The sequence below is a fragment of the Terribacillus saccharophilus genome (assembly GCF_046592595.1).
GTDB lineage: Bacteria > Bacillota > Bacilli > Bacillales > Amphibacillaceae > Terribacillus > Terribacillus saccharophilus_C.
This window is the reverse complement of sequence record NZ_JAWVPF010000001.1, coordinates 1-57671: the sequence shown is the minus strand read 5'-3', so window position 1 is coordinate 57671 and position 57671 is coordinate 1. Positions and strand designations below refer to the sequence as shown.

The following is a 57671-nucleotide window of genomic DNA, read 5'->3' as shown; positions in this document are numbered from 1 at the left end:
TTTCAATCGTATACTCAGAAGGTACAGCGACATCATAGCTTGTTCCCCCCTGCTGTATCTTGGTCATCATTGCTTCATTCGAATCGAAGGTTTCGTAGACGACGGTAATACCTGTTTCTTTTTCGAACGCGTCAATTACTGCCGGATCGATATAATCGCCCCAGTTATAAACCGTAAGCGTATTGCCGCCAGAATAACCCTGTGAGGCATTCAATCGTGAAATTGTGAAGAGCAGAATAGCGCTCACCGCAATAATCACAACCGCTAAACGTATCAGCTGCTTCATTTGAGCACCTCCAGATCAGGCGACCTCTTGCCACGTCGGGTAATGAAATAATAAATGACGACTATCAGCATTGTTACAAGGAAAATGATTGCTGAAAGCGCGTTGATGGACAAGGAGATACCTTGTCTTGCTAGGGAGTAAATCTCGACGGACAAGGTTGTGAAACCATTCCCTGTTACAAAGAACGTTACAGCAAAGTCATCAAGGGAATAGGTAAGCGCCATGAAAAAGCCGGCGAATATTCCTGGTGTGATATAAGGAATTACAACCTTTGTGATGACTTCCCATCGTGATGCACCAAGGTCCCTTGCCGCGTCAAGCAGAGAAGGGCTCATCTCGGACAGTTTTGGTAATACCATCAAGACGACGATCGGGATACTGAAAGCAATATGCGACAGCAGCACCGAATAGAAGCCAAGCTGGATACCTGCAATTGTGAACAAAATCAGGAAGGACGCACCGATGATGACATCCGGGCTGACAATCAAGATATTGTTCAATGACAGCAGCGCATTTTTTGTTCTGCTGGAACGTATTTTGTAAATCATCATCGCTCCAAGCACACCGATGATTGTTGAAATCAAAGCGGAGAGAAGGGCAATGACGATGGTATTCAATACGATGATCAAAAGCCGAGTATCTTGGAACAGTTCCTTGTACCAATCGAAAGTAAAGTTCTCGAAATCATACATATTGCCGCCGCTGTTGAACGAATAAAATATCAAGTAGAAGATAGGCAAATACAACAGTGCGAACATAATGATCAAAAAAATGCGTGACAGGGGAGAAATTCTCTTATCCACGTGCTCTCCTCCTTTTCGTTCCCGTTAAAAGCATGATGATGAACATGAAAATGATCAGGAAGACAGCAATGGTCGATCCCATACCCCAGTCCTGTGTAACTAGGAATTGCTGCTCTATTGCCGTACCAAGGGTAATGACTTGGCTGCCGGCGATTAGTCGTGTGAGCATGAATAGAGATAAAGCTGGGATGAACGTAATCTGACAGCCTGCCTTCACACCATCAATCGTCAATGGGAAAACAATACGTCGGAATGTCGTCCAGCTTGATGCTCCCAAATCATTTGCAGCATCTAAATAAGATGGATTCAGCTTATCCAGCGCATTGAAGATCGGCAATATCATAAATGGAATGAAGATATAGACAGAAACAAACACAAAGCTGAAATCAGTGAACAGAAGCTGCTTCGAGCCGATACCGATCGTTTCCAGGAATTTATTAGCCATACCATATGTGCCAAAAATACCTAGGAATGCATATGCTTTCAATAATAAATTGATCCAGCTTGGCACAATGATCAATAAAAGCCATAACTGCTTATGCTTTAGCTTTGTGAGCAAATAAGCTATCGGATAAGCAAAGAGCAAAGTAATCACTGTAATTAAAAATGCATACCAAAAGGAGCTTAATGTCATCTCCAGATAGATTGGCGTAAAGAAGTTCCGATAATTAGTCAGTGAGAAATTCCCATTCAAATCCTGGAAGGAATAGTACAGGACTAACAGAATCGGTGCGATGACAAAGAAAGCAATCCAGATGACATAAGGAATCGTATACAAGTTGCGTGTTATCTTATTCTCCATCTTCGTATGCCTCAAGTCGTTTGTCGAATTCTTCCTCCGTCTCATTCAGACGCATGACGTGAATGGCTTCCGGCTCAAACGCAAGTCCGATTTCCTCTCCGACAACAGCTTTCTTTGTGGAATGGACCAGCCATTCATTGCCGGCATCATCGTAGCTGGATATTTCGTAGTGAACGCCGCGGAATAACTGGGAATCCACTTTTACGCGAAGATTTCCAGCTTCTGCGCTTGTTATATGCAAATCCTCGGGACGGATGACAATTTCAACAGGTTCATTCGGCTGTAAACCTTGGTCGACACAAGCGAAACGTTTGCCGGTGAACTCTACTTCATAATCCCGAATCATCCGACCATCAACAATGTTGGATTCTCCGATAAAGTCAGCCACAAAACGGTTGATCGGCTCATCGTATATATCTGTTGGTGTGCCGCTTTGTTCAATTTTGCCATTGTTCAGGACAAATATCTCATCTGAGAGTGCCAGTGCCTCTTCCTGATCATGCGTTACAAAGATGAACGTGATACCTAGACGCTGCTGCATCTCGCGTAACTCGTATTGCATCTCTGTTCGTAATTTCAGGTCAAGCGCTGATAAAGGTTCATCCAGCAAGATTACTTCCGGTTCGTTTACAACAGCACGTGCAATTGCGACACGCTGGCGCTGCCCGCCGGACATTTCACTGATTTCCCGCTTTTCATATCCTGCCAGATTGACAAAACGCAAGGCCTCTTTCACTTTTTCATCAATCTGCTTCTGAGGCATCTTTTTAATGCGCAGGCCAAAGGCGACATTTTCATATACGTTTAGATGAGGAAAAAGAGCATAATCCTGAAATACAGTATTCACAGACCTTTTATTGGCTGGAATCTTATTTAAGGCTTTGCCATTGAATAGCATCTCTCCTGAAGTCGCTTCTGTGAACCCGGCGATCAGACGTAAAATCGTCGTTTTTCCGCACCCGGAAGGACCTAAAAGGGTATAGAATTTGCCACGCTCGATTTCAAAGCTGACATTGTCCAAAACGATGGTATCTTTATCGTACTGTTTCATTACATTGTTGAATTGAATGATCGGTTTGTTTGTCATTGTCATCTCCCTTGTTTCTTTTCCGTATTTTTGACGCTAAAAATCTTGACGTACCATTATACGACATAAGAAGGCGCATTGAATAGAATTTTTTATCATGGAACATTTTGCTGTATGATACGTATATGTAGAAAACCAGTACGTATAGAGAGGGCGAGTTTTATGTCTGCAACAAGAACCATGAAGCTGATTACAGGAATTTTGGAGGCTGTTTTGGCGATTCCTGTCCTTGGCGGTATTATCATATTATCCAATGGGTGGATGCCGCTGGTCATCATGCTTGTGCTTCATATCATCACGTTGGTGCTCGCTGTCCGTGTTCAAGGACCGCTCGCGGGAAGCATCATCGGAATTGCTGCATCTGCGCTTGGATGGATACTATTCGTTGGCTGGATGCTTCACGCAGCAGCAGCGGTCGTACTGCTGGTAGAAACTTTCTCCAGACGGCTGCAGCGCTGATATTAACAGCATACCCTAATAAAAAAGACTGCCATTCATTTAGGCAGTCTTTTTTATTAGGCAACCATGGCTCGGCAAGCATCTGCACAAGCAAAGCAAGCATCTGCGCAATCCTGGCAATGCTTGGCCTCATGCTGTCTGCAGATTTCACCGCAGGCTTGGCATACTTCCGCGCATAATGTACAAATTTGCTCAGCAAACGGACTGTTCCGCTGCATCGACTGGATTGCAAATGCACAAATGTCTGCACATTCCCGATCCATTCGGATGCAATCCGCCATCATCTTGACATCATCCTCCAGCAGGCAGGCGTCATAGCATCTATTACAAGCTTGCATGCATTCCAGACAAGCTTGGATACACTTTTCATAATCTGTATTCATCTTCGTACCTCCTTTTTTTATTTGTTAATAAGTGTTTACCCGGTCTTTTATTGTGTATAACATATGGTTGCCAGCAAACATTTTAAGTGATATTCATTCATGAAAAAACGGCAAACCAATTTTGGTTTGCCGCTTTTATTTATTAGTAAGGTAGTGGAGGAGCGCCAGGAGAAAGGAATGAAGCTCCGCGTTGATTACCCCAGATAGTACCGCCAACTTCTGGATCTACGTCAAACTCATCATCATCAAAACCAAAATCTCCATCGTCATCGAACCCAGGACCATCTGTCACAAATTGGCCAGTGATTCTTCGGCGATTTCCAGGGAGTCCTGGTCCGTACACTCTCAAATCAAATCTAGGCATTCAATTCACCACCTTTCTAAAATAAGATATGAATGCGTCGTCAAACAGACACGGCTGATGAAGGAGAAGATACGTCTAGTTTTGAGATTCAATCAGCCGGTGAAAGCAATGCCGTAAAAGCTTTCCGGACCTACGCGAATGGTACCAAGCAAGTTGGATGAAATGAACGCAGTATACGTAAGCTGTCCGTTAACAGGCGGTGAGACATTTACATCTGCTGCAACGAAGTTGAATGATTGCGGTCCAAGAATCTCAAGATCCAGGTTGGATTCTGCCGAGAAAACAACTGGATCTGAAATTTGAGTACCACGGACGACTGTAACGCTGACAGTCGTTAGGGCTGGCAGAAGAGGAAGCTGTAAAGAAATGATACCGCTCATCTGCACGCGAATCGGTGTTGTCGTTCCAGAAGTGATGAGCCCGATCTGACCGAATGCTTGCGGTGTGCCGAGCAGCACAGGAATGGAAATAGAGTTCGATGTGCTGGCATTTTGGGATGTTCTAGCATCTAGTACTGTAACCAAGTCTATGTCCTCCCTTCATAAAGAAGATACTATAATGTATGAACGTAGCTTCAATCTGTAAAGGACAGCCATCTTGGTACAAGTTCACTGTTTCTATCAGTCTGGCAAAGAAAGGGCTTTTTTATAGAGTTTTTCTGTGTTTTCCCCCATGTTGACTAATGACCATTGATTTCTTGCCCATTCCTTGGCTTGCGCTGCCAATTGCAGCCGCAGGGCAGGATCAGCCAGCAAGCGAGCGAGCTGACTAGCCAGACTGGATGAATTACCAGCTTCTGAAAGTAGTCCAGTAACACCTTCTTCAACCATTTCTGGCAGACCTCCCGCATTACTTACCACTACTGGTATACCGCTCAGCTGTGCTTCCATGACAGAATGGGGCTGGGTATCCTGCAGGCTTGGCAGGACGAAGATATCAGCTGTCTCCAGGTAGTCCTTCACATTCGCCACAGAACCTAGTAAGCGGATGTCTGATAATAGATCCGCATCCTCCATCTGGTCGGTGAAGCGCTTGATCGCTTCTTCGAAACCATCACCGAGAATCCAGCATTCCCATTCCGTGTTGATTGCTTTCAGCTGACGAAGCGCATCAATAAGGACATGCACGCCTTTTAACTGTACGAGCCGGCCGACGAATAGTATGACAGGTTTCGTTGCTGCTGGTATTCGATTAAGCTGATGCGGGCGGCTGTTGAATGCTGCAATATCCATCCCATATGGAAACTGGACAAATCGAGCTTCCGGAATCCGGTGCTGCTGGATCAGATTCTGCTTCGTAATATCTGCTTGCGTATGGATGAACTCACTAACATGACAGCCAATATGTTCGAGATGTTCATGGTATTGATATTCCAAGCTGCTGTATAGTTCTTCATCAGATTTTCCTGGATAAATTCCTTGAAGTGCCAGGAAAATTTCCTTCGTCAAATAACCATGGACACTGGTGACGAGGGGAATGTGATCTGGCTTGATCCTTTTCATAGCATTAGCGGCAATCACATCCTGTGCGTGGATGACATCATACTTGGAAACATCAAGAGAAAGAGCTGTTAACTCCAGGCTGTAGCGCAAGACCTCCGTTGTATGAATCCAGGAGCCAGCTTCGAGATTCGGAAAGGCAGCGGCAAGCTCGGATTCGATATGAGGGCGGATATCGGCAACCTGGAATGGCGCTTCCTGACCAATGATCCTGTATTCCGATAGACTTTCTGTCTGTGCAAGGACATCGACGTCATGTCCGATTCGTCTTAGTTCATTTGATAGGTTATTCACGACTGTCCAAAGGCCGCCGACATGGGGAAGCGGATAATAGGAAACGAGCAGTATTCTCATAGCAATCTGCCACCTTTACGTTGTTTTGCGGTGATTTTCCATCAGCGGGAAGAAACGGGCATCCGGAAGGGTATAACCCGCTGGAGCCCGTTTGATCAGCAAATCAAATTGTTGTTTATCCATCATGATGACTCCTTTGTATCGAACGATGCGTATTTCTCCAGGTACTCATCCAAAATTGGGCGGTAATAGTCTTCAATTGTCTTGATTTCATGCTGTATTTGAGGCTGGAATCTGGATGTTCCAGACTCTGCGTGTGAGCGGAAATGAATCAGCACTTGATCTATATAATGCATATAGAAGCCAGTAAGGAGCATGCGGAACCACATATCATAGTCATGGGTATACAAAAAGCCAGGATTGAAAAGGCCGGTCGTGTTGAAAACATCTTTTCGAGCAACGATTGTACATCCGTTAACTGGGTTTTCCGTGCGGAACGATTCATAGACTTCTTTTTCGTTATTGGCTGGAGAAAACCGTTTGCCGCACCAAGGATAAAAAACTTGATTATCTTTATCTATTAAATGGTAGTTCGCAAAACTTACTAGTGCATTGTTGGGAATCATATAGTCCATCTGTACTTGTATCTTCTCTGGCAGGAAAATATCATCGGAGCTGAGCCATGCGATATATTCCCCAGTGCTTTTTTCAATGCCTAGATTCAGGGCGGTAGCTGTACCGCCGTTTTCCTTCCGGATATACGTAATATGTTTCCTATACGGTTCAAGCTTATCGATTTCAGTTGTAGATCCATCATCAACAACAAGTACCTCAATGTTTGGATATGTTTGATCCAAGGCGCTTTGGATAGCGTGAGGGACATATTTATCATTATAAAAGGGGATGATGATCGTTACTTTAGGCAGCACGTCTGCTTCCTCCTCTAATCGTCATAAAATCACTGCTCCAGCATAAGCATGGTAAGGATGAACTTTGGGCACGCCTAATGAAGGAGGCAGGAAATGAAGGTGTTATTTGTGTTTTACGTACCGAGCGGCGGTGTCGAAACACTCAATAGACAGCGGCGGGCAGCCCTGGAGCTTGAGGGTATCTCTTCGCATTTTCTGTATTATGGAAAACGCCGGGATTTGGTGAATGATCATGGTGCGCCATTATATATTACGCATGAGGACGCGGAACTCAAGCAAATTTTTGATACAAATGAATATGACGCAGCAATCGTAACATCCGATTTCCTCAGCTTCCCGCGTTTTCGCAGACTTGGCTTCAAGGGAAAACTGATTCTGGAAGTACAAGGGTTCGGACCGAAGGAAATAGCTTATTCCCAATTGAAGATGGCTGTACCAATTGTGAATAACTATGCCAATGCTTTGCTGCACCCGATGACAGATCATATAGCAGCTATCTTCAAGGAGTTTTATCCAAATACACCGACATTTGCATTTGATAATTGCTTTGATGCAAGTGCGTTTACCTACTTACCGGGAACTGCAGCAAAGAAGCCGATCATTGCTTGGATTGGCAGAATTGAAGACAATAAGAATTGGCGTGAATTTTTGGAAATCGGTCATAAGCTGCTTACAGAACTGCGGCCGGATTTGCAGCTTTATATGTTCCATGATCCTTCTTTAGCGGAACCTAGTGAGAATATTGCTTTTGAACAAATGCTGGACAGCTTGCAGCTGAGGAGTCATGTCTCCATCCTGCCAGATGTCCCGCATCAAGATATGTCGTATTATTTTTCCTTAATTGCTGATTCCGGCGGCTTCCTATTGGCTACTTCCAAAGTCGAAGGAGCTGGATATGCTGTGCTGGAAGCAATCAGCTGCGGCTGTCCAGTCATTACGACTGATTCAGATGGTGTCAGACGAGCAGTCATTCATAATGAAACTGGCAAGTACTATCAAATCGGTGATATGGATTCCGCACTTCGGGAAGCAAAGGAAATGATGGAAAACACCGAGCTGCGTAATCGTATAAGGGAAAACGCCATCCGCCATGTAAAGGAGCGTTTCCATTATTCTGCGTACGCAGCATCATTCAAGCAGATGCTGCTTGCATTAGGTGTTCAGGACGAGAGCAAAGAGTAAAATGTCTTTTGTTCTTCAAGCATCTCGCGGAAAGATGGTACAGCATATGCTGGCGACATCCTTGTGTTCACAATTGTCCGATCCAATACAGGGCCGGCGTCCGGGGTGATCTGGACGTCGTCTTTTTCGTATACACTTTTAAACAGCAGCAGCAAATCAAGCTTGCTGATCGTATCTGACGGACATAAATGATAAAGGCCGCTCGTCTGTTGCTGGATGAAGAAATCCGTAGCTTTAGCCAGCTCAAGTGTAGTTACGCCATTCCAGAAAACACGTTCATAGCCTTTTATTTCGCCACTTTGATTCATGAACCAATGAAAGAGGCCGATACCATCGTCTTTCAATTCCGGTCCGATGATGGAAGTGCGGATGGTAAGGTGAGGAGCTGTTGTAATCTCGCCGAGCTGCTTGGATTGGGCGTACACAGAAGTTCCATCCCGGAAATCAGATTCTGTGTACAGACCTTTATCCCCGGAAAAAACACAATCTGTACTTATTTGAATCAAACGTCCTTGCTGCCGTTCCATGAAAGCGGCCAGCTGGTGAGGCAGCAAACTGTTGACGCGGAAAGCGAGCAGGGGATCCTGTTCAGCTGCTGCGTTCAATATACCAGTGCAATTAATGACAATGTCAGGGTTCTCGGAGGCTATCAGTTTTTCTAAGGCAGGTGTATCCGTGACATCAAGATAAATGCTGTTCTTATCCGTTTTGTCGCGGGATGTGAAGCGGACATCATAATCCAGCTGTCTGCGCAGGTATTCATACATCACATGTCCTGCCATGCCTTTACCGCCGAGGATAAGTATCTTTGTCATTAGATAAAACCACCTTTGGATAGCATGGTCTTGATTTCTTCCTGGGAGAGCAGATTCTGACTGGAGTTGTAGTTGGTGATTTCCACCTTCTTATAGCCTTTGTAACGTTTTTTTATCATTTCGGTTTTGATATCCGGAAGTATGACAAAGTAGCGCTCATCATAAAGAATGGCAGAATGACTTTCATTTACAGTCAAGAGCAGCTCATGAATTTTTTCACCAGGTCGAATACCTAAGATTTCGAATTCGACATCGGTGCTTCCGGAGGATTCCATCAGAACTTTTGCCAAGTCGGTGATCTTGATTGCCGGCATCTTCATAATGAATATTTCCCCGCCGACAGCTTCGGAAGTAGCTTTGAAAACGAGCTTGATAGCATCTTCTACGGTCAGGAAGAAGCGGGTCATATTAGGGTCTGTAATACCGATCTTACCTTTTTGTTTTATAGCCTTTTTGAAAACGTGTATGACACTTCCGTTGGTGCCGAGGACGTTTCCGCCGCGGATGCAGACGAATGTAGTATTGGCATGCAGCGTATTGGCATGGGTGATCAGCCGTTCTCCCATTGCTTTGGACAACCCGTAGAAATTTGCTGGATCTGAAGCTTTATCTGTGGAGATATAGATGACCTTATCCACATTATGGTGTATCGCAGCCTCGATGACGTTCTGCGTTCCGATAACATTCGTCTTTAGTGCCTCCAGTGGTTGATCTTCGCAAACCGGCACATGTTTCAGTGCAGCCAGGTGGAATACATAATCTGCTCCGTCTGTAGCCTCGATTAACGCCTCGCGATCCCGTATGTCACCTATTTTGAAGTGAAGTTTCGGATTATTATTGAATTCTTGCTTCATTGTGAATTGATGGGATTCATTACGGGAAAATATCCTTATTTCCTTGGGATCATGCAGCAGCAGCTGTTTTACCAGCTCATAGCCCCAAGAGCCCGTGCCTCCTGTAATGAAAATTGTTTTATCCTTATACAATCTCCAAACCTCCTAAAAGAATTTTAATCACTTTATCCGAGACATGAGAATCTGCATATCCTGCAGGGAATTCCCAGTCTTTTGAACTGGCAGCCATGATCATGGCGGAACGCACGATAGCTGCTGCGTCGATGCCAGATACCATATTGCTGCCGCATGCAACCGTTTCAGGACGTTCTGTGGTTTTTCGTACAGTGACAGTCGGAACACGGAAAAGGCAGCATTCTTCCTGTACCGTGCCGCTATCTGTAAGAGCCAAAAAAGCGTGTTTTTCCAAAGTGACGAAGTCGAAAAATCCGAAAGGTTCATAGAATTCAACGAGTGGACTAAGCGTCAATTCATCCGTTTTTGAAATCTTGGATTTTGTCCGTGGATGAATACTGCAAATCATTCTTTTTTGCAGATTTTCAGCTGTTTCGCTTAGACCGAGCAGAATTTCCCGCAGCCGATCTGGGTGGTCGACGTTTTCCGCCCGGTGGATAGTTGTCAGCAGATAATCCTTTTTCTCAAGCTTAAGTTCTTTCAATATCCCGCTCTTACGAATGTCAGGTTCATAATGCTGCAAGACTTCATAAATGGGATTGCCGGATACAATCACGCGTTTTGCCGGCAGACCTTCCCGCAGCAAATTTTCCCTGCTTCCAGGTGTATAGGGCAGATTGAGACTGGAGATGGCATCGATAACCCGTCGGTTTTTCTCTTCAGGCACTTCTAAGTCAAAACAGCGATTGCCGGCCTCCATATGAACCACTGGTATGTGCATCCGCTCAGCGAGCAAAGCGCTAAGCGCACTGTTTGTATCCCCGAGAACAAGTACTTTGTCGGGTTTCTCATCAAGCAGGATCGCTTCCATTTCCTTATACATAGTTGCGAGCTGCTCCCCCAGTGTCTGCTGGCTTTGTGATAGTACATAATCTGGTTTTCGGATTTGCATTTCAGCGAAGAATACATCACTCAAAGTGGAGGTGTAGTTCTGGCCTGTGTGTACGAGAATATGTCGATCTGCGAGCAAATCCAGTTTTTTGATAATGAGGGACAGTCGGATTATTTCTGGTCGTGTTCCTAAAACAGTTAAAACCTTCACAAGTAACCTCCTTTAAAACCGCCGTTATCCAAGCGTATTTTCGTTGATTAGTATATGGATGTATAGAAGGAAAAGATTGGATTGATGCACAGGTTTAACAAAAGAATGGCAAGAAGCGAGGGGACTCATATACTGGCCTGGAAGAGGTGATGAAATGGTAAACCGATATCCAGCAAGAGGAGGTACTAATTGGGGAGGATCTTTCCTGCAGCACAAAGGTCCCGCCACTGCTCATCCAGCACCGAATGTTATCGAGGAAAAGCAGCAGCCGGCTCAAGCAGCGAATGAAAAAGGGGCGGCTGCGGCAATGCCACCTAAACTGATTCCGGCCACGCCAGTTCCATTTGAACCATACAGCAAAGTATATAATTTTCCTATCACGGCCAATGAAAATGGCACGAAGACAATATGGATCAATAATCACAGGGTCACAATTCCTGATTTGAATATCTTGGCTGCTGTACCGAAAAAATAGAAGCTTCCCATCCATATGGGAAGCTTTTTTGCCAAGCACATGCTTTTCTGTGTTCCATATACTGATAGGGCTGTGTAGTGGGCGTTTGATATACAGGAGGTAAATGATGAAGATACTATTGGCTACTTATTGGTCCATTCCGCATCTAGGCGGTGTGTGGAATTATATGTCGCAATTGAAGACCCGATTAGAAGAGTTGGGTCATACCGCTGACATTCTCGGGTATGGCGGGGAGAATACCTATGTCCATCTAGTCGGTAGAGATAAAGTGATTCCCAGAGAGCGCTGGATTCCTTATGTGAGCAGTATCCTCCAGCGAAGTAAGTATCCGGAAGTGTATCAAAATAATTATATAGAATACATGGAAACGCAGCGGTACACATATGAACTTGCGGCAGCTGAATTCGGTCTGCACGATTATGACATCATTCATACCCAGGATGTTCTTTCGACAATAGCCTTGAATCAAGTCAAGCCTGAAGGGGTTCCGCTTGTCGCAACTTTACATGGACTGGTTTCACATGAGATGCGCCATATTCTGCAGAGTTCCCAAAAGTCACCTACTTCCCATCTGGCAGAGGCATATTTCGATCATATTGAGAAACTTGGGGCACAGAGTGCAAGCGTCACTATTGTTGCCAATGACTGGCTGCGCAGCATCCTGGTTGAGGAATTCGGTGTTCAAAATGAGCAATTTGAAAAGCTGCACTATGGTTTTTCTATCGGAAGATTTCTGGAGCAGCAGGCATTGCCGACAACTATGCAGGTTCCACCTGGGAAAAAGCTGATTATCTACACGGGACGCTTGATTGAGTTGAAAGGTGTAGGCTACCTTATCGATGCTCTGGCTTCATTGAAGGACCGCCAGGATTGGGCTTGCTGGATTATCGGTAAAGGAAGGGATCAGCAGCAGCTGCAGAATCGTGTGGTGAACGCAGGATTGCAAGCACATGTCAGTTTCCTTGGGAAGCGGGAAGATGTACCAAGCATATTGAAGCTTGCAGATATAGCTGTAAGCCCAAGTTTGATAGATAACCAGCCTTTGAGTGTGATTGAAGCTCAGCTTAGCGGAAAAGCGGTCATCGTCAGTGATGCTGGAGGTCTGCCGGAAATGGTAAACCACGGTGTAACCGGTTTAGTGATCCCAAAAGCTGATACTGGCGCACTGCGCAGTGCGATTCAAACACTGCTTGAGGATGAATCTTATTGCAAGGTGCTCGGGGAACATGCGAAAGAATGGGGCATGTCACATTGGTCCATGGAATCAGGTGTGGATCATCTTCTGGAAATATATAAGCGATTTGTTCCGGGCAGCTGATAGGAGGGAGACAATGAAAGCAATCGTAACAGGCGGAGCGGGCTTCATTGGAAGTCATTTAGTTCATGCTTTGCTCGAGGAGCAAGTAGAGGTTGTGGTCTTGGATGATCTTTCGGCAAACGACTCCGGCAATGAGGCGTTTCCGCAACAGGTCAAACTGTATCAGTTTGATGTGAAAAGTGCAGATGCGTATCGCGTGATAATTAAGGAACAGCCGGATATTGTCTTTCATCTTGCTGCGCAGGCTGATGTGACAAAGAGTATTCTTGCGCCGGTTTTTGATGCGGATGTGAATATTGGCGGTACGATAAATATGCTGGAAGCAAGCAGAACAGCCGGTGTAAAGAAATTCATCTTTGCCTCGACCTCGGCAGTTTATGGAGATGTAAGCAAACTGCCTATCACAGAGGATGATCCACTTAAACCGATCTCATTCTATGGGACTTCCAAATTCACGGCAGAATATTATATTCAGCTTTTCCACGACATGTATCACCTGCCTTACACCATTTTCCGCTATGGAAATGTTTACGGTCCGGGACAGAGGCCAAAAGGGGAAGGCGGGGTAGTGGCTGTTTTTACCGAGAAGCTGAAACGAAAAGAACCAATCATGATTCATGGGGATGGTTCTCAGTCCCGCGATTTTATTTTCGTCAAAGACATTGTTTCAGCGAATCTTGCAGCAATGAAAGTTGATAAAATCGGAATCTTTCATGCTAGCACTGGTACCAGTACATCCATTCTTGATTTGGCAGCATGTTTCAAACAGTTGGATGCCTCACTAGCCATAAATTTTACATCCGGGAGAGCAGGCGATATTTCTCACAGCTGTCTATGCAATAAGAAAGCGGCCGCAGGATTTGGATGGAAACCAGCTACTGAAATTTTTGAAGGTATCAAACAGACGTGGCAGCTGTCGTGATTCTCCTCGCAATGTACGTGATGCCCTGCCAATAAGAGCAAAATGCGAATATATGGTAGGAGGGGAGATTGCGAAAGGAGAATGAAGCTTGGGAAACGACCAGATAAAAGGCGGTTATGATGCAGTATTCAGTCTTGGTGATTTATGTCTGGGTGCAATTCAGCTGAAAAAGAATGGTCTTCGTCCGTTTTCCGGTCCGCTCGATTGGATGGGTACTCCCCAATTGCCTAAAGTGAAAGAGCTGTTTGAAAAGCGATTTGCCGATTTTATGCTTCGGGAGAATTTGCGCATTATCGGGAAGGCAACAGAACAAATGCTGCTTGTGTTGGACGAAAGAAATATCATCTATTCCAATCATGATTTTGATACCATGCGTAACAGTTTGATGCAATTACCTATGTATCCGCAGGTAAAAGCGAAGCTTGACCGCAGGGCTAATCGGCTTCTGGAAAAACTGCTCACAGCTCAGCGCATATTATTTGTCAGGACGAATGCATCTCTGGAAGAAACAGCGGAGCTGGAGCGTGTATTACGATCCATCATCAGCAATGACTTTCGTATTTTAGTAGTGAATCATGGTCCTGTTTCAGGAATTGTCGAAAAGCATTGGCCCATTAATAATGTTTACAGTGTAGAGCTGCCAAATGATGAGATTTGGGAAGGAAATAACGCCCAATGGGCGCAGTTGTTTCATGGTGTCTATCTTATCTGATAGGAGGAACGTATGGATAAACGGATTTTGATTACTGGAGCGAGCGGCTTTACAGGAAAGCATGCAGTTCGGCACTTCCTGGATAAAGGCCACACTGTTCATGCTGTAATCCGGCATACAAAGCTGGATATGGTCGAAGAAAACTTGCATATTCATTCTCTTGATCTAAGTGATAAAGTTGCTGTGCATGCCTTGCTGGAAAATGCGAAACCGGATTATATCCTTCATCTTGCAGGGGAAAATAGTGTTCCGGAGTCATGGGAAACACCGCTTAAGAGCTGGAAGGCCAATGTGGATTCAACACTTCATCTAGTTGAAGCTGTACGGGCCCTTGGACTTTCAGCGCGTGTGGTGATTGCTGGAAGTGTGCTCCAGGATGAACTAAGCAAGACAGCATCTCCGACTCATCCTTACAGTCTTACAAAGACCATGCAGACAACGGTCGGTCTCGCGTGGCATAATCTGTTTCAAGTTGATGTGATGATTGCCAAACCTTCCAACATTATCGGACCTGGAGTTTCGAATGGTGTTTGTACATTATTCGCAAGACAGTTAAGACAGCTGCAAGCATCCGGGAAAACAGATTTCCAGATTGGGAATGCAGCGGTGACACGGGATTTTATCGACGTCAGGGATTTGGTGGCAGCCTATGAGACACTATTCCTCAAAGGAACAGCTGGGGAAACGTATGAAATTACTTCTGGGCGCTGGGTTTCCCTAGGTGAGGTTCTGTCACTTTTCCGGCAAGTAAGCAGCTTTGACTTTACCATCCAGTCTGAAACAGAAGAAGCAATGGAAATAAAGCTGCCGATGAAGGCGGAGAAAATCAGGTCACTCAAATGGGAGCCGAACCGCTCTTTGGAAACTTCTTTGTCGGATGTATGGGAATATACAGCCCAGCAATAGAATGTTCACAGATTCTTTACATGCAATTAGCCTCGTATGAGTTGTAAGTAAGTTGTGCATGCCATATAGTGAACCCATAGGAGGTGTTTATATGGGTATTTTTGATTCCTTCAAAGAACTTATCGGCAACAAGATAAGTGACATAGCACCAGAAGAGCTTGTGAATAAAGCAGGTGAACTGCTTAACGGTGAGCAAGTAACCGAGCAAGCACAGCAAGCTGTCGACCAAGTGACAGAATCAGCAGGCGTCGATCAATTAGCAGATCAGGCTGCTGAGCTGACAGAACAAGGGACAGTATTAGGTCAGGAAGCGGTTGATCAAGGTACAGAAGCTGCACAAGGATTGACGGACCAAGCGAATGATGTCGTTGGAAATTTGACTGAGAAAGCACAAGGTTTCCTCTCGAATTTTACAGATAAACTGAAATAAAGAAAGACCCTTCTGCTTTGCGGGAGGGTCTTAGTTATTTTCCTTGGCTACTACCGCTTCCAAAGGAATATCACCGCCGAATAAATCAAGGGCACTGCCGATGGTATAGCACATGCGATCATCTGTCAGCTGACGGAAAAGGTCAATATCGTCCAGGGAACGAATTCCTCCGGCATACGTTGCTGGAATAGGCATATGGGCAGCCAAGTGGGAGACTAGCTCTTCTTGAATGCCATTCCGTTTACCCTCCACATCCACTGCATGAATAAGGAATTCATCGCAAAATCCTGCCAGCATCTCTAAATTTTGCGCATTGACCTCGAAGCTGCTTCGCTTCGTCCATCGATCCGTTGCGACGAACCATTTTTCTTCATGGTACGTACAGCTTAAATCAATGACTAGTCGTTCTTTGCCGACAGCAGCATTCATTTGACGCAGCCGATCCTTATCAAGCATGCCGTCATGGAAAATATAAGATGTGACAATTACATGGCTGGCTCCAGCATCGAGATAGTCCGCTGCATTCTCTGGGCGAATGCCTCCGCCGATTTGCAGGCCGCCTGGATAAGCTTTTAATGCTTCCAATGCAGCCTCTTCATTCCCAGGACCAAGCATGATGACATGTCCACCGGCAATTTGTTTCCCTTTGAAAAGTTCAGCATAGTAGGCAGAATCATGCGCGGATACAAAATTTTCAATAACATGATCACTTTCATCTGTAATCGATGAGCCGACAATCTGTTTTACTTTTCCATTATGTAAATCAATGCAAGGACGGAACAACAAAGGAATCCCTTCTTTCTGTCTATTACTACAAGTATAAAACAAAAAAGCCGCCCGGGGAAAGGGCAGCCTGTCAATTCACGCGCGATGTCTGGTGCGTAATGTCCAGATTTGATAGAGCATAATGAAGGACATGAAAACAGTCAGTCCAGTCAGTCCGATCCAGCCCGCCATCAAGTATGGATTTGTTGCTTGCTGGACAGCTTCACTTGTCAGGTAATCACGGAAATAGTAGCAAGTAAAAACGGCAATACTAATGAACAACAGTGCTGCAAGGATTCCCTGCAGGAGCTTGCTTCTTGTTTTCCCTGCCTCTGCTTGATACTGATTGGCCCAGCCGTCTTTTTTATCATTGGATAATTTTTCAGCCCAGACTTGTGCGAATGTCATCAGATTGACCCATAAATATAACTCCGGACTTATCAGCAGGAAGGCAAGGATAACGTCTATGGGTCGGTGCATCGGGGTTTTCAATGCAAGTATAGTGTTGAGAACCGAGGCGAGTGCAATTGGTATGACCCATACCCACGACCATAGGAATTGATCAGTTGCAATAGCAGCACCCAAGAGAAGAACGAAGAATACACGCACAAGCAAATCCATCATGGTTTTCAGCTGCGAGCGCCATAAATGGCCGGTATGCCTTGTTTTCATCATCAGATCACGATCAGTCAGCAAATTCACAGTTCCAGAGCTCCATTTCACCCGCTGATTACGGAAGGTATGGTAAGAGCGCATGGCATCAACAAAGCAGCGGGCATTCGGACTGATCAGCGTTTTCCATCCGTTCTTCTGAAGCTGCCACGTCAGCAGCATATCTTCTACATCTGTATCATTCTGCCAAGGTCCATCCAGCTTGTTGCTTTGCATTACTTCATATAAAGCCTCAGGTCGGAAAAGCGTAGCCTGGCCACCAAGTACATACGTGCTTCCGCCGCGGTATTGCAGGCTGAGAAGCCAGCTTGCCATATCCTGTTTTTGCTGATGCGTCCACCATCTTGACATAGGGCCGCCATACTCGCCGCTAGCAAGCTTTTCCTCATAATAAGGATCATCCTTGGACAGCAGGCTCTTCTTTTTAGGCATACGCATCGTGTACTTTGCCATTACACCGCCGATATTCCGGGAACTCATCAATCCATCCCATAAATGCTGCAAGGCGCGGGGTGCCAACCTGCTGTCGGCATCCATCCCGAGAATGGCCTTGACAGAGCGTTGATAGGCAATTTCAAAATCGGTCCGTTCCATTTCGTAAATATCCATATTGTCACCGTAAATAGCTTTCCAAACGGCATTAAGCGCTCCGACTTTTCTCTGTTTGTTGTTTTCTGTTACGATTATTTGTAAAGATAATCCAAGTTCTTCACCAGTTTCCTTTGCTACTTCCTCTGTTCGGTCGGTGCAATTGTCTGCTACTACAAAAACGTCAAGCTCGACCCCGCTTGGCAGGACCTGCTCTTTCAAGCCCGTCAAGCAGTCTTGAATCGATTTTTCTTCATTGTGAGCGGGAATGAACGCAACAATCCGCGGACGCATATACGTACGCTTGATGCGTGGCAATGCACGTGTTTCCATGCTGCCAGGAATAGTCATCATCTTACTTTCTTCCTCCTTTTTTATAACGAGCAGTCTTATAGGAAGTTAACACGTGTTGTCAAATGCATTTGAAAATAAAGTTGCCCCTGCTTATAACCTGGTTCATAAGTCACATGATAGCATAGCAAAACCTTGTTGGAATCATGATTCGTTAGTCAAATAAAGGGAATATTCGCATATGAAGCGTCATCTTCTGCCGAATAATGTGGAATTTATTTACAGTTCCAATTCTCTATTATAGAAGGGATTGATAGGTAAATGGACATGAATATATATGCTATTGAGCAGCACATGATAGAAAATAAACGAATGGATACACTTGTGTTCGGAATGGGATGTTTCTGGAGTCCAGAAGCAAACTTCGGTCAGCTGCCGGGTGTCCTCAAAACCAGAGTCGGCTTTGCCGGCGGAACGAAAACGAACCCGACTTATCGGCAAATGGGAGATCATACCGAAACAGTCGAAGTTACCTTCGATCCGGATGAAATTTCATTGGAACAGCTGCTGCGCAAATTTTGGAAAGATCATAATCCGAACCGGCCAGCTTATAAAGAAAGGCAGTATATCAGTCTTTTGCTATATCGGAACGCTGAACAGAAAACGATAATGGAAGCTGTAAAACAGCAGCTGGAAGGTGAACGAGAAGATCCAATTTATACAGAAATAGCTCCCCTGCATAATTTCACTGAAGCAGAACCACATCATCAGAAGTACTACTTGAAACGGTTTAAAAGGGCGACGGAGCAGTTGATGGTGAACTTTCCGGATGAAGCGTCATTCCATACCAGCACAATTACATCGCGCTTGAATGGATTTGTCCGAGAATACGGCACATTGGCATCCATCAAGGAGGAAATAGCTTACTGGGATATTTCTCAAGATGAAGCTATCGGACTTCAAAAGCTGCTGGATGAATTGAAATGGTAGACGGTGCAGCTCAATTTGAATTCGCGCGTTTCACGAATCAAGTTGATATCGAGCAAATAGGGTCAGCTTCTGCAAAGGATTTGCAGAAGCTGCTCCAGCATGCGGAGAGTGTCATGGGTAAAAGCTCCTCTGTCCATGCTCGAGTAACTGTATGTACAGATGATGAAATTTATGACACCATTCATTCCCTTTTGTCCGATTATAGCTATGATCTCTTTGCCAGGAAGTATTTGTATCGCAAACAGCTTGCCGAGGAACAGCCGCTTCCCTCTAAATATCGATGGGAAGCTATAGGAATGGGCAAAACAGATGAAAAAAGATTTCTGGAAATATGGAAGTCCAGTATGGAGCAGTCCGCAAATCGTGCTTCTACACGTTTGATAGAAAATCAGCTGAATGACGTAAAAGACCTTCTGGGAGAGAAATGGCAAGACAGCTGTCGAATCATTTATCAAGAAAAATTACCAGTTGCCATGACAATTCCTCATCTGGAGCCAGGAAGAAATGGAGAAGGCCGTATTTATTACGTCGGCATCGTGCCGGCAGCTCGCGGCAGAGGATTAGGACAAGTGGTACATGCGGCCAGTTTAATGATGCTGAAAGAAATGGGTGCCATTATATATGAAGGCAGTACCCATGCAGAAAATCTGCCGATGCAGCGCGTATTTGATAAAAATGGCTGCCAAGTTATCAGGGAAATTGCAACTTACTATAAAGGTTTATAGCACCGAAGCGTGTCCACTTTCGATATACTGATAAAGAGATACATAGCAAACGAATAATAGAGGGGGATGAAGTATGTATAAACTTGTAGCAATAGATATGGATGGAACGTTATTGAATGATCAGCATGAAGTGACAATGGAAGTGCATGAGACCCTTCAGGAAGCAAAAAAGCTCGGGGTCAAAATTGTATTGTGTACAGGCAGACCAATTCATGGCGTGTACCGTTATTTAGAAGAATTAATCCTGAATGAGGATGGAGATTTTGTCATTGCCTTCAATGGAGCGCTTGTTCAGAATGCTCATACGAATGAAGTTGTATCGCAATTATCTTTATCTTACGATGACTTCATCGACTTGCATAAGCTTAGTTTGAAACTCGGTACACCGATGCATTACTTTGACTCTAAATCCTTATATACATCGAACCGAAATATCAGCAACTATACAGTCCTGGAGTCCTTTATGACGAAAATGCCGCTGCATTATCGGGCTGTCGATGAAATTTCGCGGGATGTGCTTGTTCCAAAGGTGATGTTCATTGATGAGCCAGAGCGATTGAGCGAGACAATAGCCAATGTGCCAGATGAATGGAAGGCTCGTTTTACGATGGTACAGAGTGCGCCGTATTTTTATGAAATACTCCATCCGGAAGCCAGCAAAGGCAGCGCGGTGAAACAGCTGGCCGAGCAGCTTGGAATCAAGCGGGAAGAGGTTATGGCAATTGGTGATAATGGAAATGATTTATCCATGATTCAGTACGCCGGCTGCGGCGTCGCTATGGAAAATGCTATACAAGCCATTAAAGAAGCAGCAGATTATATCACGACCTCTAATAATGCGCATGGTGTTGCAGAAGCGATTCGGAAGAAAATTTTGCGGGCGGGACAGTCATGATCATAATTGAAAATGAATCGCTTCGTGTTGAAATTGCGGAATTAGGAGCAGAAGTGAGGAGTGTGCTTCATCATGATACGCAGCTTTCTTATATGTGGAGCGGGGATACTGCCTATTGGGGCCGTGTTTCGCCTGTTTTGTTCCCGATTGTCGGTCGATTGAAGGACGGGCAGTATACAGCGGAAGGGAAGAAGTACGAACTCTCCCAGCACGGTTTCCTGCGAGATGCTGCCTTTGAAGTAACAGACGCAAAATCCGCTTCCGCTACATTTGTAAAAGAGTCAAACGGGGAATACCAGGATGTGTATCCTTATGAATTTCGCGTGGAAATTCGCTACCGTCTGGAGGCAGATCAGCTGCATGTAGAATGGAAAGTGAACAATCTGGAAACAGAAAAACAGATGTTTTTCTCCATTGGGGCTCATCCAGCTTTTCGCGTCCCGCTTAAATCAGGTGAGAATGCTGCCGATTATAAGCTTCATTTAAAACCTGCACAGCATAAGCAAGTCACAGCGTATGAGCTGGCTGATGGATTGATTCGGGAGAAAGAACAGCCTGCTGTACTGCCGGCTATGTCGATTCAGGCAGCGCTTTTCGAAGATGATGCCCTGATTTACGATCAAATCGACGAAGTACGTCTGCAATCAAGTCAAGGAAATGGCGTGTCTGTCACACTGCCAGGCTTTCCATACGTCGGGATTTGGTCCAAGTATGATGCGACGACAGGGACGATAGCTCCATTCGTATGTATCGAGCCGTGGTTCGGAATTGCGGATACAACGGATTCAATAGGAGTGTTATCACAAAAGTCAGGAATACAGAAGCTTGCTCCAAAAGCAGAGTTCAACAGTTCTTATCATATGACTTTCTTCTAAATGGAAGACCGCTCCCTTTCAGGCAGCGGTCTTTTCCAACGAGTGAAAAAGATGTAATAACGGAAACTAGCTTATATTATTTGAAAGTAGGTTTGGCACACAGCATGAGTTTCTTTACAGCATTGTTTGTATTATTATTAGCGGTTATCCTTTCGACTGCAGTCAGTAAAATACTGCCTCTGCCGCTAGCACTGATCCAGATTATCTTAGGTTTAGCTGCATCCATACTTCCTCTTCATATATCCCTGGAATTCGAGCCGGAATTGTTCATGATCTGTGTCATTGCTCCGCTCCTATTCAGTGAGGGTCAAAAAGCGTCCCGAAAAGAGTTGTGGCAGCTTCGGACACCGATTATACTCCTTGCTTTTGGACTTGTATTCCTTACAGTAGGACTAGGAGGATTTTTGATCCATTGGCTTATTCCATCCATGCCGCTGGCGGTTGCTTTCGCGTTGGCTGCAACGATATCACCGACAGATAATGTGGCGGTAAAATCGATTACACGTGGATTGAAGCTGCCATCAAATGTAATGCCGATACTGGAAGGAGAGTCGTTGCTGAACGATGCAGCCGGTATCGTATCTTTCAAAGTGGCGCTTGCTGCTGCATTGACTGGTGTGTTTTCGTTCGGGGGAGCATCCGTGGAATTTTTGTTCGTCTCTATCGGCGGCTTGGTAATTGGGGTAGTTGCAGGGTATGTGATTGTCACGATTCGGCTGCAGCTGCTGAAGCATGGCTTTCAAGATGATTCGATGCTTATCGTTCTGCAAGTAATGACGCCCTTCTTCCTTTATGTGCTTGCCGAAGAGGTGCATGTTTCCGGAATTCTAGCCGTTGTAGCTGCCAGTATCATTCATGGCATTGAACGCGACCGCCTGCAGCAGACAACAACCAAACTGCAAATCCTTTCCAATAACACGTGGACCATTGTGGAATATGTATTGAATGGCCTTGTATTCGTACTGTTAGGATTCTTGCTGCCTGAAGTATATCAGGGAATTCAAGAAACGAACGAAATTGGTATGGTGCGTTTGTTCGGAGTGATTATCATCGTCTTTATTGCTTTGTTCCTTATCCGCTTCCTATGGGTGTATAGCTTGTATGGACCTTTTACAACACCTCCAAAAAGCCGTATGGAACGCTTTGTATCCAAGAACTATCAAAACCACATAAAGACAGGGGATACGGAAACGGAAACTGTCGGACGCGGTTACTACGCACTCATTATGGCTACAAGCGGAATTCATGGAACAATTACATTGGCAACAGCTTTGTCCATCCCGTTTTATTTAGATGATGGCTCCCTGTTCCCCATGCGAAATACGGTTTTATTCGTCGCGACAGGAGTGATACTGCTCAGTCTGATCTTTGCTTCTGTAGCTTTGCCAATCATGATTCCAAAGCCGGAAAAAAGAGATGACGGGCTGCTTTCCTTTAAAGAGGTGTATCGACTTATTTTGAAGCAGACGATTAATCAGCTCCAAGCAGATGCAGTAAGGGAAACGCAGCTGGCTGTCAACTTGGTTGTACGCGATCTGGAGGAACAGCTTGTCGACCTTGAAAAAGGGATATTGCAGGATCCGAACAAACAGACGATTGAATCCTTGATCAAAGTCGGGAGGGAAGCAGAGCAGAAACGTATCGAAGAAATGGCATCAAAAGAAGGAATTTCTGAGGATGCGTATCAGTTATACCAAGTACTTATGACACAGCCGGAGCAATACCTCGTCAATACAACATTCAGCAGATTCAAGCGAGCTTTCCAGATTGCCCGAATCCGCCGTAGGTTCCGAAAGCGCTGGAAAGAAAATTGGGAGCTGCATGCAGAACAAATACTCAGCACAACGCCAGAGGTCGGCAATGAGCTGAAAAGACTGCGGGCAGCAGGGGCACAAGCAGCTATCGATGCGATACGTGAGCAGACGACTTCTGCCAACAGACATGAAGCTTTGATTGTGACACAGTTATACAATAAAAAGCTCATCGGACGTTATCGATCCTTTGAAAGTGATGAAGCATTTCAAGAGCAGCTTCATAAGTTCCGGATGCGCGCTATCCGGATGGAGCGGGATGCCATTCATGAATATGTGCAGGAAGAACGTATATCTGTTGCTACAGCAGCTAAACTAAGAGAAGCTGTCACGTATGATGAAATGGTTGTTTTAAGTGTAGATTCTTCCCATTAATCGACAGCCTTGTCTTTCAGTAGGCAAGGCTGTACACTTGGAATAGTAGTTTGAATATTGTTAATAGAATTACTTTTAATTTAGTTCTACGTAATGTGTAATTAATATGGCATAATAGGACTCGTTGTGAAAATTATGTTTTACTTTGATGATTAACGTCGTCGCAGTTTTGGCTATATACGCGAAAGGGGAACAACATGAGTTATATTATCGGCATCATCGGTTTATTCGTGTTTCTGGGATTAGCTTGGATTGCTAGTTCGAATAAAAAAATGATAAAGATTCGCCCGATCATTATCATGATCATCCTGCAGCTTGTACTTGGGTTTATCCTATTGAATACAGAAGTAGGCAACATTTTGGTAAAAGGTATCTCTGATGGATTTAACCTGTTACTTGGCTACGCTGCTGAAGGTATTAACTTCGTCTTCGGCGGATTGGTGAATGTTGAAGAATCCACATTCTTTATGAACGTGCTGCTGCCGATCGTCTTCATTTCGGCATTGATTGGTATCCTTCAATACTGGAAGGTTCTTCCCTTCATCATTAAATATATCGGTCTTGCACTTAGCAAAGTAAATGGTCTGGGAAAACTGGAATCCTATAATGCAGTTGCATCAGCGATTCTAGGTCAGTCAGAAGTATTCATTTCATTGAAAAAACAGCTTGGCTTGCTGCCGCGTCATCGTCTGTATACGCTTTGTGCATCTGCGATGTCCACTGTTTCCATGTCTATCGTTGGATCATATATGACAATGCTGGACCCGCGTTATGTCGTTACAGCACTTGTATTGAATTTGTTCGGCGGATTCATCATTGCCTCTATCATCAATCCTTATGAGGTAGATCCCAAGGAAGATATGATTGAGGAAGAAAAAGGTGAGAAGCAATCCTTCTTCGAAATGCTCGGAGAATATATCATGGATGGTTTCAAGGTAGCTATTGTCGTTGCTGCAATGCTGATCGGTTTTGTTGCATTGATTGCCATGATCAATAGTATCTTCTCAGGGATTTTCGGCATCAGCTTCCAGGACTTGCTTGGTTATGTTTTCTCTCCATTCGCATTCCTTATGGGTGTGCCTTGGTCAGAAGCTGTTGACGCAGGAAGCATCATGGCTACGAAGATGGTATCAAATGAATTCGTAGCGATGCAGATTCTATCCGGCGGAGACTTTGTCTTGAGTGATCGCGTTATTGCCATCGTTTCTGTATTCCTTGTTTCCTTTGCGAACTTCTCCTCTATCGGTATCATTGCCGGTGCGGTGAAGGGCTTGAATGAAAAACAAGGAAATGTTGTAGCGAAATTCGGATTGAAGCTGCTTTACGGTGCTACACTTGTCAGCTTCCTATCTGCAACGATTGTTGGTCTATTAATGCCATAAATAAGAAGAACACCACATAATGTGGTGTTCTTTTTTTTGTTACTTGACGTAAATAGATATCTAAAATATACTTACTTACATAAAGTAAGTGGAGAGGAGGATATTGTATGCACTACCAAAAACCGCCGCAAACCTATATCGGACAAGTGAAATTACGCGTAGCAGATTTGGCACAGTCTGTTGCTTATTATACGAAAATAATTGGTTTGAACATTATAGAAGAAGGGCAAGGCAAGACAGCGCTAGGAACTGGAAGCAGTATCCTGCTTTACCTGGAGGAAGGTCAAAACCTTCAAAGAATGCCAGAGCGACATGCTGGTTTATATCATTTTGCCATGCTTCTTCCGACCAGAGCTGATCTTGCTGATGTAGTGAAGTTCTATGTACAGAACAGAGTGCCATTTGGGGCATCAGATCACGGAGTCAGTGAAGCGATTTATCTAAATGATCCCGATGGAAATGGTATTGAGATTTATGCGGACAAACCAGATACAGGCTGGAAATGGAATAATGGAGAAATCCAGATGACAACAGATCCGCTTGATGGCGATAGTTTATTGAAGGAAGCATCTGAGGAAGAGTGGAGTGGTCTTCCAGATGGGACTGTAATGGGGCACATCCACTTATATATGCGCAATCTAGGCGAAGCGGCTGCATTCTATAACAATATACTTGGCTTCGAGACGGTTGTTTCTGGTTATCCAGGTGCTTTGTTTGTTTCGACAGGAAGCTATCATCATCATATAGGACTTAACACTTGGCATGGTGCCAATGCACCTTCTGTTAATCCGGACGAAGCCGGCATGGAATGGTTCACCGTTGTCTTCCCGGATGAGGAGAAACTTCAGGCAGCAATTAAAAGAGCGGAGTCAGTTGGACTGCCGATTAAACAGAAATTGAATAGCTGTACACTTATAGATCCTGTAGGATCAAATGTAAAATTAGTCGTACATGGGCATTGATTCACACACAACAGCAGCTGCTGTTGTGTGTATTTTTATATCTATGCCATAATAATAGAACTGAATGATAAAAAGGAGTTTACGGATGAAACAATTAATTCAAAATCTCAAGCAATTTCTTCCTGCAGATGTACAAGTTACAGCAGAAGAAGATCTGCTGCGTCTTATGACAGCACAAGGAGAGCCATGCGGTATTGTGGATATAGATGAAAAAGGGGATCTCATTGGGTTCGACTTGCAAGTGGCACCCCAAGGTAAAGAAGGAAGCGATGCTCATGTCATTGCACAGCAGTTTGCCGCAGCATTTTATCCCGAAGCAGCAGAAGTGATTCAGGAAAACTATTCTTCACAGAGTACGGTAATCCGTCTGGCTGAAACAGATTCCATTCACCATCTGCCGATACCAAGTGCAGGGTTGACAGTTGAAGTCCATGATTCTGGCTTTGTTACGGCAGCACAGCTATATCGGAATACTTATACACTCAAGGATAGTAAGGAGCTGTTGGATGCAGCGGAGGCAAAACAAAAACTACTCGCTGAAACACCTGTTGTGATTGCTGTTGAAGATGAAAATCCAGTGTATAAGCTCTCAGATCAGGCTATTGGTGTACATGCAGACGGTACTGTATTATTCACCGAGCTCCCGCCGGTTCTCACAGATATCGAGGAAGCTGCCGAGCAACAGGATTGGGCAAGCTTAATGGGGATAACCGAGAGCTACGTAAATTATTATAACGAAGATGGAGTACAGCTTTGGGCAGAAAATACCCATGTGGAAAATCATCCTATCGATGAAATCACGGATCAGGTTGCTATCCGCAAGAATGAGGATGTACTGTTTTATTCGGGAGCTACGCCATGGCATAAAGACAAGCGATATACAGAGGAGGAGCTTAAGCGGCAAGCAGTTCGGTTTCTTTCAGCTGTAACCGAACAGCCGCTTGGAGAATGGAAGCATGCAGGAGAGCAGCTTGCCCCGGATGCTGCTATCGAGGATGAGCTTGAACCAGCATATATTTTTCTCTTTGCTTATACTAAATCAGATATTTCTGTAGTAGGAATAGAAGCCAGTATCCACGTCGGGATATATTCTGGACTTATTAGAGAGTGCATTGTTGACCGCGTACCGGACGCAGTTAAAGATACTGGTGGACACATGCTGTCTTATGAGCAAGTCAAACAGCAGCTCGGTGATTTACTGCAGCTGGAGTTGGCATGGGTTCCACTACAAGAGGAAAATCAATACGAACTTGTATATGTAAGGAAAGATAATTAAAAATAAGTGGTTAAATAGGTTTCCCGAGGCATGATAACGGTTACTTAAAAGAGGCCTGACAAAATGCAGGCTATCTTACATAAAGGGTGATCACATGTTCAGTATCGGAGAAATTATCTTTATCTTGCTTTCCTGTGCCTTTTTCATGGCATTGGTCGCAGTTGTATCCTACTATATGACGAAAGGCAATGTCAGCACGGCTGATGAATACTTCCTGGCGGGGCGTGGATTGACGGGGGTATTTATAGCAGGTTCCTTGCTGTTGACGAATTTATCAGCAGAGCAGCTGATTGGATTGAATGGACAGAGCTTCACAAATAATATGTCGGGTATGGCTTGGGAAGTAACAGCTGGTCTTGCAGCTATTATCATGGCTATCTTCCTGCTGCCGAAGTTCCTTGGAATTGGAATTTCCACGATACCGGAATTTTTGAGCAAACGTTATGATGAAACTGTCCGGCGCTTGACCGTTATTTTGTTCCTGCTTGGATACATGTGCGTTACAATTCCTTCCATGCTTTACTCCGGCGGTGTGTCCGTCCTCCAATTATTCGATTTACCGGAACTTCTCGATATTACATATACACAGGCATTGTGGATGACAGTTTGGTTCGTTGGTATCATCGGTGCAGTTTATGCGATTTTCGGCGGCTTGAGGGCTGTGGCAGTATCTGATACGTTGAATGGTATCGGTTTGGTCATCATCGGTTTCCTCGTTCCGATACTAGGCTTTATTCTGCTAGGCAACGGAAATATGGTGGACGGCATGAAGCACATCGTCCAGAATAGCCCTGAGAAGCTGAATGCGATAGGCAGCAGCACAGATAATGTTCCATTCTTCTCTATATTTACAGGTATTCTTTTTGCCAACCTTTTCTATTGGGCGTTAAACCAATATGTCATCCAGCGTGCTTTGGGTGCGAAAAACCTGGCAGAAGGACAAAAAGGTATTCTGTTTACGGGTTACTTGAAGCTCTTGGTTCCGGTCTTTATGCTGATACCTGGTATTATCGCATTTCATTTGTATGGTGACTCTGTTCAAAATGGAGACTTGAGTTATCCGACACTTGTCAGCGATGTGCTGCCAGTATGGATGCTAGGCTTTTTCCTGGCCGTATTATTTGGGGCTGTGCTGAGCAGCTTCAACTCTATCTTGAATAGTGTTGCTACTCTGCTGGTACTTGATATTTACAAGCCGGTATTCGAACCAAATGCTTCGGATGAGAAGTTGATCAAGGTAAGTAAGATCCTTGGCATTATCATTGCCCTGGTTTCCTTCTTTGTTGCACCATTTCTTATGTATGCACCGGATGGGTTGTGGAACCTGATCAGGCAGTTTACTGGATTCTTCAACATACCTATCCTAGTAATTGTATTAATGGGCATGATATTTAAACGTGTACCAGCTGCAGCGGCTAAAGTAGTAATCGTATTCCACGTTATCGCTTATTATATGATGGTATGGGGTTTCCGCCAGATATTCGACTGGGATCCTGGTATCAACTATATCCACGTGTACGGAATTTTGCTGGCGATTGAGGTTGTATTCATGCTCATCATGGCAAAAGTAAAACCATTGAAAAAGATCAAACCAGTCTTTTACGCAGAAAATGGGGAAGATCATCTTGTTCCATGGAAACACGCAATTCCTGTATCCATTACGCTGATTTTCGCTATTGTCATTTTCTATGTCATTTTCTCACCAATAGGATTAGCTTACGAGGGAGCAGCAGTTTCGAATTGGTTCTGGCCGACGATTGCTATATTGATTGCTGCAAATGTTGTTCTTTACGTCGTATCCATTAAAATATGGTATAAGAAGTATCGCAATTATGTGGAAAAGCAAATAGAAACAGCCAGTAAAGCTCGACTGAGCGGGGATTGATAAAAGCAAAAAAGCCACTCTAATGAGTGGCTTTTTCATTGCTACTGAGCACACAGCAGCAAACAAAACAGAAATATTTTGGGGGTATCCTGTTTGTAAGACATTCTAACAGAAAAACTGCAGCAATGCAAAATATTTGTTAAGTTTTCGTAAAGTGCGTGCTGTCTTGGGGATGCATTTGCCTCAAGATACTATCGATTGTATAGAGGGGGCGCTTTTTTACTTCTGCAAAAATTGTACCAATATACTCACCGATAATACCGATTGCCATGAGCTGCAGTCCTCCAAGAAGCCAGATGGAAATGATCAAGCTGGTCCATCCTGCATCGGGTTCCCCGAATATTTTCTGCATGCCAGCATAACAGGCAGCGAGCAAACTTATAAGGAACAGACAGAAGCCAACTGCTGCAATAAGGCGGATAGGAGCAACGCTGAAGGAAGTGATTCCTTCAAATGCAAAACTAAGCATCTTTTTCAGCGGGTATTTTGTTTCTCCGGCCAACCGTGGCTTTCGTTCATAAGTCACAATATCAGATCGAAAGCCGATTTGTGGGATGATACCCCTAAGGAATAGCTTGGATTCATTATAACGGCTCAACTCTGTCAAGGCCCGTTTATTCAGCAGCCGATAGTCGGCATGATTGGAAATGAGCCGTATACCGAGCATCTCCATTGTCCGATAGAAGAGCGCTGCAGTATTTCGTTTGAAGCTGGTATCAGATGTGCGGTCGTTCCGAACGCCATATACAATTTCATAGCCTTCCAGATAACGCAGCACGAATGTCCGGATGACAGAGATATCATCCTGCAAATCGGCATCCAATGAGATGACGCAATCGGAATAATCCTTTGCATGAAGCATCCCCGCAAGGAGCGCCCGCTGATGTCCTGCATTAGCAGCGAGCTTAATACCGGTGACGAATCGATTGGCCAGGTGCTCTATTTTAATCAACTGCCAAGTATGATCCTTGCTGCCATCATCCACGAACAAAATACTGCTTGCTGGTGAAATGAGCTGCTCCTGCATCAAGGCGGCTAGAGTGGATGATAGCTTGGAGCAAGTATCCGTCAAGATCTCTTCTTCGTTATAACAAGGAATCACTAAAGTAAGGACAGGCAAAGATGTAGTCAATGGATTCCCTCCTTTAAGGTTGTACCCGGTATAGGTGAACTTTCCAAGCAGAATCGGGATGAGAGAAGCTTCGTTCATAGTGCAAATCATTATCGGCTGCGTTTTCTATCAAAACGGAGGATAAGATGTAGGCTCCGCCCAGCTCTCTTAAAGCATTGGCATTTAAATTAAGATCATGAATGCTGCGGTCGGAGTTCTTCCGGAAATCATAGTGTTTCCCGAGCTCGGCCGAAAAAACATACAAGCGGCTGCCCCATTCATCGAAGTAGCGCGTCAGGTTTTTGCTTTTAGCCAGTTCTCCTGCAATGACCTCACGAAACTGATGCTTGTATGACAATGGGATTATATTATTGTATGTATCGACAGTATAGAAACCGTTATATTGGGCGATAGCAGGGTGCAAGCCGATGCTTGCTACCTTATACGTGTCTTGAGGCTTACCGATATAATCGCGGATTTCCTGGAATTGATCAACAGCATAAAAAGCCTCGACGGTTGGTGTGTGCTTATACAGACCATAAACGATTTCTTCGTTGGAAAGAGCCAATATGACAAGTTGGAGACAGAGGCAAGCATATACAAAAACTCTAATGCTGCGCTTCCCGATTTGCCAAAGCAGATAACAAGCCAAACCGAAACTAACGTAAATAACGAGTGGCCGAAGAAAATGGAAGCGCGCAAAGTTGAATGCAGAAAGCAAATCAATATGCTCTTTTGGAATTTTCCAGATCTTATTGAACCAAAGGGCATACCAAAAGGATAACAGCAGATTCAATCCCGTCAGGCTAAGATAAATATTCATTGGTCTTGTGCGACCTTGCCTAAAGAGAACCAAAATCAAAGCAATTGCCAGCACTGGCAGGATCACAAAGGTATGGAGAGTCATTACATGATTATGACCCAGTGTGAAATTCTTCCAAAACAAGCGGAGCGTCTGGGAAAAGTCCTGTCTGGAAGACACGAATTCAACACGATGCATCGTTTCGGATCCAGCAATCATCGTGTAGACAAGCCGGTAATCCGTCGCCAGGAAAACAGCAGTCATCCAGATGATACTTATCAAGAACAGCAGATTCAGCCTGCGATATCGAAGCAGATCGATGAACCATACAATTCCCATAAGGACAAGGAAGAAGAAGAATCCAAGAACGAAACTAGCGTATAACGGTAATAGGGTAATAGTAATCCAATGCTTCCAGTTCGCCTTATGGGATCTGATAGATAGGAAAGCCCAAAGTGCCAATGGGTGTCCCATGGTACTAAGCATGCCGGATGGCCAAAATGGTGTCAGGGCGAATGCAAGTGAAACAAGAGCAGCGATCCAATGTGCTTTGTTATTCCGGATAACGTGGGTGCGCAGCAGTAAATACATACCTAGAAACGCAATCAGCCGGGTAAGCAGCTGACTGATTCCATAAGCGGTCATTGTCGGAAACCATGCATGGAGCCAGACAATAAGTGTCCATTCCGTACCGAGTGCATCCCGGGGCAGACCGCCAATAATCTGAGGAATGACCGCATGGACGCCGCCAAACATCTGCCCGCTTTCAGCAAGTACTTTGTACCAAGCAAGATTGGAGTCGAGATTGTCATGTACCCGTATATGGGCATGGTCTCCCAGCAGGAATAGGGGAGAGACGAAGATAAGTATCGCTGCTACACACAGCAGGATGGCATTTCTATCTGCATAGTTCCGCAATATTCCCACATCCTCCCAAAGTAATGCTGTTAGTATGTGGCAACGGATAAATATATATACAAAAAATACCCGGAATGCTAGGCATCCGCGGGTACTTGCATAATATAAGCTGACTCGAAATCAGATTGAGGCAGGGGTTTGGAAAACAGATAACCTTGCACCTCTGTGCAGCCAAGATCGCGAAGTGCTTGCAGCTGTGCTTCCGTTTCGACTCCTTCAGCAATTGTGTGAAGCTTCAGGTTTTCAGCCAGTGACTGAATGGTTGCAACAATGGATTGATTGTATTCAATATGTTGAATGAACGTTTGATCAATTTTTAAAATATCGACCTGGAGTTTATCCAAATAGTTCAAAGAGCTATATCCAGTGCCGAAATCATCAATACTGATCTTAACACCTGTTTCACGCAATTTCTGAAGGGTGGAATTTATCTTGGTCTCATTTTGCATGACGACACGCTCTGTGATCTCCAGCTCCAGCACGCTGCCATTCAAATTGTAATGATTCAGCTGCTTCCGGAAGAAACTAGAGAAATCATCCTGCAGGAACGTAATGACAGATACGTTGATGGATATGCAAGGGATCATGCATTCATTTGTGTCTTCACGCCATTTCGATAAGCAAGCCATGACCCGTTCAATGACACTGCGTTCAATTGCGACTATCAGCCCGCTTTCCTCGGCAATTGGAATGAACAGATTTGGAGGAATGAAGCCTCGTTCGGGATGATGCCAGCGCAGCAGCACCTCAGCTCCAGTTATTGTACGTGTGAAGCTGTGAAATTTTGGCTGGAAGTACAAATCAAAAGCTTGTGTTTCGATTGCTCCCTGGAGCTCATGCTCAATTTCGAAACGGAGCACTTGTTTTTCTGCCATTTCTGGCTTGAAGACAGTATAATTATTCCCGCCGTTTTCTTTTGTCTGGTACATTGCAATATCAGCATACTTATAGAGATTATCCATGTCTTCCGCATGCTCCGGGAAGGAAGCAATACCAATGCTGGCTTGCAAAACATGCTCGTAGTCTTGTAGCCGAATTGGCTGTCGGAACTGCTCGACGATATATTGAGCGAGTCGAGTTGCAGAATCTCCGGGTACGATGAGCAGGAATTCATCTCCCCCGACCCGGTTGACCGTGCCTTTACCATCCAGAATTCTTTCCAAACGAGCTGCTGTTTCCACTAAAACCCTATCCCCAAAGGAATGTCCGAATATATCATTGATACGTTTGAATAAATCATAATCAATTAATAAGATACTGAAGGGAATACCTTTGTCGGCATATTCCTGCATCTTTTTCTGCATGAGACGGCGATTCGGCAGTTTGGTCAGGTCATCATGATAAGCAAGAAATTCAACTTGTTTGGCTGTTTCAATTGTATGCGATATATCCTTGATAACGAGAAAGTAACCGACAATATGATGCTTCACAATAGTGGGTATACCAGTCACATGAACATCTATTTGTGTGCCTGATCGGCTGACTATCTTGGTGTCCCATTGATGTGATCCGCCATTCTTGATGATATCGAGGCAATCCTGAAAGAGTTCCTTCTCAAGGAACAAGGCAATTGCATCCATTCTTTTGATCGTATCCCCATCATAACCAGTCAAATACTTGCTTTCTTTGTTAGCATGCAGAATCGAACCATCCTTCTCGACTGCCAATACTGCATTAGGGTTGTCATTGAACAGAGATTGATAGAGCTGATGCGTCGTCAGCAGTGCTCTGTTTCGATAAAGCAGCGGAATGACAGTCAAAATTGTATTGGATATCAAGACGATAACTGTTGGAATCATAAAATGCAGGTTATGCGATAGGACTGAATGATAAGAAGTGAAAGAGGCAAAGATGCAATAACCTAGCCCGACAATAGCGATTCCAGACATTAGGCTTCCAAATAGCAGCAATAACTTGCCCCATTTCATTTGTTCTCCATTCGTGTACATATTGAAGAAACGGAATAAAATAAAAATGGTCGATTGTGTCAAAACGATCGAAGTAAGTACTTCTATAGGGTCCACATCAAGCAAGTCAGGATATAAGGTAATCGGTGTCATCATATGTAATGAGTATATCAAAGCAGCCAATAAGAGACTGTTCAGCAAATCATGTTTGGTATTGCCAATTGGACTGCGGACGACACACAGGATAATTGCACCGCAAATTGCGCTTGTACAGAAATTGATTGCGAAGAAAATCCAAGTTGCCTGGGAAGCAGGCCCCGCATCAATTGATAAAGTGAAAGAATAAGTGGCTAGTACGACACTTAAGCCGGTTCCCAGGGATACTAGAGTCACTTTCCAGGCACTGATGGCAGTTCGCATCATATGCTGGCTCACATACAATATAAGTCTGGCTAGTATGCTTATAAGTAAGACGCAAATAATGGTATAAAAGAGATGAACACCCGGAATATCAATGAACGAAAGCAACGTCTTTCCTCCTGAGACAAAAGTAAGGATTACCTGAATTGGACAGGCATGGTAACATAAGTTTATCAGATAAAGTCGAATCATGGCGCAATACTTTTTACTAATAACAACTTAGGAGGCAAAAGTATGTATCAAACGAAAAAACTGCTGCTGCTCGGATCTGGAGAACTGGGAAAAGAGGTTGTGATCGAAGCACAGCGGCTTGGTGTGGAAACGATAGCAGTGGATCGGTACGACGGGGCTCCCGCTATGGCTGTTGCTGATCGCGGCTATGTTATTGATATGTTGAATCCTGAAAAGCTCAGACAGATTGTAGAATGGGAGAAACCAGACTATATTGTTCCAGAGATCGAGGCAATCGCCACAGATGAATTGGTCGAACTGGAGAAGGAAGGCTATCATGTCGTACCAACTGCGAAAGCGGCACAGCTGACGATGGATCGGGAAGGCATCCGCAGATTTGCTGCAGAAACACTGGATATCCCGACAGCAGGTTATCGTTTTGCTGATACATATGAAGAATTTCAAAAAGCTGCAGAGGAAATTGGCTTTCCGTGTGTTATTAAGCCATTGATGAGTTCATCGGGAAAAGGTCAGAGTGTCTGCCGGAAACCGGAGGATATCGAGCGGAGCTGGCAAATTGCCATGGAAGGAGGCAGGGTGCAGAAACCGCGTGTCATTGTTGAGGAATTCATTCACTTTGATGCGGAAATCACACTGCTGACTGTTAGGGCAGTGAACGGGACCTTCTTCTGTGATCCAATTGGGCATGAGCAGGAAAATGGCGACTATATCGCTTCATGGCAGCCTCATCAGCTGACAGATTTGCAACTCGAAGAAGCACAGGAGATAGCAGAGCGTATTACAACAGGACTAGGCGGCTACGGCTTATTTGGTGTAGAACTCTTCCTTGCTGGGGATCAAGTGTATTTCAGTGAAGTATCACCTCGCCCCCATGATACCGGTATGGTAACGATGGTGACACAGCAGCTGTCCCAATTTGCCTTGCACGTACGAGCAATATTAGGTTTGCCGATTACAGAAATTAAACTGGTGCAGCCTGGAGCAACCAGTCCTTTAAAAGCAGACAAAGCATTGGAAACCTACCATATTTCCGGATTAAGAGAAGCATTGCAGGAGGCCGAGACGCAGATCCGTGTCTTCCGTAAGCCAGCGACAACCGAAGGACGCAGAGTTGCTGTAGCATTATCAGCAGCAGGAGCAGTGGAAGAGGCAAGGAAACGTGCTGAACAGGCGCGAAAACGGCTTAAAGTGGAGGGGCAGGATGAATTATCATAACCTGATTTTCCGTGCTGTCACGAATACAGATAATGGGGAAACATCGAGTGAAACCATCTTTCATTATCAGCAGGAAGGACAGATTCTTACCGCATCTTATGCGGGGGGATCGATTCTGGAGGGCAGATTGATCGGTTTGGTGGAATCAGATGGCAAGCTCCGTTTTCGTTATCATCATATCAATGATCAATATGAGCTTCGGAGCGGGCAATGCGTTTCAGTGCCAGAAGTGTTAGAAGATGGCAGGATCCGTCTGCATGAACAGTGGCAATGGATGTACGATGATCATTCCACTGGGGAATCAATTGTGGAACAGGTGTAGAAGTGGTTTTTGGATGCTTGTAATTTTGAAACTATTCTTATGATGATTCGTACTAATAGCAACAAAGGAGAGAGGAGTGAGTTCGGATGAAATACACTTCCATTTATCTGCTTCTGGTTTTGCTTATCATATTGGCTGCGTGCAGTACGAATAGTACCTCTGAAGAGGAAACTATTACAAAGGAAACGACTAAAGAAGCGGATGATACAATAGATATAAGTTCGATACAGGAAGTCAGCACGGCAGGATCGCTATCGATGCTCAAAAAACAGCAGGGCGGAAAGGAAACTTCTGGTATTCCAATAGAAGCTGATACGGCTAAAAACGATGGGCATGTTTCCAATGAAGATATTATTGATGCAGCAGTTTCATCATTGAAAGAAGCTATCAAGGCCGATGATAATCCAGAAACGCTACATAAAGCTCTGATAGCTGCTTTAGGAAGTCCGTATTATGGGCAAACGATTCAAGAAGCAGAGGATCTAGAACCTTCTTTCGAGGATCCATATTTACCGCAGCCGGAAGCTGAAGAAGTTGCCGATGAGTCATCTGAAGTTGAAAACGCCATTATTTTACTTGATGCCAGTTCCAGCATGCTTCTGGATGTAGATGGCGAGCAGAAAATGGAAGTGGCCAAAGATGCAGTCAAGAGTTTCGCTAAAACGCTTGGAAGCTCAAATGATATTTCCCTAATCGTTTATGGTCATAAAGGATCGGAATCAGATTCGGATAAGAATGAATCTTGTACAGGTATTGAAGAGGTCTATGCCTCTGGTGCTTATGACAATCAGAAATTCAGCGAAGCAACAGATCAAATCGAGGCGAGAGGCTGGACACCGCTGGCTGGAGCAATTGATGCAGCAGCTGATAAAAGCCGTTCAATGGATGGTACAACCGCAATCTATATTGTCAGCGACGGTAAAGAGACTTGCGGCGGTGATCCAGTAAAAGCAGCCGAGAAAGCGGCATCGAACGAGTCAGGCATTGTTAATGTTATTGGGTTCGATGTCGATGAAGAATCGGAAAATCAACTTTCTGATGTAGCAGCTGCGGGAAAAGGGGAATATTATGCTGCTAGTAGTGCGTCAGATTTGCAGACTACCATTGAATATGAATGGCTGCCATCAGACTTGGACCTGGCATGGGCACCTGTCAATATACCCCCGAATGGATGGGAAGTAGGCGATGAATATGAGCGCCAACGTCAAGTGCTAGATAAAATACCGAATATAATGGCAAATGAAGAGATGCGGTACGAAGCTGCACTTACAAGACTTTCAGAAGAGAAAGTTATCACAGAGGAAATGAATAATGCTGTATCTCAGCTTATCCAGGAACGCTTTGATATCGCAAAAGAAGAGGTAAGCGACCTTGAACAAGAAAAGATTGACCAGGTAAATGAACGGGAAGAACAGATCCGTGCCGAAGTGGTGGCGTGGGTGGAAGAAATGAGAAAGCTGAAAGAGAAAGCCTCTTAGTGAAAGACACGGAAACAATACATTCTTGTTTCCGTGTCTTTTAACATGCCTTCAAGATTTACCACTTCTCTTTTAAGCGAGTACGAAATTGGATTACCCATACCACCAAATAAAGGGTAGTATAATCCAGCAAGCAACTGTAATGAGCGCGGATACATCGCCCCTGAACAGACTAATAAAAAAGAACACGATTTCTATTGTTCCATACCACGCATCGGGCGTTATCGAAATGGGCACTACCAGTATAGTCAGGATTTAGAAGGAGCGGCCATGTTGTTGGATAACTAGAGAAGTGATACTGCGACCAAAGTTGCAAATAGGAACACATAGAAAAAGAGAAAGTATTGGGCAGGAGAATTCACAAACGGGTTCATCTCCTTACTGGCTTTAGAATAACTTTAATCGAAAGCAGTGCTCTCAGTGAGGAATATTTCGACAAAAAATACGTACTGTAATTTTTTTGTAAATAACCGTGCTGGCCAAGAAGCATAAGGTATAGTGGAAGAAAAAGGAGGTTTCCAATGGAAAGCAAACACGTAAGGCAGGCTTCCGATCAAAGCAGGGGATTTGGATTTTTGCTGTCCTTGCCTATTTTGTCTTGGGCTTTATATGACTTTGCCAATACGATTTTTTCTTCCAATATTACAACTGTCTTCTTTCCATTCTATGTAACCGATACAATCGGCAACACAGCAGAATTGGAACAGCTTGGTAATACACTGATTGCTTATGCCAATGCACTGGCAAGTTTCTTTCTAGTCATCTTCTCGCCTTTATTTGGTGTGTGGATCGACCAGACTGGCTACAAACAGCGCTATATTATCCGATTTGCGGGTGTGTCCATTTTTTGTACGATTTTGATGGGCGTATTTGCAGGGTGGAATACTGAAACCACGCTATGGGGACTTCCAGCACCATTTGTAGCGACTGTCCTTGTATTTGTTTTGGCGAAGTTCTTCTATAATAGCAGTCTTATATTTTATGATGCGAAAATCAGTGATTTAGTGCCGCGCAGCCGGCTATCGACATTGTCGGGATTCGGTGTAGCTGTAGGATATATGGGGACGCTGGTTGGTTTGCTTGTCTACTTCCTGCTGGATGATGGTTATGAATATGTCTTCCTGGCTACTGCGGGGCTTTATCTCGTATTCACGCTGCCGCTGCTGTTTTTCCTGAAAGATAAACAATCGGTGCAGAAGCGGCCAGGTATGAGTCTGTTGAACGGATATAAAGAGATTATTGCTACTTTTAAAGAAATCCGCAAGCATCATTCCATCTTCCGATTCATGGTTGCTTATTTCTTTGTCAACGATGCAATAGCGACAACTATTGCTGTCATGAGTGTATATGCCGTCACAGTGGTTGGGTTCAGTTCAGGGCAATTCATCATTCTGTATCTCGTGTCCACGGTAACAGCTATCATCGGGTCATTCTGCTTCGGCCAGATAGCTCATCGAGCAGGGGCACATCGATCATTTACTTTTGTAGCTTTAATCATGGTGATAGCCTTAACGATAGGGGTGCTCGCAACAGCACAATGGATGTTTTGGGTAGCTGGCAGTCTTTTTGGAATCGCTTTGGGATCAATCTGGGTTACATCAAGGATTTTAATCGTGGATTTATCTCCGGCTGAAAAAAGAGGGCAGTTTTTTGGCTTGTTCGCATTCTCGGGCAAGGTGTCCTCTATTATAGGACCGATGATTTATGGAAGTATTACACTCGTTTTAAGAGGTTATGGAGATTTGGCGAGCAGAATTGCATTGACGTCACTCATCGTACTGACACTGATAGGCCTGTTCGTCCATGTGGCAAAAAAGAAGACTCCGGACAGGATGGCAGCGCGTTAACGCGCCTGCCATTCCTCCAGTGAATCGACAAAGGTGCCTGTAAAATGGACGCTTCTTGCGATATTGAAAAGCTGTACTTTCGCTAAAATGGAAATTGGATTGATGATGACAATATTACGGAAACCGAGCTCATCATATAATTTTAAAGCGTCAGCAATTCTATAAACCAAATCCTGCTTTATTACATTAAGATGAATCAATTCAACAATAAGATCATATTCGGTGGCTTGTATAGACCCGAATGTCTCATAAAGTGTCTCCATGAATGCTGCAGATTCATCGTTTTTAAAGAAACCTTCCGCTATTATATGAAGCACTTTGTTTTTGTCATCAACCTCAAATTTGTACATACTGAATTACTCCCCAAACTTCATTCCTTAACGGGATTTAAGCGTACTAGCTTTGCCGATTTATGTCAATTAACCATTTCTACTCTTAAAACCCGGATTGCTAAATTTCTGTAAATAATACATGTGAGTATTATACTAGTCTTTTATTCTGCAGATAAAAAATCCCGCAATAATGCGGTTCCTTAAATAAGAGAGCTGAGCTCATTTGCTTGTTTATCCAAATTCTGGGCTGCCTGTTCCAGGGTATAAAGTTCTTCTATAACCTCTTGCACACGTGTCTTTCCTTCCATGCTCCGCTTTTGTGCTTGATGCGAGACGAATTCAATCTGTTGAATATGCCCGGTCATTTTCCCGATATTCTCTTGGGTCTGCTTAGCTGCTTCCGCAGCTTGTGATGCCAGTTTTCGTACTTCATCCGCAACAACATTGAACCCTCTGCCATGCTCGCCAGCATGAGCTGCTTGAATAGCAGCATTCAATGCTAACAGATTCGTTTGATTTGCGATGTCCTTGATCGTGCCAACAAGTGATTGAATAGATCCAGCCTGTTGAGATAAGGCTGCAGTTGCTTCGATATTGGCGGTCGTCGCAGTAACGATAGACTCTATTGAATCCGCGGCTCCATTGTTTTTTTCGATTCCAGAACTCGTCCGGTTGCGAAGGTCATTGGCCATTTGCTGCAGGCCGGATGTGATCGTTTTTGTTCCGATTTCCCTTGCTGTAATGTCCGTTGCAACTTTCAGGACTGCTTGTACACTGCCACCATGATCACGGACTGGCATATATGTAGCTTCCAGCCAGATTACATCTCCATTTCTTGCAATTCGCTGAATTTTATCTTGGAAAGGGAGACCGTTGCGCAATCTGCTCCAGAACTTATCATAATCTGTGCTATAAGCAAAATCAGAGGTGCAGAATTGCCGGTGATGCATACCCGGCAGCTCTGCCTGTGCATAACCAATTGTTGCAGCAAAATTCTCATTAGCCCATAATACTTCGCCGAATGGTGTGAACTCAATCATAGCTAAAGATTTCTCTGCTGCAGCTAAGACAGCGTTGTTATCCAGGACTTGGGTCGTAGATAGCAGTGTGTTATTTGTTATTGGAATCTTCTCCTATTCTTTGTGAATCTAAGTATTTATACCCAGATTCTAACGATTAAAAACTTAATACACTAATCTAGATAGACTCTCTTATAAAGTTAATTGTGAATCGGGATTAATCATATTAGCAATAGCTCATAGAGAAATACTATGGGAATATGTAATCTTGACTATCTTCATCCTAGTCTATCCAGAGAAAAAAACATACTTAAAAGACTCCCGATGAAAGACTTTGAAAATATATTGTATTCCATCATGTACCTCGCTTTGATATACTGACTACCAATACTAGAGAAGTTTGAAGGTGAGACCCGAATGGCCGATATGCATCATGCTTCGATTGGAGCGGAGGAAAACAATGTTATGACCTTCAGGCAGGGAGTGAGGGACTGTATCCCAACACTGCTTGGGTATATCAGCATAGGGATTGCAGCCGGAGTAGTCGGTGTTGCAGCTGGGCTCAGTGCACTGGAAGTAGTATTACTGGCGGTGCTCGTATACGCTGGGTCAGCTCAATTTATATTTGCAGCATTAGTACTCGATGGCAGTCCGGCTGCGGCAATCATTTTAACGACCTTTATCGTGAATTTACGGCATTTTCTTATGAGCGCGACATTGGCGCCGCATTTTACGCAGTATTCTATTTGGAAGAACATCGGATTTGGCGTACTGCTGACAGATGAAACATTTGGTGTGGCTTCAGGCAAGGTACAACAAAAGCAGGGGATGACGGCAAGCTGGATGAACGGGTTGAATGTGACAGCTTATATATGCTGGATCATTTCTTGTGCAGTTGGCGCATTATCTGGAAACTGGATAGCAGATCCGGAGGCATTTGGTCTGGATTTTGCCCTGACCAGTATGTTCATTGCTCTGCTTGTGCTGCAGCTGGATGCAATTGAATCGACGAGAATAAAGCACTATATTCGATTGATGCTATGTATTGTCATATTGATGGTTGGCTTCTCGTTCTTCGTCAGTTCCCATATGGCAGTACTGCTTGCTACCACACTTGGAGCAACGATTGGGGTGGTGACGGAGAAATGAACGTATCTTTATCCATGCTGCTGCTGATTGCTGGATGTGCTGCTGTGACGATAGTGCCGCGCGTTTTGCCTTTTTTGATAATCAGAAATCTGAAATTGCCGGTACTAGCCCTAAGGTGGCTGTCTTATATACCTATATGTATATTGACTGCACTAGTTGTTTCAAATGTTTTAGGAGAAAACGGACCGCTTTCTTTTGATTGGGAATTTATTGTGATCATGATTCCTACCATACTTTTCGCTCTTTGGACGAAGAGTCTATTATATACCGTGATAGTAGGCGTTATGCTAATGGCTGCATTGCGCTTTTTTACAGGGTAAGAAAACAAATCCCGATGCCGGATGGCATCGGGATTTGTCTCTTTCATGTAACAGGAGCCGGGTTGAACAGTGCCAGGTCGTTATGAGTACCCCAGTGATCTGCCCAAGTTCGTTTTCTGCCGCTTGCTACATCGAGTATAAAGTGGAATATTTCCCAGCCGACTTCTTCCAATGTTGCTTCACCGGTAGCAATCGTGCCGGCATTGACATCTATTAAATCCTTCCATTGCTCGTGCAGGGCGGTGCGTGTCGATATCTTCACAACAGGAGCCATTGCCAGGCTGTATGGTGTTCCGCGGCCGGTTGTGAAGAGCTGCAGGTGGATACCAGAAGCAAGCTGGAGAGTACCGCAGACAAAGTCGCTGGCAGGAGTAGCGGCAAACAGTAAGCCCTTCGTTTCAGTACGTTCTCCGGGTGCCAGAACATCGGCAATCGTGCTTTGCCCTGACTTTGCAACAGAGCCCAATGCCTTTTCTACAACATTCGATAAGCCGCCTTTTTTATTTCCTGGCGACGGATTAGCGCTCCGATCTGCTTGACCGGATGCAAGATAACGGTCATACCAATCCATTTCCCGTACTAATTTTTCAGCGACTTCCTTACTGGCAGCACGAGGTGTGAGTAAATGGATTGCATCCCGCACTTCTGTCACTTCGGAAAACATCACTGTTGCACCAGCACGGACTAGCAAATCTGATGCATAGCCTACGGCAGGGTTTGCAGTTACGCCGGAGAATGCATCACTTCCGCCGCATTGTGTGCCAATGACCAATTCGGAAACAGGGCAGGTTTCCCGTTTTCGCTTATTGAGCATGAATAGCTTTGCTTCCGCTTTCTCCATGATTTTGTCAACCATTGCATGGAAACCTTGTTGATCTTGCAGCATGATTATATCATCGTCGTTTCCGCTGGGATTGACTCGTGATGGAATAAGTTTCTCGCAGCCAAGACCGATGACTAGTGTCTCGCCGCCAAAGTTCGGATGACGGGCCAAGTTTTGCACAGTACGGATTGGGATGATTGCTTCTGGTGCTTGGATAGCGACCCCGCAGCCATATGCATGATGAAGGCCGACGATATCATCGACATTTGGATACTTGGGCAGGATATCTTGTTTCAGTCGTTTGACTGCGTGATCCATGACACCTACGACACATTGGACGCTGGTTATAATCCCAAGTATATTTTTGGTGCCGACGGATCCATCTGAATTGCGATAGCCTTCGAATGTATAGCCTTCCAATGTCGGCAGGGGGGCGGCGGGAGCAGGGGAAAGAGAAAGTTCATTCAGCGGTGGTGGCGTCGGCAATAGCAAGTGGCGTTCTCGGACCCAGCTTCCAGTTGGAATATCTGTTGTAGCATGCCCGATCACTTCGCCGTAGCGGATGACAGGTTCACCTGTTTGGATAGGCTGCAAGGAAATCTTATGGCCTTGGGGGATGTTCTCTTGTGAGACAATGTCAGTTGTAAGAGAAGTACCAGCAGAAAGACCGCCATCAGCAACAGCTATTGCAACATTGTCTTGTTCATGGACTTTAACAAAATAAGGATTAGTCGTGGATTTCAATTGTATTCCTCCTCTTTGTAAGCGATTTCAATTGGAAGTAATAAAAAAGAATGAGACTATTTGTTATTTTGTTTAATTGTATGACCAATAAATTTGACTGTCAATAGAATTTGGAAAAAGCAGCAGGATTTTATACCGCTGCTTTTTCCAGTCGTTTTGAATAGACAGCTGTAATGAAGAAAAGTCCTCCAGTAATGACAAGGACAATCATCAGAGTCCGAAAACCAGGCAGGGATAAATCAGAGCTGAAAACAATCGCTAATACAACTGAAGAAAGAATCGACCCAAGATATCTGCATGTTTGGAAAAGGCCTGAGCTTGTTCCAACGATAGATTCGGGGGAAGCATGCAGCATCGCTGCCTGCAAGGTGACATTGCCGATACCATAGCTGATACCCAGAAAAATGAGGGCAGCACCGATGTTTCCGAGAGTAAGATGCTGAGATAGGACAGCAAGTGCTGCAGTACCGCCAATCATAAATACAGCTCCTGCAATTGTTGGAACACTTGTACCGGAACGATCGATCCAGCGTCCCATCAGGAACGACACAAGTGTACTTGCACCAGAAAGAAAAATCATCATGAGGCCGCTCGTCTTCAGGCTGTAATGCAGAACATCCTGAAAGAAGCTCGGCAGCCCGAAAAAGAGACTGTAGTTAAAGATATTCAATAGTATGAACTGGATATAGACAAGTGTAAGCCTGTGGTTGCTCCGCAGTAAACGTATATCGATAAAAGGGTAGGCAGTACGTAATTCACGCACAATAAAGGCGGCCAGAAAAATAATACCTATACTCAAAGGCATCAAATGGACACCGTGCTCGAAAGACAGCAGAAAGTATAAAAGAAAACTCATACCGATAGCAAATAGGATAATGCCGATGCTGTCGAGCTGTTTCCAAAATTCCCGGAAAGTATAATGCGTCGTTTCTGGATCTTTAGGTACAGCGAACCAGGTAAGCAGGAAGCTTAGCAGGATGAAAGGGGCATTCACTGTAAAGATCGACTGCCAGCCTGCAAAGTCAATCAGAAATCCGCCAGCAGTTGGACCGAATGCAGACATCGAGGAAGTGAATATAGATAATATAGCAAGTGCGGATGCTTGTCTTTCATGAATATGTGTACGCACAAGCGCCATACCGGCCGGATAGATAGAACTGCTGCCGACAGCCTGGAAAAGCCGCATGCCCAATAGAATAAGGAAGGTACCTGCAAATGGCGCGCCGACAGCAGAAATAGCAACAAGCAGCAGACCGATTAAAAGCATCTTACGTCGTCCAATCAAATCCCCGATCTTGCCGGCGATTGGTACAACGATGCTGCTGGCTAGATAATAAGAAGAAATAAGCCAGGAAACAGTTGCAAAGGTAAGTGAGAATTCGTGCTGAATAGCGTGAAGAGCCAATGAAATCATTGAGGAATTCAGTGGATTGAGCATTGTTCCTGTTGCGATAGCTGTCAAGAAAAGCCCGCGTTGTTTTTTATTCATTTCCTGTTACCTCCGACTTTCGCTCTGCTGTTAATGTGACCATCCGGTACTTACTTTACACATACTAGCATCCATGTACTTTCTTCCACCTGCAATGAAAGCAATTGCTGTTCATTTTAAGGAAACATGTTCCATCCATTCCCTGAGTGGGTATTGTAACCTTGAACGATTGAATTAATGAAAATTGCGTTTGTGATGTTGTTTAAATTGCTTCTGGATATAGGCTGAATGACAGGGCGCAGTTACGTTTATAATAAGCAATGGCAGGTGATTTAATCCTGATTAGTTTACTCAGACTTTTTTCTTTACTTTTCCTGATGTTGGCCTTAAACTGATGAAGTTAAAAATTATAGAAAAGTGGGTTTGGTACATGAAGAAAGCACTATTAGGTCTACTATTTATGTCGATATTTGCAATTCTTGCTGCTTGTGGCAACGGAGATGATTCTGCTTCCGATTCTGATGATAGCGGCAGCAAAGGCGATCTTTGGCAAGAAGTTCAAGATAAAGGTGAAATTACAGTAGGAACGGAAGGAACATACTCTCCTTTCACATTCCATGATGATAACGGCGAACTTACAGGTTATGACGTAGAAGTGATGAAGGAAGTCGGTAAACACTTAGGTCTTGATGTGAAATTCGAAGAAACTCAATGGGATTCCATGTTCTCTGGTTTGAACAGTGATCGATTCGATGTAATCGCGAACCAAGTAGGTAAAGGCGAAAACGACGAACGTGTTGGACAGTACGACTTTTCTGATCCTTATACAAAATCCCAGTCTGTTGTTGTAACAGCTGCAGATAACAATGACATCAAATCAATTGAAGATGTTAAAGGTAAAACATCAGCACAGTCTCTGACAAGTAACTACAATGCATTGGCTACAGATGCTGGCGCAGAAATTGAAGGCGTGGAAGGCTTGGCTCAATCCATTCAATTGATTGAACAAGGCCGTGTCGATCTTACTTTCAATGACAAGCTTGCAGTACTTGATTATCTGAACAATACAGATAAAGAAGCACCTGTAAAAATTGCTTTCGAAACTGGCGAACCATCCGAGACATACTTCACATTCCGCAAGGATAGCGGTGAAATTGTCGATCAGTTCAACAAAGCACTTGATGAGATGCGTGAGGATGGTACATTAGCGGAAATCTCAACGAAATGGTTTGGCGAAGATGTTAACAAGTAATATGGTATTCGGCGGGATTGTCATCCCTTGGGAGCTGTTGCAGCAGTCATTCTGGCCGATACTGATCGAGGGGATCAAAGTCACGATCCCCTTGACTCTTATTTCGTTCTTTTTAGGCATTATCATCGCACTCATCACGGCATTGGTTAGAATCTCGAATATCAAGCCTTTGCGGTGGATTTTTTCTGTTTATGTCTCTGCTATCCGAGGCACACCGCTGCTTGTGCAGCTATTCATTATTTTCTACCTGCTGCCGGAATTAAATATTATGATAGACCCTTATCCAACGGCTATCATCGCATTTTCCTTAAATGTCGGAGCATACGCTTCGGAAATCATCCGGGCATCCATTCTTTCTGTACCTAAGGGGCAATGGGAGGCTGGCTTTACAATAGGGATGACTTATCGGAAAACATTGTTCCGTGTCATTCTGCCTCAGGCGCTGCGAGTTTCCGTTCCGCCTTTATCCAATAGCTTCATTAGCTTAGTGAAGGAAACTTCATTGGCATCACAGATTCTGGTAACGGAGCTGTTCCGTAAATCACAGCAAATCGGCGCAACGAATCTGGATCAGATTGTTTATATCTATATCTTGGCTGCCTTTATTTATTGGATTATCTGTTTCGTCCTGTCGCTGGCTCAGCATCAGCTCGAACGCAGATTAGACCGCTATACAGCAAGGTAAGGAGGGGTAGCTATGCTGGCAGTAAAAGGTTTAAAGAAAACTTTTGGTACAAATACAGTACTGAAATCTATTGATATGCAAGTGGATAAAGGAAAGGTAATCGCGATCCTTGGACCATCCGGCTCTGGTAAGACAACCTTGCTACGCTGTCTGAATGCACTGGAAATACCGGATGAAGGTATTGTCGGTTTCGAAGACCATCAAGTCGATTTTGGCCAGAAGGTTAAACAGCAGGAATTAATCAAGCTGCGCCGTAAATCGGGGATGGTATTTCAATCTTATAATCTATTTCCGCATCGCACTGTTCTGGAGAATGTCATGGAAGGACCTGTTCAGGTTCAGAAACGGGACAAACAGACCGTTAGGGCGGAAGCGATTGAATTGCTTGATAAAGTGGGATTGAAGGATAAAAAGGATCTTTATCCGTATCAGCTATCCGGCGGGCAGCAGCAGCGTGTCGGCATCGCACGAGCGCTGGCAATCAAGCCGGAATTGATGCTTTTTGATGAACCTACTTCAGCCCTGGATCCAGAGCTGATCGGAGAAGTGCTCCGTGTCATGAAGGATCTGGCGAACGAGGGTTGGACGATGGTTGTCGTCACGCACGAGATTAAATTTGCCCAGGAAATCGCGGATGAAGTCATCTTCATCGATGGCGGTGTCATTGTGGAGCAAGGACCGCCGGCAGAAGTGCTGTCTCATCCAAAAGAGGAAAGGACGCAGCGCTTCCTGCATCGCATTTTGAATCCGACAGAGTAACGGGAGAACATCATGTTCTCCTGTTTTTTTGTAAATTCGTAAGCAATCTAGTTGAAAAAAGTAATAAGGTTACCGATAATAAGTGTGATAGTACATATTTTGAGAGGGGACTTAAGAGATGGAATTCAAAGACAAAGTGGTACTTATAACAGGGGCAGCAGGTGGAATCGGAATCGCAGCTGCTAAGAAATTTGCAGCAGAGGGAGCAAAGCTTGCTCTTGTCGACCTTTCCCAGGAAGCACTGGAAAAAGCAGCAGCATACATTGATGCAGAGAAAATTTTGCTGGCAGCAAATGCTGCGAAAGAAGAAGACGTAATTGAATACGTTGCAAAAACCAAGGAACAGTTCGGCCGCATTGATGTATTCATCAATAACGCAGGTATCAATGGAGAATTCAAAAATATCGTTGATTCAACTGTTGAGAACTTGGAAAAAGTATTGGCTGTCAACGTAGTAGGCGCCTTCCTTGGATTGAAACACGTATTGAGAGTAATGACAGAACAAAAGAGCGGTGCTGTCGTGAATACAGCTTCTAACGGTGGCTTGCTTGGTGCTCCTGGCATGAGTGCTTATATTGCTTCAAAGCACGCACTTATCGGTATTAATAAAACAGCAGCTTTGGAAGTTGCTGATTATGGAGTACGTGTCAATGCGGTTGCGCCATCTGGTGTTGATACAGCAATGATGCGCTCTATCGAAACAAATGCAGCTAAAGGACATGAAGAAGAAGCTAGAAAAGGCTTTGAAGCAAGTGTACCGATGAAGCGCTATGCTACAGCAGAAGAAATCGCTGATTTGATGCTATTCCTTTCTTCTGAAAAAGCATCATTCATCACTGGTTCTTATTATCGAATCGATGGCGGACAAGGAACAACATCCGCTTAATTTTAAACACGCCTGTCATAGGACAGGCGTGTTTTTTATATGTGTGTATAGCGATGGATCTGACTTTGCATGTAGCTCTTCCTTAGCAAGGATAGTTTCTTCCAATTCACGTAAAAATGTTCTGGCTACACGCGAAAGCGTATTGTTTCCATGATACACATAGCCGAAGGAGTAAGTCTGAAAAAATGGCGGAGCAAAGTGAAGCAGTGTGATATCTTTACTTCTTGAAAGCTCGGCATCGGTCCGAAAAGCATAGTCAAAGCCGATATTGATAGCTGTTTCATTCTCAACCATATTACGTATAGTTTGCACGTTGTTCGTGGTGAACAGGATATCATATTGTAGTGATTTGAACTGACGCATAAATGCCTGGATGTAAGCGTCGTTATAAAGAACGATCGGCTGCTTCAGGAGCATCTCTTCCGTAATCAATTTTTCCTTAGCAAGTGGATGGCGGTTATGGACGGCTGTCACCATATGCCCGTCAAGCAGTTTCTTGAAGACAAGGTTACGGTATTTTTGTACTTCTTTCTCTGTATAAATGACAAGTCCGATATCAACAGCCTCGGCATCAACTTTTCTCATGATGCGCTGGGATGTGTTCTCAAAAAGAGAAGCTTTGATATTTGGATGAAGCTTGCGGAATTCGGAGAATAGCTCAACTAAAATCTCCATCGGTCCAGGGAAACTTGCAATTTTCAGTTCTCCATTCAGAGATTCTGTATATGTCTCTGCTTCATCTGTGAATTCCTGCAGTTTCTCTAAGACAGCCTCTGCATGCTGTATAAGCTTGCTGCCTTCCTCGGTTGGCGTCGTACCTGTGCGAGAACGCCGGAAAAGACTGATATTCAACTCTCGCTCCAGGTTGGTAAGCGCTTGGCTCAGTGCGGGGAGAGTGACATGTTGTTCAGCGGCAGCTGCTTTTAATGACCCTGATCGCGCAATGGCTACTATGTATTTCAATTGTTCGATAGTCATGTCTATCCCTCATTCATTTAGTTAAGCAAACGTTTATTTAAGTTAAATAACCCGAAATTTATTATAACATTTTCCAGCAGTATACTAGGAATGTAGAAATAAATGCTGCTAAAAGGGGATGGAACAAATGAAAGCATTGCGTTGGCATAATCAGAAGGATGTTAGATTAGAAGAGATTGATGAACCTGTCATCAAACCGAATCAAGTGAAAATGAAGGTGAAATGGTGCGGTATTTGCGGAAGTGATTTGCACGAATATCTTGGTGGACCAATTTTCATTCCAGTTGATACTCCGCACCCACTGACTGGTGAAGTGGCTCCAGTGACAATGGGACATGAATTCTCTGGTGAAGTAGTTGAAGTAGGACCAGAAGTGAAAGATTACCAGGTTGGTGACCGTGTTGTTGTGGAACCAATATTTGCGACACATGGACACCAAGGTGCATATAATTTGGATAAGCAAATGGGATTCCTTGGGCTTGCTGGCGGTGGCGGCGGCTTGAGTGAATACGTAGCAGTCGATGAAGAGCTGCTGTTCAAGCTTCCGGATTCTTTGAGCTATGAGCAAGGCGCGCTAGTGGAACCTTCGGCAGTGGCGTTATACGCAGTACGATCCAGTAAGGTAAAAGCAGGGGACAAAGTAGCAGTCTTCGGATGTGGTCCAATCGGCTTGCTGGTTATTGAAGCCTTGAGAGCAGCAGGTGCAACGGAAATTTATGCTGTTGAACTTTCACCGGAACGTCAAGCGAAAGCGGAAGAGTTAGGGGCAATTGTCGTCGATCCAAGCAAGGTGGATGATACAGTTGAGGAAATCAGAAGATTGACTGATGGTGGTGTTGAAGTTGCCTTTGAAGTAACAGGCGTACCAGTCGTTTTGCGTCAAGCAATCCAGTCCACAGATATTGGCGGCGAAACAATGATCGTCAGCATCTGGGAAAAACCAGCTGAAATCATGCCGAATGATATCGTCATTCAGGAGCGTTCTATCAAAGGCATCATTGGTTATCGTGATGTGTTCCCGCAAGTGCTTTCCTTAATGGAAAAAGGCTATTTCTCAGCTGAGAAGCTAGTCACAAAGAAAATCAAGCTGGATGAAGTAGTCGAGGAAGGCTTCGAAAGCTTGATCAAAGAGAAGAACCAAGTGAAGATCCTTGTGCAATCTGAGCAATAAAAAAGAAAAAGCGGATGCCTGTGCATCCGCTTTTTTTTATCTGAAGATCTTGTCGATCGCTTCGATATCATCTGCTGATAGCTTCACGTCGAGTGTTTTCAGGTTATTCAGTACTTGTTCCGGACGTTTCGCTCCAGGGATGATCGCATCTATGCTGTCTCGTGTCAGGTACCAAGCAAGCACGACATGCGCAACCTCTGCATCCTTCTTGGAAGCGATATCCCGCAGCTGATCCACTTTTTTCAGGTTTTGCTTGAATGTTTCTCCTTGAAATAGAGGATCATTCGCACGCAAATCATCAAATTTCGTATTTTCGTTGTATTTACCGCCAAGCAAGCCAGAAGCTAGCGGGAAGTAAGGTACGAAGGAAATATTGTTTTCAGCTGTATACGGAAGAAGATCATTTTCTGCACCGCGTTTGAACAGATTATATTCAGATTGCAGTACATCAACATAACCATCAACATTTGCTTCTTTCAGCTGTTCAATCGAGAAGTTGGATACACCAATACTTTTGATTTTGCCTTGGTCCTTCAATTCCTTCAATGTACCGACAGCTTCCGCTTTTGGTGTATCTTCGTCAGGGAAGTGGATATAGAACAAATCAATATAATCTGTTTGCAGGCGTTTCAATGCACTTTCCACAGAATTCTTCAGGAATTGCGGAGAGTTGTCCATCAGTGTTTCGCCATTAATGATTTTGTGGGCTGCTTTCGTTGCGATTACGATTTCATCGCGTTTGCCGCTTTCCTTGATAACCTGGCCGACAAGCTCCTCAGATCTTTCCGGACCGTAAATATAAGCTGTATCAAAGAAATTCATCCCATTTTCAATCGCTTGGCGGACAACCTCCTTGCCTTGATCCTCATCTAGATTCGGATAGAGGTTATGGCCTCCGACTGCATTCGTACCGACTCCGATCGGGTTAACATACAAACCGGATTTTCCTAATTGTACACGTTCTGTCATTTCTTGCTCAGCTCCTTTTTTAAGTCTGTCTTAACTGTAGCAAATTCGTATGGTGGTATGGAAAAGATTTGCTCGAATAAAAACAAAAGCGGGACAGCTATGCTGTCCCAGGCTTATTTAGCCATGTGCTTTTTGTTCATTTTCTTCAGTTTGCTGAATTCGTTTCTTCCAAGGCCAGAACGCCCATTTTCCAAGAATTGCAGTAATGGCAGGTACAAGGAAAGGACGGACAAGGAAGGTGTCAAGCAGAACGCCAATTGCAGTGATTGTACCGAAATGAACAAGTATTTGAATTGGCAGTGTCGTCAATACAGCAAACGTTGCAGCCAGAATAAGGCCAGCAGACGTGATTACACCGCCGGTATGGGCGACACCATCGGCAATGGCTTGTTTAAGCGGCATTGTCTTACTGCGTTTCCAAATACTTGAAATCATGAAAATATTGTAATCTTCCCCAAGCGCAACGATGAACACGAAAGCATACAGCGGGATGAAGCCTTGAATTGCTTCCACACCGAATCCATAATGCAGGATGATCCAGCCGAGCCCTAGTGCACTGAAGAAAGAAAGCAGAACGGTAGCGACCAAATAGATTGTAGCTGTTACAGATCGCAGATATGTGAGCAGCAACAAGGTTATAAAACCGACAACGATTGGAATGATCCATTTTTCATCATGCTTTGTCACTTGCTGTGTATCATACTGTTCTGCTGTCTGACCGCCAATCCAAACGCTATCTGCATTACCGGTTGTGTCCGATACGGTTTCTTTTATGTCAGGGATATGAGCCATAGCTTCATTAGAGTAAGGATTTTCATCCAGTTCCAGCTGGATGCGGATTAACTGATCGTTTGACTCCGACTGCTCCGGATCCATGACAGCAGCTGCATAAGGCAGCTCTTCGAGAGCGGCACGGACTGCTTCTGGATCTTCCGCCTCCGTAATGACAGAAACAGGTGCAAGTTCACCGGCATTTACATGATCTGTCAGTATTTCAAAGCCTTCTTTTGACGGCATATCGTCAGGGAAGGAAGACAGTGTATCGTACGTATACGTGATACGGGATGAAATTCCGGCAAGAATTCCAAGTACAATAATTGTGGCAATGGCAATTTTCCACGGGTGACGGATGACCAGTCTGCCCACGCTATTTCCAATTTTATTATGCGGTTTTTTCGTACGAACTGGCTTTCCTTTTTCTTTCGCACGTTCTTCCTGCATATCCTCAGTTCTTGGAATGAACGGGAAGAAGGATGCGCGTCCGATGATTGTCAGCAATGCTGGTACAAGCGTAAGACTTGCAAGCAGCATGATAAAGATGGCGATACCGAATGGAATAGCAAATCGATTAATCGATCCATAATCAGCAACAAGTAAGACTAGCATGGCAACGATTACGGTTAATCCACTCATGGCAATTGCTCCGCTCGCAGAGGAGAGGGACCGGACGATTGCTGTCTTCTTGCTCTTTATCTCCCAGAGGTTTTCCCGGAAGCGAGTGATGAGGAATAAACAGTAATCGGTACCAGCACCAAAGAGCAATACAGTCATGATTGCAAGTCCCTGGGAATCAAATGAAATCAATTCGGCCTTTCCTAATGCACCAAGGATTGGGCTTATGACTAAATAAGCAAAACCTACACCGATAAGAGGCACAAATGCCAATATCGGAGATCGATAGATAACGAGAAGGAAGATTAGCACAATCAGTACGGTTCCAAATAGAAGTGTTGTGTCCCCTTGGGAGAAGAGGCCGACAGCATCTACGGAAATTCCAGCAGGACCAGTCGTTCGGACGAGCAGATCGCTGCTTTTCAAATCCCGTTCAAATGGATTCTGCGTGAAGGCGTCATTTGCGGTTTCTTGGATTTTTTCAAGGCCAGCTTCGACTGTTTCTGTTGCTGTTCCGTTGTCAAAAAGGATTGGCATGACAAGTGTCGTTCCGTCATCCGAAAGCTGTTCTTTCAAAGCAGGCAGCGGGATATCCTGAAATGGTGTTACGGTTGCAGCTTCAATGTCGGCTTCTTGTAAATCTGCGCTGAATTGCTGGATGGATTGTAAGTCTTCATCTGTAAGTCCATCCTCCTGATACCACGTCAGCAATGCAGGCAGACCGCTGTTGTCTGAGAATTCTTCTTCTATGATCCGTGCCGCTTCCTCGCTGTTCGTATCGTTCAGGAATGTCTCGGCTTGTTCATCTTCCTGGGAGTTTGCCTGCGGTAAGGTAAGATTTAATACGAGTGCAAGGACAATCCAAGCAGCCAGGATAATCCAGCGCCCGGATTTGCCACTTATAAAAGCACCTAATTTTTGCATGAATGATCCTCCTAATTAATTTATCAACTGATAAGTTATACCCAAAAAATAAAAGATTATGCATATAATCTTTTATTTTTTCTGGATTCCGTCAAAAAGGATGTCTACAAGCATCTTGGATTTCTTGTCTGCGAACATACGTCGGGCTTCATGACCCTCCTTGGATGGAGGCAGAAATGATTTCATCATTTCAAGTACGAAAAACGTCAGCTCCATCGGCGGGGCAGAAGACATAGAAGTTATATCACCCTTGGCGATTCCTTCTGTCAGAGTCTGCATGACCGGATTGAAGTAGCTTCGCATCCACCAGTCCTGGATGGTTTTCCGGTGCTGTTCATCAATTTCGTACTGCAGATCATGGAACATCTGCGTCATGTCACCTTGATGGTTCATAATCATAAAATAGGCTATTTGCCGTATGCGCTCCTTGCTGTCAGCATGATCCTGCAGCACGTGTGCCATCGCTTCTTCCGTCTGAACCATAATGGAGCGGACAACTTCGAGATAGATAGCCTGTTTATTCGGGAAATGATGGTATAAAGCTGGTTGTGTAATTCCGCACTCCTCTGCTATCCGGCGGGTGGAAATCGCCCGGTAGCCATGTGTCATGAAAAGCCGTTCGGCTGTCGCGATAATATTACGCTGGGTCTGTTCAGCGGAAACTTCTTTTTTTCTAGCCATAATGCCTGCCCTCTTTAATAACTTATCACTTGATAAGTTAACTCATTTTGTTTAGAAAAGCAATGATTGTCTTACTTATTGTAAAATAGAATATAAAAAGGGGGTAGTGATATGGGGAGAAAAGGGGTATTTCTTTCCGTTGCCGGTTTGCTTGGAGGTTACACAGCGCTTGTTACGACACTTGTTAACAAGGAACTGAGGCAAATGAAAGCCTTCACGGAGGAAGAGACGATCAGCCGTGAAGTAGAGGCTGGACGCTACAACAAAGCTGCTTACGATGCTCTGCGCAAGGAGGAGTTCAGTGTACCATCAAGTGACGGGAAGATATACGGTACGCATTATGTGGGGGATCCCGATTCCCGCTATGTGATGGTCATCTCGCATGGAGTAGCTGTAAACAAATATAATTCCATTAAATATATGAATGTATTCCTTGCACTTGGTTTCAATGTCGTATTGTACGATCAGCGCCGGCACGGACTATCTGACGGCAAGAGCATTACGTATGGCTACCAGGAGAGGCATGATCTCGCGAGAGTGATCCAATGGACGAAGGAAAGATACGATTATGACTTGAAACTTGGTGTGCATGGCGAGTCGATGGGGGCAGCAACTGCTTTGCTATATGCAGGCACGGTAGAGGATGGAGCCGATTTCTATATCGCAGATTGTCCTTACAGTGATTTTGCAGAACAAGTTGCTTATCGGCTGAAGGTTCAATTTCATCTGCCACGGCAGGTATTTTTGCCCGCTGCGGAATTAATTGTGCGTAAATTGGATGGCTATCGTTTCAAGGATGTTTCTCCGATTCATTCTGTTGCGAATATCGAGAAACCTGTTCTTTTTATCAGCAGCGTGCCAGACACCTATATTCCTGTGCAAATGACGAAGGATTTATATGCGAAGAAGCAAAGCGGGTACAAGCAATTGCATCTGTTTGAAAAGGGTGACCATGCGATGTCACTAGCTGATAATAAGCAGGAATATGAACAAGTCGTAAAGCAGTTCCTGCAAGATATAAAGATGGAAGCTCAGCCTGTCGGCTGAGCTTTTTCCATGTCGAAATATAGCGTACTATTCTTTTGTGCTATCAATTGCTTTCTGAGACATGTAGATGCTACCATATCTAATGTAAGCGGTTTCCTTTAGTCTATCATCTCGCATCATGACGCTTGGACAAAACTAGAATACAATCTGAGGAGGATTTCTATGAGTCAATTAGCAGCAGGTATGCACGAGAAAGTGGAGCGTTTTCTGAATGGGACGAAGAAGCTATATATCAATGGGGAGTTCGTGGCAAGTGCGACAGAAAAAACGTTCGATTCGTATAACCCGGCAACAGGCGAAGTGCTGGCGACTGTTTATGAAGCAGGAGCAGAGGATATCGACCGTGCAGTAAAGGCAGCACGGCTTGCATTCGATGAAGGCCCGTGGTCGACGATGACAGCAGCAGAACGAAGCAGAATCATGTACAAGCTGGCGAACTTGATGGAAGAAAATGCAGAAGCACTTGCCCAGCTCGAGACATTGGACAATGGGAAACCGATCAGGGAAACAACAAATGCGGATATTCCGCTTGCGATTGAACATATGCGCTATTATGCGGGCTGGTCGACTAAAATCGTTGGACAGACAATTCCCGTCAATGGCCCATACTTCAACTATACAAGACACGAAGCACTTGGTGTGGTGGGGCAGATCATCCCGTGGAACTTCCCGCTGTTAATGGCGATGTGGAAACTTGGGGCAGCTCTTGCGACTGGCTGTACGGTTGTACTGAAGCCTGCCGAGCAGACGCCGTTGTCTGCCCTATACTTAGCGGAACTGGCAGAGGAAGCGGGATTCCCGGCTGGTGTTCTCAATATCGTACCTGGATTCGGGGAAACAGCAGGCCAGCCGCTTGTCGATCATCCCCAGGTTGATAAGATTGCCTTCACAGGATCGACAAGCGTCGGGAAACAAATCATGGCGAATGCTTCCAAAACACTTAAACGAGTAACATTGGAGCTGGGCGGCAAATCACCGAATATTGTTTTGCCAGATGCAGATCTGACAAAGGCAATTCCTGGCACACTGAATGGTGTCATGTTCAACCAAGGGCAAGTCTGCTGTGCTGGTTCGCGTGTCTTTATCCAGAAAAAGCAATTTGATAATGTGATTGCCGATATGGCCTCCCATGCAGAGAAAATCAAGCAGGGAGCTGGTATCCATGCAGATACGGAGATCGGGCCGCTTGTATCATTGGAACAGCAGGAACGAGTGCTTGGCTATATCGAGAAGGGAAGAAATGAAGGGGCAGAGCTCGTCACTGGAGGCGGCAAGCCGCAGGAGCAAGGCTATTTTGTTTCGCCTACGATCTTCGCTGATGTGCGTGATGAAATGACGATCGCGAAGGAAGAAATCTTCGGGCCAGTCATTTCAGCGATGCCTTATGACGACTTGGATGAATTGATTCGCCGCGCAAATGCCAGCGAATACGGCCTTGCAGCAGGGGTATGGACGCAGGACGTCACAAAAGCGCATTATATTGCAAACCGACTTCGTGCCGGAACAGTGTGGGTGAACTGCTACAATGCGTTCGATGCTGCATCTCCTTTCGGCGGATATAAACAATCTGGTATCGGAAGGGAAATGGGATCATACGCGCTGAATAACTATACGGAAGTGAAAAGCGTCTGGATTGGGATGGAATAAATGAAGAAAGAGCCTGTTCTAGTC

55 protein-coding genes and 1 pseudogene (1 of these 56 running past the window's edge) are annotated in these 57671 nt (G+C 44.5%); 30 read left to right on the top strand and 26 right to left on the bottom strand.

Annotated features, from left to right (window positions below; genetic code table 11):
* The 4 genes in view from SFC25_RS00275 to SFC25_RS00260 are tightly spaced (each overlapping or abutting the next) and all read right to left on the bottom strand, a layout consistent with a single transcriptional unit that may run on beyond the window.
* On the bottom strand, positions 1-286 hold the beginning of the coding sequence (locus SFC25_RS00275) for an ABC transporter substrate-binding protein (protein WP_411213293.1). 782 nt of this gene lie to the left of the window's left edge; only the first 286 of its 1068 coding nucleotides appear in the window; it begins with the start codon at positions 284-286; its stop codon lies beyond the left edge, outside the window.
* Positions 283-1089, bottom strand: coding sequence for an ABC transporter permease (locus SFC25_RS00270; RefSeq protein ID WP_411213292.1), 807 nt, complete (start codon positions 1087-1089; stop codon positions 283-285). The genes SFC25_RS00275 and SFC25_RS00270 overlap by 4 nt, the downstream gene beginning before the upstream one ends.
* The gene (locus tag SFC25_RS00265; RefSeq protein ID WP_411213289.1) at positions 1082-1891 is read right to left on the bottom strand and encodes an ABC transporter permease; all 810 of its coding nucleotides are present in this window, start codon (positions 1889-1891) and stop codon (positions 1082-1084) included. The genes SFC25_RS00270 and SFC25_RS00265 overlap by 8 nt, the downstream gene beginning before the upstream one ends.
* On the bottom strand, positions 1881-2984 hold the full coding sequence (locus SFC25_RS00260) for an ABC transporter ATP-binding protein (RefSeq protein WP_411213288.1): 1104 nt from the start codon (positions 2982-2984) through the stop codon (positions 1881-1883). The genes SFC25_RS00265 and SFC25_RS00260 overlap by 11 nt, the downstream gene beginning before the upstream one ends.
* Before the next feature lie 156 nt (positions 2985-3140).
* On the opposite strand from SFC25_RS00260, the gene SFC25_RS00255 reads away from it, so the two are divergent.
* The gene (locus tag SFC25_RS00255) at positions 3141-3437 is read left to right on the top strand and encodes a hypothetical protein (RefSeq protein WP_411213287.1); all 297 of its coding nucleotides are present in this window, start codon (positions 3141-3143) and stop codon (positions 3435-3437) included.
* 56 nt (positions 3438-3493) lie between these two features.
* On the opposite strand, the gene SFC25_RS00250 is transcribed toward SFC25_RS00255, so the two are convergent.
* The 5 genes from SFC25_RS00250 to SFC25_RS00230 form a co-directional block, all read right to left on the bottom strand.
* The gene (locus tag SFC25_RS00250) at positions 3494-3820 is read right to left on the bottom strand and encodes a four-helix bundle copper-binding protein (protein WP_411213285.1); all 327 of its coding nucleotides are present in this window, start codon (positions 3818-3820) and stop codon (positions 3494-3496) included.
* Between the two features lie 142 nt (positions 3821-3962).
* Positions 3963-4184, bottom strand: coding sequence for a hypothetical protein (locus tag SFC25_RS00245; RefSeq protein ID WP_411213284.1), 222 nt, complete (start codon positions 4182-4184; stop codon positions 3963-3965).
* 92 nt (positions 4185-4276) lie between these two features.
* Positions 4277-4708, bottom strand: a complete 432-nt coding sequence (locus SFC25_RS00240; protein WP_411213283.1) for a hypothetical protein — start codon at positions 4706-4708, stop codon at positions 4277-4279.
* Between the two features lie 96 nt (positions 4709-4804).
* Positions 4805-6037 (bottom strand): glycosyltransferase family 4 protein, encoded by a 1233-nt coding sequence (locus SFC25_RS00235; RefSeq protein ID WP_411213282.1) that lies wholly within the window; start codon positions 6035-6037, stop codon positions 4805-4807.
* Positions 6038-6159: 122 nt separating this feature from the next.
* A complete protein-coding gene (locus SFC25_RS00230; protein ID WP_411213281.1) occupies positions 6160-6906 on the bottom strand; it encodes a glycosyltransferase in 747 nt (248 codons plus the stop codon).
* A gap of 93 nt (positions 6907-6999) precedes the next feature.
* Here SFC25_RS00230 and SFC25_RS00225 point away from each other — a divergent pair, with 93 nt between their 5' ends.
* Positions 7000-8088 carry a glycosyltransferase family 4 protein gene (locus SFC25_RS00225; protein ID WP_411213279.1) on the top strand — a complete coding sequence of 363 codons (1089 nt, stop codon included), beginning with the start codon at positions 7000-7002 and terminating at the stop codon, positions 8086-8088.
* On the opposite strand, the gene SFC25_RS00220 is transcribed toward SFC25_RS00225, so the two are convergent.
* The 3 genes from SFC25_RS00220 to wecB are packed head-to-tail and all read right to left on the bottom strand — an operon-like array spanning position 8067 to position 10973.
* A complete protein-coding gene (locus tag SFC25_RS00220; protein ID WP_411213278.1) occupies positions 8067-8903 on the bottom strand; it encodes a dTDP-4-dehydrorhamnose reductase family protein in 837 nt (278 codons plus the stop codon). The genes SFC25_RS00225 and SFC25_RS00220 overlap by 22 nt on opposite strands.
* Positions 8903-9889 (bottom strand): polysaccharide biosynthesis protein, encoded by a 987-nt coding sequence (locus SFC25_RS00215; protein ID WP_411213277.1) that lies wholly within the window; start codon positions 9887-9889, stop codon positions 8903-8905. Before SFC25_RS00215 ends, SFC25_RS00220 begins: the two co-directional genes overlap by 1 nt.
* The gene (gene wecB / locus SFC25_RS00210) at positions 9882-10973 is read right to left on the bottom strand and encodes a non-hydrolyzing UDP-N-acetylglucosamine 2-epimerase (protein ID WP_411213276.1); all 1092 of its coding nucleotides are present in this window, start codon (positions 10971-10973) and stop codon (positions 9882-9884) included. Before wecB ends, SFC25_RS00215 begins: the two co-directional genes overlap by 8 nt.
* A 154-nt stretch (positions 10974-11127) precedes the next feature.
* Here wecB and SFC25_RS00205 point away from each other — a divergent pair, with 154 nt between their 5' ends.
* The 6 genes from SFC25_RS00205 to SFC25_RS00180 all read left to right on the top strand — a co-directional run bounded on the left by SFC25_RS00205 (position 11128) and on the right by SFC25_RS00180 (position 15736).
* Entirely contained in the window at positions 11128-11448 is a 321-nt protein-coding gene (locus tag SFC25_RS00205; protein WP_411213275.1) for a hypothetical protein, read from the top strand.
* Positions 11449-11551: 103 nt separating this feature from the next.
* On the top strand, positions 11552-12766 hold the full coding sequence (locus SFC25_RS00200) for a glycosyltransferase family 4 protein (protein WP_411213274.1): 1215 nt from the start codon (positions 11552-11554) through the stop codon (positions 12764-12766).
* 13 nt (positions 12767-12779) lie between these two features.
* The gene (locus SFC25_RS00195) at positions 12780-13688 is read left to right on the top strand and encodes an NAD-dependent epimerase/dehydratase family protein (RefSeq protein ID WP_411213273.1); all 909 of its coding nucleotides are present in this window, start codon (positions 12780-12782) and stop codon (positions 13686-13688) included.
* Positions 13689-13776: 88 nt separating this feature from the next.
* Complete coding sequence (locus SFC25_RS00190) at positions 13777-14400, top strand: DUF1796 family putative cysteine peptidase (RefSeq protein WP_411213272.1); 624 nt, start codon at positions 13777-13779, stop codon at positions 14398-14400.
* Between the two features lie 12 nt (positions 14401-14412).
* The gene (locus SFC25_RS00185; protein WP_411213270.1) at positions 14413-15306 is read left to right on the top strand and encodes an NAD-dependent epimerase/dehydratase family protein; all 894 of its coding nucleotides are present in this window, start codon (positions 14413-14415) and stop codon (positions 15304-15306) included.
* Between the two features lie 91 nt (positions 15307-15397).
* A complete protein-coding gene (locus SFC25_RS00180) occupies positions 15398-15736 on the top strand; it encodes a hypothetical protein (RefSeq protein ID WP_411213269.1) in 339 nt (112 codons plus the stop codon).
* A 30-nt stretch (positions 15737-15766) separates the two neighbouring features.
* Here the strand turns inward: SFC25_RS00180 and hisA are convergent, their stop codons facing one another.
* Both hisA and SFC25_RS00170 read right to left on the bottom strand, forming a co-directional pair.
* On the bottom strand, positions 15767-16522 hold the full coding sequence (hisA, locus tag SFC25_RS00175; RefSeq protein WP_411213268.1) for a phosphoribosylformimino-5-aminoimidazole carboxamide ribotide isomerase: 756 nt from the start codon (positions 16520-16522) through the stop codon (positions 15767-15769).
* 75 nt (positions 16523-16597) lie between these two features.
* On the bottom strand, positions 16598-18115 hold the full coding sequence (locus SFC25_RS00170; RefSeq protein ID WP_411213266.1) for a glycosyltransferase family 2 protein: 1518 nt from the start codon (positions 18113-18115) through the stop codon (positions 16598-16600).
* Positions 18116-18373: 258 nt separating this feature from the next.
* Between SFC25_RS00170 and msrA the strand changes: the two genes are divergently transcribed.
* The 9 genes from msrA (at position 18374) to SFC25_RS00125 (ending at position 29228) form a co-directional block, all read left to right on the top strand.
* On the top strand, positions 18374-19042 hold the full coding sequence (msrA, locus tag SFC25_RS00165) for a peptide-methionine (S)-S-oxide reductase MsrA (RefSeq protein ID WP_411213265.1): 669 nt from the start codon (positions 18374-18376) through the stop codon (positions 19040-19042).
* Positions 19036-19767, top strand: a complete 732-nt coding sequence (locus tag SFC25_RS00160; protein WP_411213263.1) for a GNAT family N-acetyltransferase — start codon at positions 19036-19038, stop codon at positions 19765-19767. The genes msrA and SFC25_RS00160 overlap by 7 nt, the downstream gene beginning before the upstream one ends.
* Positions 19768-19840: 73 nt before the next feature.
* On the top strand, positions 19841-20662 hold the full coding sequence (gene yidA / locus SFC25_RS00155; RefSeq protein ID WP_411213262.1) for a sugar-phosphatase: 822 nt from the start codon (positions 19841-19843) through the stop codon (positions 20660-20662).
* Positions 20659-21537, top strand: coding sequence for an aldose 1-epimerase family protein (locus SFC25_RS00150; protein ID WP_411213261.1), 879 nt, complete (start codon positions 20659-20661; stop codon positions 21535-21537). The genes yidA and SFC25_RS00150 overlap by 4 nt, the downstream gene beginning before the upstream one ends.
* A 104-nt stretch (positions 21538-21641) precedes the next feature.
* Complete coding sequence (locus SFC25_RS00145) at positions 21642-23723, top strand: Na+/H+ antiporter (RefSeq protein ID WP_411213259.1); 2082 nt, start codon at positions 21642-21644, stop codon at positions 23721-23723.
* 197 nt (positions 23724-23920) lie between these two features.
* Complete coding sequence (locus SFC25_RS00140; RefSeq protein ID WP_411213257.1) at positions 23921-25105, top strand: NupC/NupG family nucleoside CNT transporter; 1185 nt, start codon at positions 23921-23923, stop codon at positions 25103-25105.
* Between the two features lie 107 nt (positions 25106-25212).
* Positions 25213-26067 (top strand): VOC family protein, encoded by an 855-nt coding sequence (locus SFC25_RS00135; protein ID WP_411213255.1) that lies wholly within the window; start codon positions 25213-25215, stop codon positions 26065-26067.
* 85 nt (positions 26068-26152) lie between these two features.
* On the top strand, positions 26153-27343 hold the full coding sequence (locus SFC25_RS00130; RefSeq protein WP_411213253.1) for a hypothetical protein: 1191 nt from the start codon (positions 26153-26155) through the stop codon (positions 27341-27343).
* Positions 27344-27437: 94 nt separating this feature from the next.
* On the top strand, positions 27438-29228 hold the full coding sequence (locus SFC25_RS00125; RefSeq protein ID WP_411213251.1) for a solute:sodium symporter family transporter: 1791 nt from the start codon (positions 27438-27440) through the stop codon (positions 29226-29228).
* A gap of 139 nt (positions 29229-29367) precedes the next feature.
* Here SFC25_RS00125 and SFC25_RS00120 read toward each other — a convergent pair whose 3' ends face one another.
* From SFC25_RS00120 to SFC25_RS00110, 3 genes are all read right to left on the bottom strand, one after another.
* A complete protein-coding gene (locus SFC25_RS00120; protein WP_411213249.1) occupies positions 29368-30360 on the bottom strand; it encodes a glycosyltransferase family 2 protein in 993 nt (330 codons plus the stop codon).
* Positions 30361-30373: 13 nt separating this feature from the next.
* Positions 30374-32068, bottom strand: a complete 1695-nt coding sequence (locus tag SFC25_RS00115) for a DUF6044 family protein (protein WP_411213247.1) — start codon at positions 32066-32068, stop codon at positions 30374-30376.
* 68 nt (positions 32069-32136) lie between these two features.
* Positions 32137-34494: a putative bifunctional diguanylate cyclase/phosphodiesterase gene (locus SFC25_RS00110; RefSeq protein ID WP_411213245.1), complete on the bottom strand. Its 2358-nt coding sequence runs from the start codon at positions 34492-34494 to the stop codon at positions 32137-32139.
* Between the two features lie 126 nt (positions 34495-34620).
* Here SFC25_RS00110 and purT point away from each other — a divergent pair, with 126 nt between their 5' ends.
* The 4 genes from purT (at position 34621) to SFC25_RS00090 (ending at position 39440) form a co-directional block, all read left to right on the top strand.
* The gene (gene purT, locus SFC25_RS00105) at positions 34621-35793 is read left to right on the top strand and encodes a phosphoribosylglycinamide formyltransferase 2 (protein WP_411213243.1); all 1173 of its coding nucleotides are present in this window, start codon (positions 34621-34623) and stop codon (positions 35791-35793) included.
* Positions 35780-36115 carry an avidin-fold protein gene (locus SFC25_RS00100; RefSeq protein WP_411213242.1) on the top strand — a complete coding sequence of 112 codons (336 nt, stop codon included), beginning with the start codon at positions 35780-35782 and terminating at the stop codon, positions 36113-36115. The genes purT and SFC25_RS00100 overlap by 14 nt, the downstream gene beginning before the upstream one ends.
* 86 nt (positions 36116-36201) lie before the next feature.
* Complete coding sequence (locus SFC25_RS00095) at positions 36202-37593, top strand: vWA domain-containing protein (RefSeq protein WP_411213240.1); 1392 nt, start codon at positions 36202-36204, stop codon at positions 37591-37593.
* Positions 37594-38114: 521 nt separating this feature from the next.
* Entirely contained in the window at positions 38115-39440 is a 1326-nt protein-coding gene (locus SFC25_RS00090) for an MFS transporter (RefSeq protein ID WP_411213239.1), read from the top strand.
* Here the strand turns inward: SFC25_RS00090 and SFC25_RS00085 are convergent.
* The 3 genes and pseudogenes from SFC25_RS00085 to SFC25_RS18255 all read right to left on the bottom strand — a co-directional run.
* Positions 39437-39790, bottom strand: coding sequence for a hypothetical protein (locus tag SFC25_RS00085; protein ID WP_411213238.1), 354 nt, complete (start codon positions 39788-39790; stop codon positions 39437-39439). The genes SFC25_RS00090 and SFC25_RS00085 overlap by 4 nt on opposite strands.
* Before the next feature lie 182 nt (positions 39791-39972).
* Entirely contained in the window at positions 39973-40464 is a 492-nt protein-coding gene (locus SFC25_RS18260) for a methyl-accepting chemotaxis protein (protein ID WP_486389256.1), read from the bottom strand.
* Between the two features lie 48 nt (positions 40465-40512).
* Positions 40513-40857 (bottom strand): annotated as a pseudogene (locus SFC25_RS18255) (PAS domain-containing protein); the annotation flags it as partial.
* Positions 40858-41208: 351 nt separating this feature from the next.
* On the opposite strand from SFC25_RS18255, the gene SFC25_RS00075 reads away from it, so the two are divergent.
* Together SFC25_RS00075 and SFC25_RS00070 are read left to right on the top strand one after the other, a co-directional pair.
* Entirely contained in the window at positions 41209-41940 is a 732-nt protein-coding gene (locus SFC25_RS00075) for an AzlC family ABC transporter permease (protein ID WP_411213237.1), read from the top strand.
* On the top strand, positions 41937-42260 hold the full coding sequence (locus SFC25_RS00070; RefSeq protein ID WP_411213235.1) for an AzlD domain-containing protein: 324 nt from the start codon (positions 41937-41939) through the stop codon (positions 42258-42260). Before SFC25_RS00075 ends, SFC25_RS00070 begins: the two co-directional genes overlap by 4 nt.
* A gap of 43 nt (positions 42261-42303) precedes the next feature.
* Here the strand turns inward: SFC25_RS00070 and garD are convergent, their stop codons facing one another.
* On the bottom strand, positions 42304-43833 hold the full coding sequence (garD, locus tag SFC25_RS00065; protein WP_411213749.1) for a galactarate dehydratase: 1530 nt from the start codon (positions 43831-43833) through the stop codon (positions 42304-42306).
* Positions 43834-43957: 124 nt separating this feature from the next.
* Entirely contained in the window at positions 43958-45316 is a 1359-nt protein-coding gene (locus tag SFC25_RS00060) for an MFS transporter (RefSeq protein WP_411213233.1), read from the bottom strand.
* Between the two features lie 370 nt (positions 45317-45686).
* Between SFC25_RS00060 and SFC25_RS00055 the strand changes: the two genes are divergently transcribed.
* From SFC25_RS00055 to SFC25_RS00040, 4 genes are all read left to right on the top strand, one after another.
* The gene (locus SFC25_RS00055; RefSeq protein WP_411213232.1) at positions 45687-46508 is read left to right on the top strand and encodes an amino acid ABC transporter substrate-binding protein; all 822 of its coding nucleotides are present in this window, start codon (positions 45687-45689) and stop codon (positions 46506-46508) included.
* Complete coding sequence (locus SFC25_RS00050) at positions 46495-47193, top strand: amino acid ABC transporter permease (protein WP_411213231.1); 699 nt, start codon at positions 46495-46497, stop codon at positions 47191-47193. The genes SFC25_RS00055 and SFC25_RS00050 overlap by 14 nt, the downstream gene beginning before the upstream one ends.
* 12 nt (positions 47194-47205) lie before the next feature.
* Positions 47206-47952, top strand: a complete 747-nt coding sequence (locus SFC25_RS00045; protein ID WP_411213230.1) for an amino acid ABC transporter ATP-binding protein — start codon at positions 47206-47208, stop codon at positions 47950-47952.
* A 118-nt stretch (positions 47953-48070) separates the two neighbouring features.
* On the top strand, positions 48071-48838 hold the full coding sequence (locus SFC25_RS00040) for an SDR family NAD(P)-dependent oxidoreductase (RefSeq protein ID WP_411213228.1): 768 nt from the start codon (positions 48071-48073) through the stop codon (positions 48836-48838).
* Between the two features lie 15 nt (positions 48839-48853).
* Here SFC25_RS00040 and SFC25_RS00035 read toward each other — a convergent pair whose 3' ends face one another.
* Positions 48854-49816, bottom strand: coding sequence for a LysR family transcriptional regulator (locus SFC25_RS00035; RefSeq protein WP_411213227.1), 963 nt, complete (start codon positions 49814-49816; stop codon positions 48854-48856).
* Positions 49817-49943: 127 nt separating this feature from the next.
* Between SFC25_RS00035 and SFC25_RS00030 the strand changes: the two genes are divergently transcribed.
* Positions 49944-50987 carry a 2,3-butanediol dehydrogenase gene (locus SFC25_RS00030; RefSeq protein ID WP_411213226.1) on the top strand — a complete coding sequence of 348 codons (1044 nt, stop codon included), beginning with the start codon at positions 49944-49946 and terminating at the stop codon, positions 50985-50987.
* A gap of 36 nt (positions 50988-51023) precedes the next feature.
* Here the strand turns inward: SFC25_RS00030 and SFC25_RS00025 are convergent, their stop codons facing one another.
* From SFC25_RS00025 to SFC25_RS00015, 3 genes are all read right to left on the bottom strand, one after another.
* On the bottom strand, positions 51024-51956 hold the full coding sequence (locus SFC25_RS00025; protein WP_411213225.1) for an aldo/keto reductase: 933 nt from the start codon (positions 51954-51956) through the stop codon (positions 51024-51026).
* A gap of 117 nt (positions 51957-52073) precedes the next feature.
* Complete coding sequence (locus SFC25_RS00020; protein WP_411213224.1) at positions 52074-54272, bottom strand: MMPL family transporter; 2199 nt, start codon at positions 54270-54272, stop codon at positions 52074-52076.
* A gap of 72 nt (positions 54273-54344) precedes the next feature.
* Entirely contained in the window at positions 54345-54953 is a 609-nt protein-coding gene (locus SFC25_RS00015) for a TetR/AcrR family transcriptional regulator (RefSeq protein WP_411213222.1), read from the bottom strand.
* Positions 54954-55064: 111 nt separating this feature from the next.
* Between SFC25_RS00015 and SFC25_RS00010 the strand changes: the two genes are divergently transcribed.
* A complete protein-coding gene (locus SFC25_RS00010) occupies positions 55065-56000 on the top strand; it encodes an alpha/beta hydrolase (protein ID WP_411213221.1) in 936 nt (311 codons plus the stop codon).
* Between the two features lie 162 nt (positions 56001-56162).
* Positions 56163-57647: an aldehyde dehydrogenase family protein gene (locus SFC25_RS00005; RefSeq protein ID WP_411213220.1), complete on the top strand. Its 1485-nt coding sequence runs from the start codon at positions 56163-56165 to the stop codon at positions 57645-57647.
* Positions 57648-57671: the final 24 nt, after the last annotated feature.

Excerpts from the sequence above, each read along its gene's own strand:
- SFC25_RS00140 (WP_411213257.1), top strand. The coding sequence starts at position 23,921 with ATGAGTTATATTATCGGCATCATCGGTTTATTCGTGTTTCTGGGATTA.
- yidA (WP_411213262.1), top strand. The coding sequence starts at position 19,841 with ATGTATAAACTTGTAGCAATAGATATGGATGGAACGTTATTGAATGAT.
- SFC25_RS00095 (WP_411213240.1), top strand. The coding sequence starts at position 36,202 with ATGAAATACACTTCCATTTATCTGCTTCTGGTTTTGCTTATCATATTG.
- SFC25_RS00025 (WP_411213225.1), bottom strand. The coding sequence starts at position 51,956 with ATGACAGAACGTGTACAATTAGGAAAATCCGGTTTGTATGTTAACCCG.
- SFC25_RS00160 (WP_411213263.1), top strand. The coding sequence starts at position 19,036 with ATGGTAGACGGTGCAGCTCAATTTGAATTCGCGCGTTTCACGAATCAA.
- SFC25_RS00135 (WP_411213255.1), top strand. The coding sequence starts at position 25,213 with ATGCACTACCAAAAACCGCCGCAAACCTATATCGGACAAGTGAAATTA.
- SFC25_RS00030 (WP_411213226.1), top strand. The coding sequence starts at position 49,944 with ATGAAAGCATTGCGTTGGCATAATCAGAAGGATGTTAGATTAGAAGAG.
- SFC25_RS00180 (WP_411213269.1), top strand. The coding sequence starts at position 15,398 with ATGGGTATTTTTGATTCCTTCAAAGAACTTATCGGCAACAAGATAAGT.
- SFC25_RS00195 (WP_411213273.1), top strand. The coding sequence starts at position 12,780 with ATGAAAGCAATCGTAACAGGCGGAGCGGGCTTCATTGGAAGTCATTTA.
- SFC25_RS00085 (WP_411213238.1), bottom strand. The coding sequence starts at position 39,790 with ATGTACAAATTTGAGGTTGATGACAAAAACAAAGTGCTTCATATAATA.
- SFC25_RS00150 (WP_411213261.1), top strand. The coding sequence starts at position 20,659 with ATGATCATAATTGAAAATGAATCGCTTCGTGTTGAAATTGCGGAATTA.
- SFC25_RS00170 (WP_411213266.1), bottom strand. The coding sequence starts at position 18,115 with ATGATGACTATTCCTGGCAGCATGGAAACACGTGCATTGCCACGCATC.
- SFC25_RS00255 (WP_411213287.1), top strand. The coding sequence starts at position 3,141 with ATGTCTGCAACAAGAACCATGAAGCTGATTACAGGAATTTTGGAGGCT.
- SFC25_RS00235 (WP_411213282.1), bottom strand. The coding sequence starts at position 6,037 with ATGAGAATACTGCTCGTTTCCTATTATCCGCTTCCCCATGTCGGCGGC.
- SFC25_RS00250 (WP_411213285.1), bottom strand. The coding sequence starts at position 3,820 with ATGAATACAGATTATGAAAAGTGTATCCAAGCTTGTCTGGAATGCATG.
- SFC25_RS00010 (WP_411213221.1), top strand. The coding sequence starts at position 55,065 with ATGGGGAGAAAAGGGGTATTTCTTTCCGTTGCCGGTTTGCTTGGAGGT.
- SFC25_RS00070 (WP_411213235.1), top strand. The coding sequence starts at position 41,937 with ATGAACGTATCTTTATCCATGCTGCTGCTGATTGCTGGATGTGCTGCT.
- SFC25_RS00100 (WP_411213242.1), top strand. The coding sequence starts at position 35,780 with ATGAATTATCATAACCTGATTTTCCGTGCTGTCACGAATACAGATAAT.
- SFC25_RS00200 (WP_411213274.1), top strand. The coding sequence starts at position 11,552 with ATGATGAAGATACTATTGGCTACTTATTGGTCCATTCCGCATCTAGGC.
- SFC25_RS00145 (WP_411213259.1), top strand. The coding sequence starts at position 21,642 with ATGAGTTTCTTTACAGCATTGTTTGTATTATTATTAGCGGTTATCCTT.
- SFC25_RS00260 (WP_411213288.1), bottom strand. The coding sequence starts at position 2,984 with ATGACAATGACAAACAAACCGATCATTCAATTCAACAATGTAATGAAA.
- SFC25_RS18260 (WP_486389256.1), bottom strand. The coding sequence starts at position 40,464 with ATGGCCAATGACCTTCGCAACCGGACGAGTTCTGGAATCGAAAAAAAC.
- msrA (WP_411213265.1), top strand. The coding sequence starts at position 18,374 with ATGGACATGAATATATATGCTATTGAGCAGCACATGATAGAAAATAAA.
- SFC25_RS00020 (WP_411213224.1), bottom strand. The coding sequence starts at position 54,272 with ATGCAAAAATTAGGTGCTTTTATAAGTGGCAAATCCGGGCGCTGGATT.
- SFC25_RS00050 (WP_411213231.1), top strand. The coding sequence starts at position 46,495 with ATGTTAACAAGTAATATGGTATTCGGCGGGATTGTCATCCCTTGGGAG.
- SFC25_RS00125 (WP_411213251.1), top strand. The coding sequence starts at position 27,438 with ATGTTCAGTATCGGAGAAATTATCTTTATCTTGCTTTCCTGTGCCTTT.
- SFC25_RS00245 (WP_411213284.1), bottom strand. The coding sequence starts at position 4,184 with ATGCCTAGATTTGATTTGAGAGTGTACGGACCAGGACTCCCTGGAAAT.
- SFC25_RS00205 (WP_411213275.1), top strand. The coding sequence starts at position 11,128 with ATGGTAAACCGATATCCAGCAAGAGGAGGTACTAATTGGGGAGGATCT.
- SFC25_RS00185 (WP_411213270.1), top strand. The coding sequence starts at position 14,413 with ATGGATAAACGGATTTTGATTACTGGAGCGAGCGGCTTTACAGGAAAG.
- purT (WP_411213243.1), top strand. The coding sequence starts at position 34,621 with ATGTATCAAACGAAAAAACTGCTGCTGCTCGGATCTGGAGAACTGGGA.
- SFC25_RS00225 (WP_411213279.1), top strand. The coding sequence starts at position 7,000 with ATGAAGGTGTTATTTGTGTTTTACGTACCGAGCGGCGGTGTCGAAACA.
- SFC25_RS00040 (WP_411213228.1), top strand. The coding sequence starts at position 48,071 with ATGGAATTCAAAGACAAAGTGGTACTTATAACAGGGGCAGCAGGTGGA.
- SFC25_RS00075 (WP_411213237.1), top strand. The coding sequence starts at position 41,209 with ATGGCCGATATGCATCATGCTTCGATTGGAGCGGAGGAAAACAATGTT.
- SFC25_RS00035 (WP_411213227.1), bottom strand. The coding sequence starts at position 49,816 with ATGACTATCGAACAATTGAAATACATAGTAGCCATTGCGCGATCAGGG.
- SFC25_RS00220 (WP_411213278.1), bottom strand. The coding sequence starts at position 8,903 with ATGACAAAGATACTTATCCTCGGCGGTAAAGGCATGGCAGGACATGTG.
- SFC25_RS00090 (WP_411213239.1), top strand. The coding sequence starts at position 38,115 with ATGGAAAGCAAACACGTAAGGCAGGCTTCCGATCAAAGCAGGGGATTT.
- SFC25_RS00060 (WP_411213233.1), bottom strand. The coding sequence starts at position 45,316 with ATGAATAAAAAACAACGCGGGCTTTTCTTGACAGCTATCGCAACAGGA.
- SFC25_RS00130 (WP_411213253.1), top strand. The coding sequence starts at position 26,153 with ATGAAACAATTAATTCAAAATCTCAAGCAATTTCTTCCTGCAGATGTA.
- SFC25_RS00015 (WP_411213222.1), bottom strand. The coding sequence starts at position 54,953 with ATGGCTAGAAAAAAAGAAGTTTCCGCTGAACAGACCCAGCGTAATATT.
- SFC25_RS00265 (WP_411213289.1), bottom strand. The coding sequence starts at position 1,891 with ATGGAGAATAAGATAACACGCAACTTGTATACGATTCCTTATGTCATC.
- SFC25_RS00005 (WP_411213220.1), top strand. The coding sequence starts at position 56,163 with ATGAGTCAATTAGCAGCAGGTATGCACGAGAAAGTGGAGCGTTTTCTG.
- SFC25_RS00055 (WP_411213232.1), top strand. The coding sequence starts at position 45,687 with ATGAAGAAAGCACTATTAGGTCTACTATTTATGTCGATATTTGCAATT.
- SFC25_RS00045 (WP_411213230.1), top strand. The coding sequence starts at position 47,206 with ATGCTGGCAGTAAAAGGTTTAAAGAAAACTTTTGGTACAAATACAGTA.